Annotated in this window: 50 protein-coding genes and 2 riboswitches; of the genes, 22 read left to right on the plus strand and 28 right to left on the minus strand. The window is 71.6% G+C overall.

Features of this window, described 5'->3' with window-relative positions:
- The 5 genes from ACWEVS_RS41825 to ACWEVS_RS41845 all read left to right on the plus strand — a co-directional run.
- The coding region (locus ACWEVS_RS41825; protein WP_452556422.1) for a hydantoinase/oxoprolinase N-terminal domain-containing protein at window positions 1-1353 on the plus strand (1353 nt) is incomplete at its 5' end.
- 51 nt (window positions 1354-1404) lie between these two features.
- Window positions 1405-2715, plus strand: coding sequence for a purine-cytosine permease family protein (locus tag ACWEVS_RS41830; protein WP_452556424.1), 1311 nt, complete (start codon window positions 1405-1407; stop codon window positions 2713-2715).
- Window positions 2716-2729: 14 nt separating this feature from the next.
- A complete protein-coding gene (locus tag ACWEVS_RS41835) occupies window positions 2730-4247 on the plus strand; it encodes a hydantoinase/oxoprolinase N-terminal domain-containing protein (protein ID WP_452556426.1) in 1518 nt (505 codons plus the stop codon).
- Window positions 4240-5298, plus strand: coding sequence for a DUF917 domain-containing protein (locus tag ACWEVS_RS41840; protein ID WP_452556428.1), 1059 nt, complete (start codon window positions 4240-4242; stop codon window positions 5296-5298). Before ACWEVS_RS41835 ends, ACWEVS_RS41840 begins: the two co-directional genes overlap by 8 nt.
- A gap of 284 nt (window positions 5299-5582) precedes the next feature.
- Window positions 5583-6323 carry a GntR family transcriptional regulator gene (locus ACWEVS_RS41845; protein ID WP_452556430.1) on the plus strand — a complete coding sequence of 247 codons (741 nt, stop codon included), beginning with the start codon at window positions 5583-5585 and terminating at the stop codon, window positions 6321-6323.
- Here the strand turns inward: ACWEVS_RS41845 and ACWEVS_RS41850 are convergent.
- Window positions 6267-6920 carry a DedA family protein gene (locus ACWEVS_RS41850; protein WP_449925065.1) on the minus strand — a complete coding sequence of 218 codons (654 nt, stop codon included), beginning with the start codon at window positions 6918-6920 and terminating at the stop codon, window positions 6267-6269. The two genes, ACWEVS_RS41845 and ACWEVS_RS41850, sit on opposite strands and share 57 nt — an antisense overlap.
- A 135-nt stretch (window positions 6921-7055) precedes the next feature.
- Between ACWEVS_RS41850 and ACWEVS_RS41855 the strand changes: the two genes are divergently transcribed.
- Both ACWEVS_RS41855 and ACWEVS_RS41860 read left to right on the plus strand, forming a co-directional pair.
- Window positions 7056-7451, plus strand: a complete 396-nt coding sequence (locus ACWEVS_RS41855; protein WP_452556432.1) for an NUDIX hydrolase — start codon at window positions 7056-7058, stop codon at window positions 7449-7451.
- A gap of 114 nt (window positions 7452-7565) precedes the next feature.
- The gene (locus ACWEVS_RS41860; protein WP_452556434.1) at window positions 7566-7688 is read left to right on the plus strand and encodes a hypothetical protein; all 123 of its coding nucleotides are present in this window, start codon (window positions 7566-7568) and stop codon (window positions 7686-7688) included.
- Between the two features lie 49 nt (window positions 7689-7737).
- Here ACWEVS_RS41860 and ACWEVS_RS41865 read toward each other — a convergent pair whose 3' ends face one another.
- Window positions 7738-8346: an SMI1/KNR4 family protein gene (locus ACWEVS_RS41865; RefSeq protein ID WP_452556436.1), complete on the minus strand. Its 609-nt coding sequence runs from the start codon at window positions 8344-8346 to the stop codon at window positions 7738-7740.
- 162 nt (window positions 8347-8508) lie between these two features.
- Window positions 8509-9096 carry a TetR/AcrR family transcriptional regulator gene (locus ACWEVS_RS41870; RefSeq protein ID WP_452556438.1) on the minus strand — a complete coding sequence of 196 codons (588 nt, stop codon included), beginning with the start codon at window positions 9094-9096 and terminating at the stop codon, window positions 8509-8511.
- 178 nt (window positions 9097-9274) lie between these two features.
- Between ACWEVS_RS41870 and ACWEVS_RS41875 the strand changes: the two genes are divergently transcribed.
- Together ACWEVS_RS41875 and ACWEVS_RS41880 are read left to right on the plus strand one after the other, a co-directional pair.
- Window positions 9275-9925, plus strand: a complete 651-nt coding sequence (locus ACWEVS_RS41875) for a TetR/AcrR family transcriptional regulator (protein ID WP_452417464.1) — start codon at window positions 9275-9277, stop codon at window positions 9923-9925.
- Window positions 9925-10890 carry an MBL fold metallo-hydrolase gene (locus tag ACWEVS_RS41880; protein ID WP_452556440.1) on the plus strand — a complete coding sequence of 322 codons (966 nt, stop codon included), beginning with the start codon at window positions 9925-9927 and terminating at the stop codon, window positions 10888-10890. Before ACWEVS_RS41875 ends, ACWEVS_RS41880 begins: the two co-directional genes overlap by 1 nt.
- 99 nt (window positions 10891-10989) lie before the next feature.
- Here the strand turns inward: ACWEVS_RS41880 and ACWEVS_RS41885 are convergent, their stop codons facing one another.
- Complete coding sequence (locus tag ACWEVS_RS41885; protein WP_452556442.1) at window positions 10990-11535, minus strand: NUDIX domain-containing protein; 546 nt, start codon at window positions 11533-11535, stop codon at window positions 10990-10992.
- A gap of 119 nt (window positions 11536-11654) precedes the next feature.
- Between ACWEVS_RS41885 and ACWEVS_RS41890 the strand changes: the two genes are divergently transcribed.
- Window positions 11655-12515 (plus strand): hypothetical protein, encoded by an 861-nt coding sequence (locus ACWEVS_RS41890; RefSeq protein WP_452556444.1) that lies wholly within the window; start codon window positions 11655-11657, stop codon window positions 12513-12515.
- Between the two features lie 38 nt (window positions 12516-12553).
- Here the strand turns inward: ACWEVS_RS41890 and menD are convergent, their stop codons facing one another.
- Together menD and ACWEVS_RS41900 are read right to left on the minus strand one after the other, a co-directional pair.
- A complete protein-coding gene (gene menD, locus ACWEVS_RS41895) occupies window positions 12554-14212 on the minus strand; it encodes a 2-succinyl-5-enolpyruvyl-6-hydroxy-3-cyclohexene-1-carboxylic-acid synthase (protein WP_452556446.1) in 1659 nt (552 codons plus the stop codon).
- On the minus strand, window positions 14209-15135 hold the full coding sequence (locus ACWEVS_RS41900; protein WP_452556448.1) for an o-succinylbenzoate synthase: 927 nt from the start codon (window positions 15133-15135) through the stop codon (window positions 14209-14211). The genes menD and ACWEVS_RS41900 overlap by 4 nt, the downstream gene beginning before the upstream one ends.
- 51 nt (window positions 15136-15186) lie before the next feature.
- Here ACWEVS_RS41900 and ACWEVS_RS41905 point away from each other — a divergent pair, with 51 nt between their 5' ends.
- From ACWEVS_RS41905 to ACWEVS_RS41920, 4 genes are all read left to right on the plus strand, one after another.
- A complete protein-coding gene (locus ACWEVS_RS41905; RefSeq protein ID WP_452417456.1) occupies window positions 15187-16338 on the plus strand; it encodes an AMP-binding protein in 1152 nt (383 codons plus the stop codon).
- A gap of 51 nt (window positions 16339-16389) precedes the next feature.
- A complete protein-coding gene (locus tag ACWEVS_RS41910; RefSeq protein WP_452556450.1) occupies window positions 16390-16725 on the plus strand; it encodes a hypothetical protein in 336 nt (111 codons plus the stop codon).
- A gap of 171 nt (window positions 16726-16896) precedes the next feature.
- Window positions 16897-18285, plus strand: coding sequence for an RNA polymerase sigma factor (locus ACWEVS_RS41915; RefSeq protein WP_452556452.1), 1389 nt, complete (start codon window positions 16897-16899; stop codon window positions 18283-18285).
- Between the two features lie 312 nt (window positions 18286-18597).
- The gene (locus tag ACWEVS_RS41920) at window positions 18598-19284 is read left to right on the plus strand and encodes a TIGR00266 family protein (protein WP_449925101.1); all 687 of its coding nucleotides are present in this window, start codon (window positions 18598-18600) and stop codon (window positions 19282-19284) included.
- Between the two features lie 36 nt (window positions 19285-19320).
- On the opposite strand, the gene ACWEVS_RS41925 is transcribed toward ACWEVS_RS41920, so the two are convergent.
- From ACWEVS_RS41925 to ACWEVS_RS41935, 3 genes are all read right to left on the minus strand, one after another.
- The gene (locus ACWEVS_RS41925; protein ID WP_449925104.1) at window positions 19321-19599 is read right to left on the minus strand and encodes a hypothetical protein; all 279 of its coding nucleotides are present in this window, start codon (window positions 19597-19599) and stop codon (window positions 19321-19323) included.
- Between the two features lie 173 nt (window positions 19600-19772).
- Window positions 19773-20759 (minus strand): sigma-70 family RNA polymerase sigma factor, encoded by a 987-nt coding sequence (locus tag ACWEVS_RS41930; RefSeq protein WP_452556454.1) that lies wholly within the window; start codon window positions 20757-20759, stop codon window positions 19773-19775.
- A gap of 400 nt (window positions 20760-21159) precedes the next feature.
- Window positions 21160-21654 (minus strand): SgcJ/EcaC family oxidoreductase, encoded by a 495-nt coding sequence (locus ACWEVS_RS41935; protein WP_452556456.1) that lies wholly within the window; start codon window positions 21652-21654, stop codon window positions 21160-21162.
- Window positions 21655-21935: 281 nt separating this feature from the next.
- On the opposite strand from ACWEVS_RS41935, the gene ACWEVS_RS41940 reads away from it, so the two are divergent.
- Both ACWEVS_RS41940 and ACWEVS_RS41945 read left to right on the plus strand, forming a co-directional pair.
- Entirely contained in the window at window positions 21936-22241 is a 306-nt protein-coding gene (locus ACWEVS_RS41940; RefSeq protein WP_452556478.1) for a hypothetical protein, read from the plus strand.
- 60 nt (window positions 22242-22301) lie between these two features.
- On the plus strand, window positions 22302-22709 hold the full coding sequence (locus ACWEVS_RS41945) for a P1 family peptidase (RefSeq protein WP_452556458.1): 408 nt from the start codon (window positions 22302-22304) through the stop codon (window positions 22707-22709).
- A gap of 75 nt (window positions 22710-22784) precedes the next feature.
- Here the strand turns inward: ACWEVS_RS41945 and ACWEVS_RS41950 are convergent, their stop codons facing one another.
- Entirely contained in the window at window positions 22785-23162 is a 378-nt protein-coding gene (locus tag ACWEVS_RS41950; protein ID WP_354906853.1) for a hypothetical protein, read from the minus strand.
- A 184-nt stretch (window positions 23163-23346) separates the two neighbouring features.
- Between ACWEVS_RS41950 and ACWEVS_RS41955 the strand changes: the two genes are divergently transcribed.
- Together ACWEVS_RS41955 and ACWEVS_RS41960 are read left to right on the plus strand one after the other, a co-directional pair.
- Window positions 23347-23907, plus strand: a complete 561-nt coding sequence (locus tag ACWEVS_RS41955) for a TetR/AcrR family transcriptional regulator C-terminal domain-containing protein (protein WP_449925803.1) — start codon at window positions 23347-23349, stop codon at window positions 23905-23907.
- 238 nt (window positions 23908-24145) lie between these two features.
- Window positions 24146-24343 carry a DUF5999 family protein gene (locus ACWEVS_RS41960; RefSeq protein WP_354906855.1) on the plus strand — a complete coding sequence of 66 codons (198 nt, stop codon included), beginning with the start codon at window positions 24146-24148 and terminating at the stop codon, window positions 24341-24343.
- A gap of 3 nt (window positions 24344-24346) precedes the next feature.
- On the opposite strand, the gene ACWEVS_RS41965 is transcribed toward ACWEVS_RS41960, so the two are convergent.
- The 9 genes from ACWEVS_RS41965 to ACWEVS_RS42005 all read right to left on the minus strand — a co-directional run bounded on the left by ACWEVS_RS41965 (window position 24347) and on the right by ACWEVS_RS42005 (window position 35251).
- Complete coding sequence (locus ACWEVS_RS41965; RefSeq protein WP_452556460.1) at window positions 24347-24937, minus strand: alpha/beta hydrolase family protein; 591 nt, start codon at window positions 24935-24937, stop codon at window positions 24347-24349.
- A 212-nt stretch (window positions 24938-25149) separates the two neighbouring features.
- The gene (locus ACWEVS_RS41970; RefSeq protein ID WP_452556462.1) at window positions 25150-25989 is read right to left on the minus strand and encodes a hypothetical protein; all 840 of its coding nucleotides are present in this window, start codon (window positions 25987-25989) and stop codon (window positions 25150-25152) included.
- A 177-nt stretch (window positions 25990-26166) separates the two neighbouring features.
- Entirely contained in the window at window positions 26167-29007 is a 2841-nt protein-coding gene (gcvP, locus tag ACWEVS_RS41975; protein ID WP_452556464.1) for an aminomethyl-transferring glycine dehydrogenase, read from the minus strand.
- A 147-nt stretch (window positions 29008-29154) separates the two neighbouring features.
- A riboswitch (glycine riboswitch) is annotated at window positions 29155-29246 on the minus strand.
- A 34-nt stretch (window positions 29247-29280) separates the two neighbouring features.
- Window positions 29281-29901, minus strand: a complete 621-nt coding sequence (locus ACWEVS_RS41980; RefSeq protein WP_354906859.1) for a MerR family transcriptional regulator — start codon at window positions 29899-29901, stop codon at window positions 29281-29283.
- 193 nt (window positions 29902-30094) lie between these two features.
- Window positions 30095-30565, minus strand: coding sequence for a bifunctional nuclease family protein (locus tag ACWEVS_RS41985; RefSeq protein WP_183661379.1), 471 nt, complete (start codon window positions 30563-30565; stop codon window positions 30095-30097).
- Between the two features lie 196 nt (window positions 30566-30761).
- Entirely contained in the window at window positions 30762-31388 is a 627-nt protein-coding gene (gene ftsR / locus ACWEVS_RS41990) for a transcriptional regulator FtsR (RefSeq protein ID WP_354906860.1), read from the minus strand.
- A gap of 23 nt (window positions 31389-31411) precedes the next feature.
- Window positions 31412-31915, minus strand: coding sequence for an FHA domain-containing protein (locus tag ACWEVS_RS41995; RefSeq protein ID WP_354906861.1), 504 nt, complete (start codon window positions 31913-31915; stop codon window positions 31412-31414).
- A 206-nt stretch (window positions 31916-32121) separates the two neighbouring features.
- Complete coding sequence (locus ACWEVS_RS42000) at window positions 32122-34617, minus strand: sugar phosphate nucleotidyltransferase (RefSeq protein WP_452556466.1); 2496 nt, start codon at window positions 34615-34617, stop codon at window positions 32122-32124.
- Between the two features lie 4 nt (window positions 34618-34621).
- On the minus strand, window positions 34622-35251 hold the full coding sequence (locus ACWEVS_RS42005; protein WP_354906863.1) for a CDP-alcohol phosphatidyltransferase family protein: 630 nt from the start codon (window positions 35249-35251) through the stop codon (window positions 34622-34624).
- 152 nt (window positions 35252-35403) lie between these two features.
- A riboswitch (TPP riboswitch) is annotated at window positions 35404-35516 on the plus strand.
- On the opposite strand from ACWEVS_RS42005, the gene thiC reads away from it, so the two are divergent.
- Entirely contained in the window at window positions 35509-37191 is a 1683-nt protein-coding gene (gene thiC, locus ACWEVS_RS42010; protein ID WP_452556468.1) for a phosphomethylpyrimidine synthase ThiC, read from the plus strand. Its footprint overlaps the riboswitch before it by 8 nt.
- A gap of 215 nt (window positions 37192-37406) precedes the next feature.
- Here thiC and ACWEVS_RS42015 read toward each other — a convergent pair whose 3' ends face one another.
- From ACWEVS_RS42015 to ACWEVS_RS42035, 5 genes are all read right to left on the minus strand, one after another.
- Complete coding sequence (locus tag ACWEVS_RS42015; RefSeq protein ID WP_452556470.1) at window positions 37407-38606, minus strand: serine hydrolase domain-containing protein; 1200 nt, start codon at window positions 38604-38606, stop codon at window positions 37407-37409.
- Window positions 38607-38729: 123 nt separating this feature from the next.
- Entirely contained in the window at window positions 38730-39317 is a 588-nt protein-coding gene (locus ACWEVS_RS42020; protein WP_354906866.1) for a phosphoribosylanthranilate isomerase, read from the minus strand.
- Between the two features lie 9 nt (window positions 39318-39326).
- Entirely contained in the window at window positions 39327-39758 is a 432-nt protein-coding gene (locus ACWEVS_RS42025; protein ID WP_452556472.1) for a hypothetical protein, read from the minus strand.
- Between the two features lie 87 nt (window positions 39759-39845).
- On the minus strand, window positions 39846-40520 hold the full coding sequence (locus tag ACWEVS_RS42030; protein WP_354906868.1) for a response regulator transcription factor: 675 nt from the start codon (window positions 40518-40520) through the stop codon (window positions 39846-39848).
- Window positions 40517-42145: a sensor histidine kinase gene (locus ACWEVS_RS42035; RefSeq protein ID WP_452556474.1), complete on the minus strand. Its 1629-nt coding sequence runs from the start codon at window positions 42143-42145 to the stop codon at window positions 40517-40519. Before ACWEVS_RS42035 ends, ACWEVS_RS42030 begins: the two co-directional genes overlap by 4 nt.
- 129 nt (window positions 42146-42274) lie before the next feature.
- Between ACWEVS_RS42035 and ACWEVS_RS42040 the strand changes: the two genes are divergently transcribed.
- Entirely contained in the window at window positions 42275-42862 is a 588-nt protein-coding gene (locus tag ACWEVS_RS42040; protein ID WP_354906870.1) for a class I SAM-dependent methyltransferase, read from the plus strand.
- 114 nt (window positions 42863-42976) lie between these two features.
- Window positions 42977-44158 (plus strand): acyl-CoA dehydrogenase family protein, encoded by a 1182-nt coding sequence (locus tag ACWEVS_RS42045; RefSeq protein WP_452417433.1) that lies wholly within the window; start codon window positions 42977-42979, stop codon window positions 44156-44158.
- A gap of 34 nt (window positions 44159-44192) precedes the next feature.
- Here the strand turns inward: ACWEVS_RS42045 and ACWEVS_RS42050 are convergent, their stop codons facing one another.
- Genes ACWEVS_RS42050 through ACWEVS_RS42060 form a run of 3 tightly spaced genes read right to left on the minus strand, consistent with a single transcriptional unit; the run spans window position 44193 to window position 46626 of the window.
- On the minus strand, window positions 44193-44984 hold the full coding sequence (locus ACWEVS_RS42050) for an enoyl-CoA hydratase/isomerase family protein (protein WP_452556476.1): 792 nt from the start codon (window positions 44982-44984) through the stop codon (window positions 44193-44195).
- Window positions 44981-45901 (minus strand): alpha/beta hydrolase, encoded by a 921-nt coding sequence (locus ACWEVS_RS42055; protein WP_452417429.1) that lies wholly within the window; start codon window positions 45899-45901, stop codon window positions 44981-44983. The genes ACWEVS_RS42050 and ACWEVS_RS42055 overlap by 4 nt, the downstream gene beginning before the upstream one ends.
- 35 nt (window positions 45902-45936) lie before the next feature.
- Window positions 45937-46626 (minus strand): gamma-glutamyl-gamma-aminobutyrate hydrolase family protein, encoded by a 690-nt coding sequence (locus ACWEVS_RS42060; RefSeq protein WP_449925154.1) that lies wholly within the window; start codon window positions 46624-46626, stop codon window positions 45937-45939.
- 458 nt (window positions 46627-47084) lie between these two features.
- On the opposite strand from ACWEVS_RS42060, the gene ACWEVS_RS42065 reads away from it, so the two are divergent.
- Complete coding sequence (locus ACWEVS_RS42065; RefSeq protein WP_452417427.1) at window positions 47085-48203, plus strand: globin domain-containing protein; 1119 nt, start codon at window positions 47085-47087, stop codon at window positions 48201-48203.
- A 26-nt stretch (window positions 48204-48229) separates the two neighbouring features.
- Here ACWEVS_RS42065 and ACWEVS_RS42070 read toward each other — a convergent pair whose 3' ends face one another.
- Window positions 48230-49021 (minus strand): helix-turn-helix domain-containing protein, encoded by a 792-nt coding sequence (locus ACWEVS_RS42070; protein ID WP_354906876.1) that lies wholly within the window; start codon window positions 49019-49021, stop codon window positions 48230-48232.
- Window positions 49022-49326 lie beyond the last annotated feature (305 nt).

Genomic DNA, 49326 nt, shown 5'->3' on the forward strand with positions numbered 1-49326 from the left:
GCGGTCCGCCGGAGGCGGGCGGCGCCGGCCGGGGGCCGGGGAGGTGGCGCGGTGAAGGCGGGCGTCGACATCGGGCCGACCAACACCGACGCCGCCCTGCTCGACGACGCGGGCGCCGTCCTGGCCACCGTCAAGGTCGCTTCCGTGCCCGGCGACCCGGTGGCCAGCGTCACCGCCGCCCTCGGCCGGCTGGCCGCCCCGCCGCTCGCCCAGGTGGCCGTCGGCCTGCACGGCGCCGCCTCGGCCGTCGCCGGCAGGCGCGGCCTGTGCAGGGTGGCGGCGCTGCGGATCGGCGGCCAGGAGGCGCAGGCGATCAGGCCGCTGTTCGGCTGGCCTGACGACCTGCGCCGCGCCGTCGAGGCGGGCAGCGCGGTCGTCGACGGGGGCGGCGGGCTCGACCGCGCCGACTGGACCCCGCTCGACCGCGACGCCGTCGCCCGCTTCGCCGCCTCCGTCGCGGGCCGGGCGCAGGCGGTCGCCGTCACCGGCCTGTTCTCGCCGCTCGACGCCGAGCAGGAGCAGGAGGCGGCCGCGATCGTCGTCGCCGAGCTCGGCGACCTGCCGATCGCGCTGTCGGCCGACCTCGGCAGCCTCGGGCTGCTCGAACGCGAGAACGCCACCGTCCTCGACGCCGCCCTGTCCGGTTTCGCCGCGGACGTGGCCGCGCGCCTCGCCTCGGCGCTGGCCCCTGTCACCGCCGTCCACGTCACCCGCGGGGACGGCACGCTGATGAGCCTGGAACACCTGGCCCGGCATCCGGGGCTCAGCCTCGGCAGCGGACCGGCCAGCATGCTGCGCGGCGCGGGCGCGCTGACGGGGCTGGCCGACGCCGTCGTCGCGGACGTCGGCGCCCGCCGTGTCAGGGTGGGCGCGCTGGCCGGCGGCTTCCCCGAGGAGGCCGTCGCGGGCGCCCGCATCGGCGGCGTGCCCGTCGGGCTGCGCATCCCCGAGCTGGTCAGGGTGGCCAGGCCGGTCGAGCCCGCCGAACTGGCCGAGGCCGTCGACCGGATGCAGCCCGGGGCGGGACGGCTGCCGCTGGTCGTCGTGGGCGGCGGGGCGCATGCCGTACCGGACGGGCTGCATCCCGAGCACGCGACCGCGGCCGGCGCGATCGGCGCGGCCACCAGCCCCGTGGGTGGCCAGTACGAGCGCATCGTGCGCCTGGCCGGCCGCGCGGACCTGCCGGCGGCGATGGAGGCGGTGGTCGAGCAGGCCAGGGCCAGCGCCGTCCGTGCCGGGGCCGACCCCCTCCACGTGCGGATCGTCGAGGCCGCCGACACCCCGCTGGACTACCTGCCCGGCCCCTTCGTACGGCTGCGCGCCAGGGCCGCCGGCCCGCCCGCGCGGCTGTGATCCTGTGACCCCCTCTGCCCCTGTGACCCCCCTGTGAAAGGCGTCTCCCCCATGGCAACGACGACGGATGAGGACTACCCGCTGGAGCGGGTGCCACCGGGCGCCCGCTACCCCTGGTTCAACGTGGCGGTGCAGCGCTTCGGCCAGCTGTCGGACCTGACGCAGTTCCTGCTCGGCGCCACGCTGGGCGCGGGGCTGTCCTTCTGGGACGCCTTCTGGGCCTTCACGCTCGGCTCGGTGATCCTGGAGATCGTCTGCATCTTCGTCGGCATCGCCGGCATGCGCGAGGGCCTGTCGACCTCGATGCTGGCCAGGTGGACCGGCTTCGGCCGCTACGGCGCGACGCTGATCGGCGTGATCATCACCCTCAGCCTGTTCGGCTGGTTCGGCGTGCAGACCGCGGTGTTCGCCGCCGGGCTGCACTCGATCATGGGCTGGCTGCCGCTGTGGGCCTGGTCACTGATCGCGGGCCTGGGCGTGACCGCGCTGGTCGTCCGCGGTTTCAAGGCCATGGGGCTGACCGCGTTCATCACCGTGCCCGCCTTTCTCGGCCTGGCCGGATGGGCGATGTGGGTGGAGATCTCCCGCCATGACCTGGGCGCCCTCGTCGCGTCGCCGCCCTTCGGCGAACCGATCTCGATCGCCACCGGCGCCACGATCGTGGCCGGCTCCTACATCGTCGGCGCCGTCACCACGCCCGACATGACGCGCTTCAACCGCAATACTGGCGATGTGATCAAGCAGACGCTGGTGGGCATCTCGCTCGGCGAGTACGTGCTCGGCCTGGCCGGCGTGCTGCTGGCCTACGCGGTGAAGTCGTCCGACGTGATCGCCATCATCACCGCCTCCTCCGGCGTGATCGGCGTGATCGTGCTGATCTCCGCCACCGTGAAGATCAACAACTGGAACCTGTACTCCTCGGCGCTGGGCCTGCTCAGCGCCGTCGAGTCCACGGTCGGCGTCAGGCTCAACCGGGTCGCCGTGACCGTCGGCATCGGCGTGCTCGGCAGCGTCCTGGCCGCCGTGGGCATCCTGGAGCGCTTCACCGACTTCCTGCTCGTCCTCGGCGTCATCACCCCGCCGATCGCGGGGATCATGGTGGCCGAGTACTTCGTCGTCAAGCGCTGGCGGCCGGCGCTCGACGCCTCGCGGGACGAGGGCGCGCTGCCGGCGACCGAACCGACCTGGGTGCCGGCGACGCTGGTCATCTGGGCGGCGGCGGCGCTGGTCGGCTGGCTGAGCGAGCAGCACCAGTGGATCGGCATCCCCGCGCTCAACTCCCTCCTGCTGGCAGGTCTGGCCTACATCGTCGCGGGCAAGCTCGGCCTGGTCCGGGGCACCCGCGAACTCCTCACCGTCTGAAGGAATCCCACTCCATGCGCATCGGCATCGACGTCGGCGGCACCAACACCGACGCCGCCCTCATCGGAGACGGCGGCGACGTGCTGGCCACCGTCAAGTCCCCCACCACCGAGGACGTCACCGGCGGGGTCGCCGCGGCCCTCGCGGGCCTCGGCGCCACCCAGGTGTCCGCGGTCATGATCGGCACGACCCACTTCGTCAACGCGCTGGTCGAGGGCGCCCGCCTGGAACCGGTCGCCGCCGTACGGCTGGGCCTGCCCGCCACGGCCGCGCTGCCGCCGATGGTCGACTGGCCGTCGCGCCTGCGCAAGGTCGTCGAGGGCGCGGTCTACCTGTGCCACGGCGGCCACGAGTACGACGGCAGCCCGATCTCCGCCCTCGACCCGGCCGAGCTCAAGCGGGTCGCGGCCGACATCAGGCGCAGGGGCCTGCGCTCGGTGGCGATCTCCTCGGTCTTCTCCCCCGTCAGCGACTCCTCCGAGCGGGCCGCGGCCGACATCCTGGCCGCCGAGCTCGGCCCCGGCGTCCACCTCTCGCTGTCCAGCGAGATCGGCCGCGTGGGCATGCTGGCCAGGGAGAACGCCACCATCGTCAACGCCGCGCTGCGCCCGCTCGCCGAGCGGACGGTGGCCGCCTTCGGGCAGGCGCTGCGGGTGGCGGGCATCGAGGCGCCGCTGTTCCTGTCGCAGAACGACGGCACGCTCATGGACGTCTCCCGGGCGCTGCGCTACCCGGTGGCCACCTTCGCCTCCGGGCCGACCAACTCGATGCGGGGTGCCGCGTACCTGTCGGGGCTGAGCGACTGCGCGGTCGTCGACATCGGCGGCACCACCACCGACATCGGCATCCTGGTCGGCGGCTTCCCCCGCGAGGCCGCCGGAGAGGCCATGGTCGGCGAGGTCCGCACGAACTTCCGCATCCCCGACGTGCTGTCGATCGGCATCGGCGGCGGCTCCGTCGTCGCCGGGGACGGCTCCGTCGGCCCGCGCAGCGTCGGCTTCCGGCTGCCGGAGGAGGCGCTGGTGTTCGGCGGCGGCACGCTGACCGCCACCGACCTGGCGGTCGCCGCCGGGTACGCCGACATCGGCGACCACTCGCTGGTGGCCGGCGTCGATCCGGCCAGGTCGCTGAAGGTCATCGCGGAACGGGTGGCCGACGCCGTCGACCGGATGCGCACCTCCCCCGCGCCGCTGCCGGTCGTGCTGGTCGGCGGCGGCAGCGTCCTGATCTCCGACCTGCCGGGCTTCGACGACGTGCGCAGGCCCGACCACTTCGCCGTGGCCAACGCCGTCGGCGCCGCCATCGCCCAGGTCGGCGGCGAGGTGGACAAGGTCTACGCGGGCCCGCGCCAGGTCGTCCTCGAGGAGGCGAAGGCCGAGGCCGTCGCCCGCGCCGAACGGGCGGGCGCGCGGACCGGCAGCGTGCGCATCGCCGAGGTGGAGGAGGTCCCGCTGGCCTACCTGCCCGGCGACGCGACCCGCATCAGGGTGAAGGCCGTCGGCGACCTGGACTTGGAGAAGATCAATGCGTGAGATCGGCATCGAGCAGCTGGACGACATGGCCAGAGGCGCGGGCATCCTCGGCACCGGTGGCGGTGGCGACCCCTACGTCGGCAAGCTCCTGGCCAGGGAGGCGATCAGGCGCCACGGCCCGGTGACGCTCTACGACATCGACGAGGTCCCCGCCGACGCCACGGTCGTGCCCGTCTCCAGCATGGGCGCGCCCACCGTGCTGCTGGAGAAGCTGCCCGCGGGCACCGAGGAGCTGGCCGCGCTACGCGCCCTCGAGGCCGTCATCGGCCGGCCCGCCACCCACATCGTGCCCATCGAGATCGGCGGCGTGAACTCGATGATTCCCATCGCCGCGGCCGCCCAGGCCGGGCTGCCGCTGGTCGACGGCGACGCCATGGGCCGCGCCTTCCCCGAGGCGCAGATGGTGCTGCCCACCCTGATCGGCGTGTCCAACACGCCCATGGCCCTCGCCGACGACAAGGGCAACACGCTGGTGCTCGACGCCGTCTCCAACCACTGGGCCGAGCGCATCGCGCGCGCCGCCTGCGTCCAGATGGGCTGCCAGATCTCCTCCGCCGACACGGTGCTGCGCGGCGACCAGCTCGCCGACGGTCTGGTCCCCGCCACGCTGACGCTGGCGGAGGACCTCGGGCGGGCCGTACGGCAGGCGCGGGCCGCCCACGCCGACCCCGTCGCGGCGGCCACGTCCACGCTCGGCGGCGTCCGGCTGTTCACCGGCAAGGTCGTGGACGTCGAGCGGCGCACCACCGGCGGGTTCGCCCGCGGCAGGGCGCTGCTGTCGGGAGAGGGCGACTTCGAGCTCAGCTTCCAGAACGAGCACCTGCTCGCGCGCAGGGACGGCGAGATCGTCGCGACCACCCCCGACCTGATCTGCGTCCTCGACACCGACACCGGCGAGCCGGTGACCACCGAGTCGATGCGGTACGGCCTGCGGGTCACCGTGATCGGCGCCCCCTGCGACCCGCGGTGGACCACACCCGCGGGGCTCGAGCTGGCCGGGCCGCGCTACTTCGGCTACGACTGCGACCACCGGCCGCTGCCGGCCGCCTGACCCCCTTCACCGGACTACCGCTCGACGTCCTCCCCGCCCCGCCACCGTCCGAACCGGAACCATCCGGGCCGGACGGTGGCGGGCCGGTGCCGTCCGGGCCGAGGCTGTCCGGGTCCGGACCGTCCGGGCCGGGACCGCGTGCACGCTTCTTCTCCACGCGACCCCGGCCCCGCGCCGGACCACCAGGCGCGCCCCCGGTCGGGCGCGCACCCGCCGGGTGCCCGCGTTCCTGCGACATCGAGGAAAGATTTGTCAGGACATTCTGACCTCGCTAACCTGATCACATGACCGCGAACCTGGCGATCGATCTGGACCGCTCCAGCCCCGTCCCCCTGTACTTCCAGGTAGCCGAGCAGATCGCCGAGGCCATCCGGCGAGGCGACCTCGCCCCCGGCTCCCGGCTGGACAACGAGATCCTGCTCGCCGACCGGCTGGGCCTGTCCAGGCCGACGATCCGCCAGGCCATCCAGTACCTCGTCGACAAGGGCCTGCTGGTCCGCAAGCGCGGCGTCGGCACCCAGGTCGTCCATGGCCAGGTCAAGCGCTCGGTCGAGCTGACCAGCCTCTACGACGATCTGCGCCGCTCCGGCCAGGAGCCCGCCACAGAGGTCCTCGCCCTGGAGCCGCGACCGGTCGACGAGCAGGTCGCCCAGGTCCTCGGCCTGTCCCCCGGTGACGAGGCACTCTATCTCGAACGGCTCCGCTTCGCCGCGGGCGAGCCGCTGGCCCTGCTGCACAACTGGCTGCCGGTCGGCCTGGCCCCGCTCACTCCCGACGACCTGCGGGGTCGCGGGCTGTACGAGCTGCTGCGCGCCGCGGGGGTGCGCATGCGCGTCGCCAACCAGCGCATCGGCGCCCGCGCCGCCTCGACGACCGAGGCCAAGCTGCTCGACGAGCGCAGGGGCGCGCCGCTGCTGACCATGGTCCGCACCACCTACGACGACCAGGGCAAGGCCGTCGAGCACGGCTCACACGTCTACCGGGCCTCGCACTACTCCCTCGAGGTCACCCTCATCGAGCGCTGAGGCCCTGCTCGCCTTCCTCTTGACGTACCAGGTGGTGGCGATCCCGAACAGGACGGCCGCGCCGAGCCCCGCCCACGAGAACCCCTTCAGCCACTTCTCGGCCACGATCCCCAGGTAGTAGATCACCGCCGTGGTGCCGCCCGCCCAGACGACGCCGCCCAGCACGTTGGCGACCAGGAACTTCCAGTACGGCATGCGCAGCGCCCCCGCCAGCGGCCCGGCCAGGATGCGCAGGAGGGCGATGAAGCGCCCGAAGAACACCGTCCACATGCCGTACCGGTGGAAGTAGTGCTCGGCCTTGGCGATGTGATGCGGCCCGAAGTGCTTGGGGAAGCGCCTGCCGAGCCGGACGAAGAGCCGTTTGCCGCCCCTGCGGCCGACGGCGTACCCGATCGAGTCGCCGACGATCGCCCCCACGCTGGCGCACGCTCCCACCCAGACGGGGTCCACCACGCCCTTGGCCGACAGCAGGGCCGAGCTGACCAGGACGATCTCCCCGGGCAGCGGGATGCCCACGCTCTCCAGCCCGATCACCACGCCGACCAACGCACAGATCCACACCGGCGGGATCGCCTGCAGCCACTCGTCGATATGCATCCGGCCACCTTAACCAGTGGAGGGAACTTGTCGGCACAGGCCGGCGCACCGGGCAGGGACTACCCTGGTGACGAGCGGAACAGGTCGGCCAGCTGCGCAAACCCTCGCAGCACGACGATCACGGGGAGGGGACAGATGGTGATCGACAAGGTCGCGTGGGTCCTCCTGGAGGACGGCAGGCTGCTGGGCGCCCGTTCCCACGGGATGGACGCCTTCTACCTGCCCGGCGGAAAGCGCGAGCCCGGCGAGAGCGACGTCGACGCTCTCCTGAGGGAGATCGCCGAGGAGCTGACCGTCTCGCTGGTCCCCGAGACCTTTCACCACGTGGGCACCTACGAGGCGCCGGCGCACGGCAAGACGGATGTCACCGTACGGATGACCTGCTACACCGCCGACTACTCCGGCACCCTCACGCCGCAGGCAGAGATCGCGGAGATCGCCTGGCTCACCCACGCCGACCGCGACCGCGTCTCCGCCGCCAACCGGCTGGTCCTCGACACCCTCCACACGCAGGGCCTGCTGATCCCCTGACGGACCACCACGGCCCACCCACGTGCCCGAGCACGGCACGGAACGGGGCGGCGTGCGCGCCGACCGCCTGCGCCGGCCGCGCCGCGGCAGCGCGATCTCGACACCGCGCTGGCCGTGACCGACACCGGTGGGCCCGGCCGTTGCGTGGTCTACCTCAACGGCCGGTTCGCCACTCAGTCGTACCGGCGGCGCGTCATCGCCGAACTGGGCGGCGGCTACCGGCACATCTGTGATTGAACCCGGCGGCCGCATCCCCGGCTCGTCTTCCCGGCGTCGTCGAGTTGTCTCAATCGCCGGCCCAGGCCTGGCCGCGCCAGTCCGGAAGGCCGTTGTCAAGCCATGCCTCGACAGTGCGCCGCCAGGGGTCGGCTGGGTCCGCGTCAGCCACGTCACCCCAGGTCGATTCGGCCATGTCAGGGTCGATGCGCAGACTGTCGAGGTAGGCGTCGAAGTCGTCGGCGACCTTGGCGAACAGGCCCCGCTGACGACGTCCTGTCCAGCCGGGGAGTCCGTGGACGAACGCGTCGATCTGACCGTGGGTGGCTGGGTTCAGGTCGAGGAACAGGGTGTCGCTTCCGCCATTGCGGGCGATGGGCAACAGCCCATGGAGCGGGATCTCGGGGGCCGGCCACCAGTTGGAGGTGTTGCGGTATTCGCCCAGCAGCGTCCCATGGCCGTAGTCACCGTCCTCATCGCGGCCGAGCTGGTAGAGCTCGGCGAACCCCAAGACCTCGGAGTCCGGTTCATCGACCGGAAAGTCGAGGGCGTACTCGAGCTGGGAGCCGCCGGCGGCCTCGAGAAACCTGCGGTAGGCCTCTGGCAAGGACAGCCCGATCTCCTGCTCAAGGAGCTCGACTTCCGCCACTTCACACGGGCGGAACGGGCCGAACACCATGCGGCCGCGATACCAGCGTGAGTTCCTCAGACACACCGGAATCATTCCACTGGGCCCCGACGTGCTGACCGGGACACCTGATCACAGCCCCCGGGCGACGGTCGCCCAACGTGCCCGTCCAGCCGAGCGCGGCTTCGAGGGTGAACGATGCCGAGTGCCGGTTCAGGCGGAGGGCGCCGGCCGCATGCCGGTGACCAGCAGCCCGAGGCAGGCGACGGCCGCCTGCGGGTCGACGCGGTCGGGCGCGAGCAGCCACTGCTGGTGGATGCCGATCACGGCGCCCACCAGCGTGACGGCCAGCGTCTCGGCCGAGATGCCGGGCGGCAACGGCAACCGCTCCAGCCATCTCCTGCAATGGTCGCGCAACGTGTCGTGGATCTCGACGTAGCGGCCCTGGATCGGCGAGCCAGGCTCCAGCGCCTCCACCAGCAGCGTGACGAACAGCCTTGAGGTGGGCAGCCGTAGGAGCAGGTCGACGCCTTCGCCCAGGCGGTCGAAGCCCACCTCTCCCTTCTCCGGCTCCGCCGGGAACCCGCCGCGGACCAGGTCCACCGAGCGTTCGAGCACAGCCAGCAGCAGCCCCTCCTTGCTGCCGAAGTGCCACGGGATCGAGCCCCTGCTGATCCCCGACCGCTCCGCCACGTCGGCGAACGTGGTCTGCCGGTACCCCTTCTCGGCGAACAACTCCGCCGCGGCCGAGAGGATCAGCTCACGGCTCTCCTGGCTAGTCTGCTCTCGTCGCGTTGTCACGCCACCCTCCTATGCTATCGCTCATATCTTATGCTGACCGGCACAGGAGGGGTTGGGTACGGCGTCGCCTACCCCCCACCTATGGGAGATCCGGTCCGCTTCGGTCGAGCGACGGCTTCCGCCCGCCGTGATCGCGAGGCTCTTGACTAATTAAATGAGCGCTAATTAAGTTTATCGCATGGACACCGCACCGCGCAGGCCAGGGCGGCCACCCCGCAGTCAGGGGCCGGCCACACGTGACCGGCTGCTGGACGCCGCTTTGGAGCTGTTCGCCAGGCAAGGCTTCGCCGCCACCACCGTCCGGCAGATCGGTGGGGCCGTCGGCGTGCGTGACAGCGCCATTTACGCGCACTTCTCCAGCAAGCAGGCCATCTACGACGCCCTGCTGGCGGGGATGGGCCCGTTGTCGTTCTCCGTGCTGGGCGTGGAGTCCGCGGCGCTGGCGGAGATGGGGCCGAGCGCTGCCGTACACGTGCTGGCCGAACGCCTGGTCGAGGCATGGACGCAGCCGCGCGCCATGCTCTTCGCCGCCGTCATGGCGCGCGAGGGCGCCGGCGCCGGCGGCACCGGCGCCCTCGCCGCGGCGATCGACGAGGCCCGCGCCGGGCTGGAAGAGCCTTTCCGCCGCTGGCAGGAGGACGGCCTCATGCGGGCCGACGTGCCCGTCAGGCAACTGGTCTGGGAACTGTTCGCCCCGCTGCACGTGGTGCGGTTGCTCTATCTGCGCGGCCAGACACCGGACACCGACCCGGACACCGCCCGCGACATGATCGCCGACCATGTCGGCTTCTTTCTCACCTGCGTCACCACGCACGAAGGAGAGCGGTAATGCTCTGTGCCCCCGTGATCAGCCAGGAGATCACCGAACGTCCCCCCGGCTTCATCGCGCCCAACCTCAGCCCCGTCGGCCTGCGGCTGCACCCGGCCGAACTGGCCCGCGGCGTGTACGCGCTGATGGCCAACCAGCCGCCCAAGGACAACAACGGCCTCATCGTCGGCGAGAAGGCGGCGCTGGTCGTCGACGCGGGCGTCACGCCGGGCATCGGCCGGCACATCCAGGAGGTGGCGGCGGGCCTGACCGACGTGCCCATCGGATACCTGGTCAACACCACCTACCACGGCGATCACACCTTCGGCAACGCCGCCTTCGGCGACGAGGTGACGATCTACTCCTCGCGCGCCAACAAGGCCGCCATGACCGACCTGGCCGCCGCCAAGCGTGCCCGCGCCGAGAGCATGTACGGCGACGCCGCCGCGCTCGACGAGGTCATCACCTGGCGGCGGCCCGACGTGGTCGTCGACCGCTTCTGCGAGATCGATCTGGGCGGCCGGGTGGTCCACCTGTGGCACTTCGGACCGGGCAACGGCTCGGGCGACACCATCGTGCACGTCCCTGACGCCAAGATCGCCTGGACCGGCAACTTCGCCGGGCCCGCGGGCGGCATCGTGCCCATGTGCCTGGTCGGCGACCCGGCCGCCTACGTCACGTCGCTGCGCACCATGCGCGCCACCCTCGAAGTCGACACCCTGGTGCCTGGACACGGTTTCCTCGGTCCCGCCGAGCCCGGGATCAGCGTGCTCATCGGCTACCTGGAGCAGCTCGATGCCGCCGTCACCCGTCACCACCAGGCCGGGCGGCCCATCGAGACGCTTTACGACGCCCCGCTGTGGGGCATCGACTTCTCGCCCGGCCTGCCGGAGGCGTTCACCGCGCTGATGCGCTCCCTGCACCGGCTCAACATCCTGCTGACCTACCGCTGGCTCACCGGCGAGATCACCCGCGTCGCCGCCTGACCGGCCATCGCCGCCATGCCACGGCTGATCCACCGGCGCAAGCGCAGGCCATTCTCGGCGACCGTCGGGTGGTCGACGCCGATGGCCAGGTCACGGTGATCAGACCCACGTGTAGTTGGTGTCGTCGACGGCGGGCAGGGCAGCGTCCGGCACGGCGGCGCGCGGCGAGGGCAGCGCGGCCAGCGCCGGCCCGATCGGAGGGAAGATCGGCAGGTCGGCGGTCTCGCGGTAGTCGATCCATTCGATGACGCCGACCTCCCGCCCACCATCGGGCAGTTCGTCGTATTCCTCACCGGCCATCCGTGCGCGGACCACGGAAGTGACGTGCGTCCGGTAGATGAGGTGCAGTTTGCGGGGCGGCACTGTAGGACCAGGTCGGGTGACCATCTGGTCGATCACCCACAGAAGCTGCGGCGGCGTGGCGCTGCTGCGGATGTCGAGGCCGAGTTCCTCGATCAGCTCCCGTTCGAGGGCCGCCAGAAGGCCTTCTCCCGGTTCGACGTTGCCACCTGGCGGGGTGTAGTGGACGGAGTGTCCGCGGTCGCGGCGGATGAGGGCGACGTCGTCGTCGCAGAACACCAGCGCACCGGTCCGGATCTTGATGCGGCTGAACACTACGTCGTCGATGCCGGGTTGGGCGGTCATGACCGCCAGTATCCCGTTCAGCGATACGTCCGGTTCGCCGGCGCGCGACCGGCTAGCGTGGTCGCCGTCGAGCCGCGCGACGGAGGGCCCGCTGATCACGGCGGCGGAGGAGGGGTCTCGTGCGAAGGGCGATGGCGTACCTGTCCCTGGTGCTGCTCTTGTCCTCCTGCAGTTGGTCCCATCGCGTCTCGCCTCGCGGGTTCGAGGAACGCGCCCGAGAGGTGGCGGAGCGCTGGCAGGGATCGCCCGACGACCACGCGTGGCGCGACGGGTTCGTTCCGTTGGAAGTGATGAACCCGCGGGGATGGGCCCGCGTGCGCCGCGTTCCGGCCTGGGTGAACAGGAGCGCGCACAACGGCGTATGGAGGCTGGCCGCCCCGCTACCCGCGGGCTCCCCGGCCCACGCGGGCGTGCGATGGCCGGACGGCTCGCTCTCGCAGGTGCCACTCATCACGGCGGCGAGCGCGTACGCGAAGTTCAGCAGGCCGGCCGACCTCATCGAGGAGGAGTGCCCGGCCGACGGATGCCGCCCCCTCCTGGTGACCGGCGCAGAGCTGGGCGAGGTGCCGCTGAAGACCAGCCGCGGCACGATCCGGGTGCCGGCCTGGCTGTTCACCGTCAAGGGGGTCGAGCAGAAGTACGTGCACGTCGCGGTTGCCCCGTCGGCCGTCACCGCCCGCCCCGAACGCCTGCCGGGAGGGATCGAAGAGGTGACGGCGTTCGACCTCGTGCCCGACAGGCCGCACGAACTGCTGCTCCAGTACGGCTACGGCGCCTGCGACAGCATTCACGGGGCGCGCGCTTACGAGACCGACCACCTGGTGGTGGTTGACGTGGACGAGGAGGGCTCCGGCGGGGTCTGCCCCGCGATACTCAAGACGGCCACGATCACCGTCACACTCGCGCGACCGCTCGGCGACCGCCTCGTGCTCGATTCTGGTACGGGTGTGCCGGTGGTGCGGGGGCTGACGCGGCGGTGACGGCCTGGTGGCCTTGGACGGCGTCCCACGGCACCGGGTCAGCCGGCGGCGTCGCGGACGGCCGCCTGCGCGACCTCTCTCAGCTGCGCGTGCAGCACCGCGTTCGCCTCCCGGCGCGTGCGGACCTCCACCACGCGCAGCCCTTCCCCGCGGATCGCCTTGGGCAGGTCGGAGATGTCCTCGACCAGCTGGTACGGCGTCGCGGTGGCCGCGGCCACGTACTCCAGATCGACCCCGTGCGGCGTGCCGAACACCCGCTCGAACGGGTCGCGGATGCCCGCCTGGGGCAGCAGCGAGAAGATCCCGCCGCCGTCGTTGTTCACCACGACCAGGCACAGGTCGGGTCGCGGTTCCCGGGGCCCGAGGATCAGGCCGTTCTGATCGTGCAGGAACGTCAGATCGCCGAGCAGCGCGTAGGAGGGCCCGTTGTGCGCCAAGGCCGCCCCGATGGCGGTGGAGACCAGCCCGTCGATGCCCGACACGCCCCGGTTGGCCAGCAGCCGTAGCCCGCGCCGCGGCCGCATCGCCTGGTCGAGGTCCCTGATCGGCATGGAGGAGCCGCAGAACAGCAGCGCGCCGTTCGGCAGGGAGTCGGCCAGGTCTCTGGCGATGCGCGGCTCGGTCATGCCGCTGTCGTCGAGGAGGGCGTCGATGGCGGTCCTGGCCGCGGCGTCGGCGCGCCGCCAGGAGTGCAGCCAGGCGTCGTCGCCCGCGGCGACGGGGATCTCGACGGCCTGCGCCACCTGCGTGGCCGACCGGGTGGGGTCGGGCCAGCGCGCCAGGTCGGTGGCCACGACGATGTGCTCCTCGGCCCGCCGCAGCCACGACAGCAGCGGCCTGGACAGCCCCGGACGGCCGAGCGTCACCACCACGTCGGGCTGGTGGGCGTCGGCGAAGGACGGCGTGCCGAGCAGGAAGTGGTAGGTGGAGATGGCGTGGTCGCCGTAGCGGCCGCCGCCGTTGGGCTCCGACAGCACCGGCCAGCCCGCCATGCCGGCGGCGGCGACGTAGCGCCGCACGTTGGGCGCCCCGTCGCCGACGACGAGGACGCCGCGCCTGGTCGGCGGCAGGTGCAGGGCCACGGGCGGCGGTGCGACGCGGGCCCGCACCCACGAGCCGGCGGTGTCGCCGTCGAGCGACTCGACCCACGAGGTGTCGCCGTCGGGGATGAGCGGCTCGCGGAAGGCGAGGTTCAGGTGCACGGGGCCCGGGTCGGACGGCCCGAGCGCGCGCTGGTAGGCGCGGGCGGCCAGCGAGCGCCAGTAGGCCACCTGCCCGGGGCGTTCCTCGGGCGTTCCGACCTCGGCGAACCACCGGGCGGCGGCGCCGAAGACCTTCAGCTGGTCGATGGTCTGGTTGGCGCCGGTGCCGCGCAGCTCGGGCGGCCGGTCGGCGGTCAGGACCAGCAGCGGCACGCCGGACTCGCTCGCCTCGATGACGGCGGGGTGGAAGTTGGCCACCGCGGTGCCAGAGGAGCAGATGAGCGCCACCGGCCGCTCGGACCGGCGGGCCAGGCCCAGCGCCAGGTAGGACGCCGACCGCTCGTCGATGCGCACGTGCAGCCGCACCCGCGACTCGGCGTGGAGGGCCAGCGCGAGGGGAGCCGAACGGGACCCGGGTGCCATCACGACATCGGTCAGGCCGCACCGGACGAGCTCGTCCACCAGCACGGTGGCGAGCGCGGTAGCCGGGTTCACAGGTCCGCCTCCTGCATCCGCCGCAGCCACGACGGCGACTCGATCTCAAACTCCGACAAGAGCGAATGATCCACTGACGGGCGGGAGACCGGCAAGAACCCGTCGACGGGGGTCAGGGAGTCGTCCACCACGTCTCCCGACAGCAGCGACATGGTTCCCAGCCCGCACGCGTACGGCAGGCTGGGCAGCGCGGCGGCCAGGGCGACGCCCGCCGCCAGTCCGACCGAGGTCTCCACCGCGCTCGACACCACCGCCGGCAGGCCGCACGCCTCCACGACCCGCAGCGCGGCGCGCACGCCGCCCAGCGGCTGCACCTTCACCACCGCGATGTCGGCGGCCTCGGCGGCGCGCACCTTCAGCGGGTCGTCGGCGCGCCTGATCGACTCGTCGGCCGCGATCGGCACGTCGACGGCCCGCCGGACGGCGGCCAGCTCGTCGAGCGTGGCGCAGGGCTGTTCGGCGTATTCCAGGTCGTAGGCGTCGAGGGCGCGCAGGTGCCGTACCGCCGTCGGCACGTCCCAGGCGCCGTTGGCGTCGACGCGGATCCTGCCGGAGGGCCCGAGCGCGTCGCGGACCGCCTCGACGCGGGCGAGGTCGTCGGCGAAGCTCTGGCCCTGCTCGGCCACCTTGACCTTCGCGGTGCGGCATCCCGCCTGCCGTACCAGCTCGTGGGCGCGCTCGGCGGAGACGGCGGGGACGGTGGCGTTGACCGGGACGCGGGAGCGCACGGGCGCGGGCCAGCCGTCGAAGGCGGCCTCGCGGGCGCAGGCCAGCCAGCGGGCGCACTCACGCGGCCCGTACTCGGGGAAGGGGGAGAACTCGCCCCACCCGGCGGGGCCCTCGATCAGCACGCCTTCGCGTGCCGTCTGGCCGCGGAAGCGGGTGCGCATCGGGATCCGGAAGACCCTCGGCCCAGAACCCATCCACGCACCTTCCCCGCTGTCACCTCGTTCGTCGCCACTAACCTTACGAGCATGTGGAGGAACCCGTCGCATCCGGACCGCCCCCTGCGGGCGCTCGTGCTCCCGCCGGGGCGCAGGCTGTTCGAAGCGGTCGCCGCGGCGCTGTCGGGCGAGGGGCCCGCCGTGCTGCCCCTGTCCCCCGATCACGCGGGCGCGGCCCTGGCCGCCCTGCGGCCGAGCGAGATCGAGACCGTCGACGGGGTACGGCAGGCGGACGGCCCCGGCGTGCCCGCCGAGGTGGCCGTCGTCATCGCCACCTCGGGCAGCACCGGAACGCCGAAGGGCGTCATGCTGACCGCCGCCGCGCTCCAGGCCTCGGCCGCCGCGTCCCTGCGCAGGCTGGAGGCGGGGCCGGGCGGGCGCTGGCTGTGCTGCCTGCCGCCCTCCCATGTCTCCGGCCTGCAGGTGCTCGTCAGGTCGCTGCTCAACGGCACCGAGCCGATCATCCATGACCGTTTCGACGCCGGGGCGGTGGCCGGTTCGGGCGCCGCGCACGTCTCGCTGGTCCCCACCCAGCTCCACCGCCTGCTGGAGCTCGGCGCCGATCTGGGCGTCTTCGAGACCGTCCTGCTGGGCGGTGCCGCGCCGCGGCCGGGCCTGCTGGAGGCGGCGCGGGCGTCGGGCGCCAGGGTCGTCACGACGTACGGCAGCAGCGAGACCAGCGGCGGCTGCGTCTACGACGGCCGGCCGCTCGACGGGGTCGATCTGAAGATCCGGGAGGACGGCAGGATCCTCGTGGCGGGCCCCGTCCTGCTGGCCGGATACCGCTTCGGCGACAGCCCGCTCGACGGGCGCTGGTTCGTCACCTCCGATCTGGGCGCCATCGAGAACGGCGGGCTCCGCGTGCTCGGGCGGGCCGACGACGTGATCAACACCGGCGGCGAGAAGGTCGTGGCCGCCTCGGTCGCGGGTGTCCTGGCCCTGCATCCCGAGGTGGCCGACGTGGCCGTGGTGGGCCGCCCGCATCCGGAGTGGGGGCAGGCGGTCGTCGCCGTCGTCGTGCCCGCCGACCCTCGCCGGCCGCCGACGCTCACCGAGTTGCGCGCCTTCTCCCGCGACCGGCTCCCCGCCTACGCCGCGCCACGCGAGCTGCGGCTTGTGTCCGCACTTCCGCTGCTGCCGAATGGTAAAACCGATCTCGCGGCGCTTCGCACCGGAACCTGACGCCTGCCGGCTGCGTCTTATAGGAGCAGCTGGAAGAAGGAGGAGACCTTCATGAACCCATCCCGCAAGACGTGGGTGTCCGCGGTGACCGTCGGCGTGATCGTCGCCGGTGGCGTCTCCATCGCGGCGGCCGCCTCCGCGGGCAGGCTCGAGAAGGTGAGTCAGGAGACGACGGTCGTGGTGAACAACACACCGGCGCCCTCCGGCCGGCCCGCTGAGACGAACGACACCACCGACGAGACACCCGACGACGACACGGTGGTCTCCCACGAGGTCGAGCAGAGCCCGCAGGAGGCCGTCGACTACTGGACCGAAAGCCGCATGGAGGGCGCGGAGCCGATGCCCATGCCGGAGGCGACCGGCCAGCTCAACGACGTGGACAACTAGGCGATAGGTGTCCGACGGGCGGCCGCCGGCTCCGGCGGTCGTCCGTTTTTTCCTCCTTCGCGGGAACAAATGGCCGGGGATGACGTTATTGATACTGGTGCGCAGAGCGGCCAGAGCCGCCCCACCACAAACTTTGAACTGACTGCGACTCCGTATGGAGGAGGTGTCCTCATGCCCCGAACCGCCGTGGCGACCTCGCCCGCGACCCTCGACCAGCTCCTTGACCGAGGGCGAGCTCAGGGTCACCTTTCGCTGGCGGAGCTGCGGGAGGCTTTTGCCGTAGCGGGGATCAGCCCGAACGAGGGCCGTTCCATCCTGCGCGGGCTCACGGAGGCCGGGGTGAGCCTGGCCGCCGAGAACGAGCCGGCGCTCGGCACGACAGCCACCGCGAAGAAGGCGACCACCACGCGCAAGAAGAGCGCCACCGCGAAGAGCACCCCCACCAAGAGCGGCACCGCGAAGAGCGGCACCACCAGGACGGGCGCCAAGACCCGCGCGAAGGCCGCCACGTCGGACGAGCAGGCCGTCGCCGTGCCTGAGCAGGCCGACCTGCCCGCCGAGGAGCTCGACGCCCCGCAGGACCTCGAGCTGGCCGCCGAGGACGTGGAGCTCGAGGAGGAGGAGTCGCTCGACCTCGACGACAACCAGTCGGTGATGGGCGACTCGGTCCACACCTACCTCAAGTCGATCGGCCGCCGCACGCTGCTGACCGCCGCCGAGGAGGTCGATCTGGCCAGGCGCATCGAGGCAGGCCTGTACGCCGAGTACAAGCTCGACAGCGAGCCGGACCTGTCCCCCGCCTACCGCGCCGACCTGGAGATGGTCGTCGAGGACGGCAGGCGCGCCAAGGACCACATGCTGGAGGCCAACCTCCGCCTGGTCGTCTCGGTGGCCAAGAAGTACACCGACAGGGGCATGGCCCTGCTTGACGTGGTGCAGGAGGGCAACCTCGGCCTGATCCGCGCGGTGGAGAAGTTCGACTACACCAAGGGCTTCAAGTTCTCGACGTATGCGATGTGGTGGATCAGGCAGGCCATCCAGCGTGGCTTCGCCGACTCGGCGCGCACCATCAGGCTGCCGGTCCACGTGCTGGAGATGCTGTCGAAGCTGTCGCGTGTCGAGCGTGACATGCACCAGCGTCTCGGGCGCGAGCCCACGCCGGAGGAACTGGCCGTCGAGCTGGACAAGACGCCCGACCAGATCGAGGAGCTGCTGCGCACCAGCCGCCAGCCCATCTCGCTCAACGCCACGATCGGCGAGGACGGCGAGACGACGATCGGCGACCTGATCGAGGACGTCGACTCTCCCGAGGCGTCGGAGATCGTCGACCGCCAGCTCCTGGGCGACCAGCTGCGCGGCGTGCTGGACAACCTGTCGCCGCGCGAGGCGCGCATCATGGCGCTGCGCTTCGGCCTGGTGGACGGCAAGCCGCACACCCTGGACGAGATCGGCAAGCACCTGGGCCTCACCCGCGAGCGGATCCGCCAGCTGGAGAAGGAGTCCCTGTCCAAGCTGCGCCACCCGAGCAACACCCGGCCCCTGCTCGACTGGGCCAGCTGACCCCCACCACGAGCGAACGCCTGGCACTACCCGTGAGGTGCCGGGCGTTCCCTTTTTCCCGGACGCCCGTACCGCCCCCGCCGGTCTGGACCTGAGGCGAACCGGATGAGAGCCCGTGACCTGCCGATCGTCCTGGACGGTCGGCCCGGCCGCTGGAACGCGATCACCGACGTGCCGGGCGTCGAGGTGGGCTATGTCACGTGGTTTCGGTCTGGACGTTCGGGGATGAGTCCGGCGCTCGCCGGCGCGATGACGATGTCTTGTATATAGATCGTCAACGCGCTCATTAGGCGGCCACACCAGATTGACGGCATGCAGATCGATATCAGATTCCCTGGATCATTCGCCGTCGCCCGCTGCCATCTCGCCAGCGGCGAAACCATTCGTGTCGAGTCCGGCGCCATGCTCATGACGAGCAAGGGCGTCGAGCTCGAAGCCAAAGTCGAAGGCGGCCTCCTGCGCGGCCTGGCGCGCTCCGCCTTCGGCGGCGAGTCGCTGTTCGTCACCCGCTACATCGCGCCGCCCGGCGGCGGCTGGGTCGATGTGGCCCACCACCTACCCGGCGACACCATGGCCGTCCCCGTCCGGCCCGACGTCGCCCTCATGCTGACCCGAGGGTCCTGGCTCGCCTCGACAGACCAGGTCGAGATCAAGACCAAGTGGGGTGGCATGTCCAACCTGATCGGCGGCGAGGGCGGCTTCCTCATCCGCGCCGAGGGCTCGGGGCAGGTGATCCTCGGCTGCTACGGAGCGCTTCAGGCCGTCGAACTGGCCACTGGAGAGTCGGTGATCGTCGACTCCGGGCACGTCGTGGCCTATGAGGAGACGGTGCGGAGCGATCTGCGCCGTGCCGTCGAGGGCAAGACGATCCAGTCGCTCAAGTCGGGCGAGGGGCTGGTCTTCGAGTTCACCGGGCCCGGACGCGTCTACACCCAGACCAGGAATCCCACCGAGCTGACCAACTGGCTGACGGCCGTGCTGCCGTTCAGCCGCGACTGAGCAGGCCGGCGGTGCCACACCGGGAAGCCCTGGTGCTCACCGGCGGAAACCGGCCACAGCGTCGGCAGCGGCCTCCACACGCCATACGGCGGGCGTCACCTGCGCCCGTACGTCCGCCAGGCACTGCAGCAGCTCGGCGTCGCGGCCGGACTCGAGCGCCCGCCCGATCCGGTTGAGCTCGACGCGGGCTCGCATCTGCCCGCGGGCGACGGGAACGGGCACCAGACGCTCCTCAGCAACCGCCACCGCCGTCTCGGCGACGTAGGCGATGACGCTCAGACCGGAGCGGTTGGCGGCGATCCTGATCGCCGCCAACTCGAAGTCATCGAAGCGCAGCGGGCCGACGCGATGCGGCGCGGCTGCGTTTGGCGGGTCCGTCGTCGTGCCATCGCCGGTCTTCCCCTCGGGCCCTCGTCAGCGCTTGATCGTCAAGCCGGTCAAGCGCGCCGAGCGGCCGCGCCGGATAAGACAGACTTATGGCTGTAGTACTAGGCCTCGGCGATGGGCAGTCCCTGATCGTCGAGCTCGGCCGGGAGGCCGAACGTCGCGTAGACGTTGGGGTCCTGGAAGACCGAGTTCCGGGTGATGCCCTCGTCGGTGACGGTGAAGATCTGGAGCGTGTGCAGGTTGTACCCGTCGCCGACGCGCTGATAGGCGGCGAATCCGGGCTGGCCGCCGTTGGCGGCGACCTCCTTGAGGAGCCAGTCCTTCCCGGCCGCCCCGAAGACCCATTCCATGAACAGGCCGTAGTTGCTGCGGCCGGAGAACCAGTTGAGCATCGGCGGCATCTCCATGATCACGTCCTCGGTGAGCAGCCGCTTGAGGCCCTCGACGTCGGCCAGCTCGAATGCCTTCATGTAGCGTTCGACCCAGGCGCGCTGCTCGGCCGCGGACGGCTCGCTAACCCGTTCCTGCCGGACCCCGATCTCCTTGACGCGGGTACGCGCCCGCTGCAGGGAACTGTTCACCGACACGACGGTGGTGCCGAGGATTTCCGCCGTTTCGGCCGCGGAGAAGCTGAGCACGTCACGCAGGATCAGCGAACCGCGCTGACGCGCCGACAGGTGCTGGAGGGCGGCGGCGAACGCCAAGCGCAGGCTGCTGCGGTCGATCACGGCCCCAGCCGGGTCGCCAGCGTCCAGCAGCGAGTCCGGCAAGGGCTGGAGCCAGGCGGCGTGCTCTCCCTGGACGAACGGCCCGAGCGGATCCGACGCGGCCACCAGCCCCGACGGCAGCGGTCGGCGGCCGTGGACCTCCAGGGCGGTCAGGCAGGCGTTGGTTGCGATCCGGTAGAGCCAGGTGCGCAGTGAGCTGCGGGTATCGTCGTACTGCTCCCGCGCCCGCCACGCCCTCAGGTACGTGTCCTGGACCAAGTCCTCCGCGTCGTGAGCCGAGCCGAGCATCCGGTAGCAGTACGCCAGCAGCTCCCTCCGGAACGGTTCGATCCGACGATCGAAGCCTTCCTTCCCCGTCATCACGCCACGCTCCATTCCCACTGCCGCCACAGCCACCGTACCTGGCGGCTGCGGTGACAATCCGCGATGGGCGGATAGGTCACCCCGCGCGGTCATCAACGACCTGGCCATGGCGTACATCCCAAATTTCGGATAATTAGTGCTGTTCCTGAACGTCGCTCGTAGATACGGGCGTCGGTACGAAAGTCACGCCAAGGGGCCTGGGAACAGGTCCTTGGCGTGACTTTTCGTTCGGATGCGTCTCGCGCCGGGTTGCATGTGGTGCAAGGTCCGAGGCGCCCATGCGAGGGCATCTGGCCCTCGGGGAGTGAAGTTCCTACAGATCAGAGCGATGCAGGGCTTTTCGGTCCGATATTCGTCATGGCCCTGCACACGGTCACCGCTGGTTACAGGGAAGGGTTCACTGCGCAGGCGCCAGCACCGGGCTGTTGTGATAGGCGGCGATCAGCCACTGGCCGTCCCGCTTCTCGAAGACCCAGGTGCAGTTCACCTTACGCACGTCGTCTGGGACCTCGGTCTCGCCGGGGAACAGGATGGCGGATTCGCTGATGACGATCGCGCCGTCCCTACCGACGAACCGGATGCTGAGCTGCTTGTTGTAGGTCGAGCTGCCCTTGAGCGGCCCATCGAAGGCCAGGGCCATGCTCTGACGGATCACGTCACGGCTGTCTCGGAGCGAGCCGGTCATGATGGCGGTCGCGTCCGCGGTGTAGTTGGCGACCATGCCGTCGGCGTCGCCGGCCTCCCACGCCTTGTAGGAGTCAACCAGTACGGCCTGGATGGCGGCCTCGTCTGCCGCACGACTGTTCGACATCGGATTCTCCCTTGTGATCGATTCGCCCGAGGTGGTCCGGCGAGCTCGTGAGTACATACCGGCGGCGGGGTCGGAACTCATCGCGGCGGATGAAAATCCGTCTCTACGTCTTCGAGTGCGGCCTGGCGGCCGCCGTTCCGCCGGGCGTGCGGCCTCTTCGAGCCGGCCCCGGCGAGGCGTGGTCGAGGGCAGCATCCCCGCTGATCAGGGGGATGTTCCGGCGCGGCACGCGGTACCCGAGTGGGCGGTGACGGCCCGACCCCGCCGAGGGCTGCGCCTTCTCCGCCGCCCCCACCGAGATCCGCATCGGCTACGCCCGCGTCTCGACCAAAGGCCAGAAGCTGGAACGGCAAATCGACGCGCTGGCCGGCTATGGCTGCCGCCGCTTCTTCACCGACACCAAATCTGGCAAGAACGCCCAGCGGCCCGAACTGCCGGCCGTGGCCGCGCGTCCGCAGGCGGGGCAGACGCCGCGGTCCTGCATCGGGTTGGGGCGGATGCTCTCCTGGTGGGGTCGGGCGGCCGGCATCTGCACCAGCCAGGCGCGTTCGCGCTCGGCGTCCGGGTCGGCGCCGGCGTCGCTGGGGCGTTCGACGGCTGGGCGGGGGGCCGGCAGCTCGGCGGCGATGGCGCGGGCGCTGCGGGCGCGGGCCGGCCAGCGGCGCTGAGAAGCGATCTCCCCGCTCGCTGAGCGCCCCGTCGACCACCTGGCGGGCGTCGACGACCCGATGGGCACGACCGACTGGTTCGCGCCTCCGGGCGCCGGGTCGATGATCGCGGTCGTGGCGACCGACGCGCCGCTGCTGCCGGGCCAGTGCAAGGCGCCGGCCCGCAGGGTGCCGATGGGCCTGGCCAGGACGGGCACGACGGGCAGCCACGTCTCCGGCGACATCTTGCTGGCCTTCTCCACGGCCAACGCGGGCGCGCTGACGAGCGGCTTCGTCACCGAGGAGGACTACCAGAACCTGCGGTTCGTGCCGTGGGGGCGGATGGACCCGTTCTGCGCAGCGGTCATGGAGGCGGTGGAGGAGGCCGTGCTGAACGCCCTGACGGCGGCACGGGAGATGACCGGCAGGAACGGGCACCGCTCCCCCGCGCTGCCCGTCGACCGGGTCGTCGGGCCGGTCACGGCCTGAGCCGTCCGGGGCACCGGCGGCTCAGGCGGGCAGCGGGAAGCGGGAAGCGGGAGCAGCGGGCCGGAATCGGCGGGCTCAGCGCGCGGCGGGGACCGGGCGGGGCAGGCGCGGGATGCCGGTCAGCCTGTTCTCCTCGCGCAGCGTGCGCAGCTGCTCGACCTCGAAGGTCCAGCGCGCGCCGTCGGGGGTCGCCTTGGCCTTGCGCCGGGCGATGCGGTCGTCGTAGGCCTTCACGCCGAACATGGCGCGCTGACCGGCCTCGGCGGCGCGCAGGGCGTCGGTGAGCGCCTTGTCGAGCAGCAGCCCCGCCGCGTGCAGCTCGACCTCGGGCGCCGCGGCCGTGCGCAGCTCGTGGACGACGGCCTCGGCCTGCCTGGCCTTCTCGATCAGGGCGGGGAAGCTCTTGGAGATCTCCTGGTCGGCGTGGAAGCGCACCTCGGCCTCACGGCTCACACGCGGACGGAAAAACGCCATCGGACAGCTCCCTTTCAGTCGTTACGAGCGGTAGCGTACGCGGTTCCGGCCCCGAACAGCCACTCGGGTGGGCCGTCGCCGTCCCTCTGGCCACAGGCCGGGCGGCACGCCGGGGTGCGGCGGACGCGTGACCGCCTTTACAAAGTATGGCAAGATGATCTCCATGCCGGCCAAGCGACCACCCGTGCCCCTGTCCCGCGAGCGCATCATCGACGCGGCCCTGCACATCGCCGACGGCCAGGGCCTGCGCAGGCTGACCATGCGCAGGCTCGGCGACGCCCTCCAGGTGGAGGCCATGGCCATCTACCATCACCTGCCGCGGGGCAAGGAGGCGCTGATGGACGCGCTGGCCGAGCACGTGACCGCCATCCAGGTCGATCCGGCCCCCAGCTGGCAGGAGACGGCCAGGCAGTGGTGCAGGGCGCAGCGGGCGGCGCTCAGGGAGCACCCGGGCGTGCTCGCGCTGGCCCTGACCAAACCCCCCAAAGGGGCTACGGCGATCGCCATCGTGGAGCAGGTCGAGCAGCTGACGGAGGCGGGGCTGACCGACGCCGCCGAGGCCGTCCGCACGATGCGCGCCTTCGTGTTCGGCAGCGTCGCGGTGGAGGTGCAGCAGTCGGGATGGGCCGACCCGGAACGCGACACCTGGGTGCGCCACGACGAGCGCGCCGACGCCGACTTCGAGCGCGGCCTGGAGGCCATGCTGCGCGGTCTGGCCGCGTAACAGAGGGTTTACCGGCCCGTCAGCGTGTCGAAGCCGGCCCGTTATCGTAGGTGAGGCACGCTGTGTCGTAGGTCACATGGTCTGAACCACCCGGGGATCCTCCTTGAATCGTCCTAACGGGCTATGTCGGAAAGTGTGACGCACGCCGCACACTTGGCGCAGAATACGAAACAGCCCGAGCCGCTCCCCCGCCGCTTCCAGCGAGGGAGCCCAGTCAAGAGATATCGGAGGCACGCCGATGTGCCCGCACGACCCGGCCTGTCCGTCTGCTGAGGCGCCCGACCGCGAGGCCGCACGCACCCTCGCGTCGCATCCCGAGCAGGGATGGAGCCTTCTGTGCAACGGTGTGGTCCTCTTCGAGGACACCGGGGAGCTCCTGCCCAGCGGCGACGTCATCGCCCCGCACCGGCCGCTGCCGCTGGTCGGCGCCGCCTGACGGTCAGTACCGCGCCGCGAGCCAGTCGGCGACCACCTCGCCGACCTTCGCGGGATCCTTCTTGAGGTCGTGCCCTTCGCCCGGCAGCACAACCAGACGTGCGGCGTCGGCGGCGTCGGGCACCCCGAAGGGGTCCCTGTCCCCGTTCACCACCAGCACGTCGACCCCCGCACCGCGCAGCTCGTCGGCGCGGGAGCGTTCCGGCTTCCCCGGCGGATGCAGGGGGAAGGCCAGCGCCACCACGGCGTCCGCGCCCGCCGCCTTCGCCGTACGGCACGCGACCCTGGCACCGTTGCTCCTGCCGCCCTGCACGAGCGGAAGCCCCGGATAGCGCCCGGCCAGCTCCGTGATGACGGCCAGCCACGCCTCGTCCTGCCGCGCGGGCGAGCCCGGCGCCCTGGCACCGGCCCGCCTGAAGGGCTGGGTCACCCTGGCCACCGTGGCCCCCCTGTCCATGGCGGCGTCCCGTACGGCCAGCAGGTCCGGCGCGTCCACGCCGCCGGCCGAGCCATGAGTGAGCACCAGCAGGAACCTGGGCCGTTCCGCCTCGTCGACGTCGACCAGTGCCGCCCCCCGCGGCGTCGTGATCTCCACCCTCCAACGGTAGCCGCAGGGGTGCCCCCCGCCTCGCACCGGCCCACGCCCGGCGCCCGCGCCCGCAACCACACGAGGTGCCCGGCGCCCGCGCCCCGCCATGCCTCGCCGCCCGGTGCCCGGTGCCCCGCGCCCACGCCGCCACCCACGCCCCGTGCCCGGTGAACCCGGCGCCCCCGTGCGCGCCCACGCCCGGCGCTTGGGGGCCGTGCTCACGCGCCGGGGCTGAGCGCGTCCCTGTCGAAGCGGAGCCTCACCTGCGCGGCCAGTTCCTCGTCGGCGTGCGACAGGCCGTACTGCCAGACCTCGTCGGCGGCCTCGCCCCTCCCGCGCAGGGGCAGGGTGCGGGCGAGCAGCTCGATCGCCAGCGCGCTCGTCTCCGCCTCGTGCCCCACCTCCTGCCCGGCTTCCTGCCCCGCCTCGACGGCGCCGGCGAACTCCGCGCACGCCAGCTCGAGATGGGCGATGCCGAGCAACACCCGCAGCCGCGCCTCGTGGGCGCCTTCGGCCAGCGGCAGGGCCTCGACCAGCACCGTGGCGGCCTCGCCCGGTTCTCCGGTGTCCAGCAGCAGTTCGGCGAGCTCCTGGGCGGCGCGGGGGCTCAGCTCGGGGTCGCCGACGGCGATGGCCGCCCGCAGCTCGCGTTCGGCCTCCTCCTCGCCGACGGCCAGGTGGGCCAGCGCCAGGTGCGCCAGCGGCAGGTAGGCGGCCGCCCCCATGCCGATCACGGCCTGCCATGCTCCTCTGGCCTGCTCGGCGTTCCCCTCGCGTTCGAAGCCGCGCGCGAGGTGGCAGGCGGCCTGGGCCGCGTACTCGGGGTGGCCGGTGGCCAGCGCGGCCCGCGCCGCCGCCCTGGCACCCGCGACGTCGCCCCGCTCCTCCAGCACCACGGCCAGACCCACGGCCGCCTGGGCCCGGTCGCGTCCATCGGGGTCGGCGGCCAGCTCGGCGAAGATCGCCGCCGCGCCCTCGAGGTCGCCGCTCTCGGCGAGGCGGCGGGCCCGGTCGAGCGGGCCGGTGGTCAGCGGGGTGTCGAGCTCGGGGGACGTCAACAAGGCTCCTTGGAGACCGGTGGGGATCAACCGATGACGATCAACGTCGAGCCTAACGATTTCCGGCCGCCGCGTCGCCCGACATGACCATCCTGTGCACGGGTGTTGGCTACGTCCCCACCTGAGAAGCCGAACGGGCGGCCCCCCTCGCAGGGGAGGCCGCCCGTTCGGGTCCGCTCAGTCCTCGTACGCCGACAGGGGCGGGCAGGCGCAGACCAGGTTGCGGTCGCCGTAGGCCTGGTCGATCCTGCGGACGGGCGAGAAGTACTTCCCGTCGCGCAGCCCCTGGACGGGGTAGGCGGCCTCGGTCCTGGTGTACGGGTGTGGCCACTCGTCGGCCACCAGCGACTCGGCGGTGTGCGGGGCGTTGCGCAGCGGGTTGTCGGTCTTGTCGTAGGTGCCGTCGGCCACCTTGGCGATCTCGCCGCGGATGGCGGCCATCGCCTCGACGAACCTGTCGAGCTCGGCCAGGTCCTCGCTCTCGGTCGGCTCGATCATCAGCGTGCCGGCGACGGGGAAGGACATCGTCGGGGCGTGGAAGCCGTAGTCGATGAGGCGCTTGGCCACGTCGTCGACCGTGACGCCGGTCTCCTTGGTGATCTGGCGCAGGTCGATGATGCACTCGTGGGCGACCAGGCCGCCGCGTCCGGTGTAGAGGACGGGGTAGTGCGGGGCCAGGCGGCGGGCGAGGTAGTTGGCCGACAGGATGGCCTGCTCGGTCGCGGCCTTGAGGCCCTCGCCGCCCATCAGCCTGACGTAGGCCCACGAGATCGGCAGGATGCCGGCCGAGCCGTACGGCGCGGCCGAGACCGGGCCGACCGGCGAGCCGTCGCGCAGCGGGTGGCCCGGCAGGTAGGCAGCCAGGTGACCGCGCACGGCCACCGGACCGACGCCGGGGCCGCCGCCGCCGTGCGGGATGCAGAAGGTCTTGTGCAGGTTGAGGTGGGAGACGTCGGCGCCGAACTCGCCCGGCTTGGCCAGGCCGACGAGGGCGTTGAGGTTGGCCCCGTCGACGTAGACCTGGCCGCCGGCGGCGTGGACCTTGGCGCAGACCTCGGTGATCGTCTCCTCGTAGACGCCGTGCGTGGACGGGTAGGTCACCATGATCGCGGCCAGCGACTCGGCGTGCTTGTCGATCTTGGCCTCGAGGTCGGCCAGGTCGACGTTGCCGTTGTCGTCGCAGGCCACGACCACCACGCGCATGCCCGCCATGACCGCGCTGGCGGCGTTGGTGCCGTGCGCGGAGGAGGGGATGAGGCAGACGTCGCGGTGAGCGTCGCCGTTGGCGCGGTGGTAGGCGCGGATGGCCAGCAGCCCGGCGAACTCGCCCTGCGAGCCGGCGTTCGGCTGGATGGAGACGGCGTCGTAGCCGGTCACCTCGGCCAGCCAGGCCTCCAGCGTCTCGACCAGCTCGACGTAGCCGCCGGCCTGGGAGAGCGGCGCGTAGGGGTGGATGCCCGCGAACTCGGGCCAGGTGATCGGCTCCATCTCGGTGGTGGCGTTGAGCTTCATCGTGCAGGAGCCGAGCGGGATCATCGACCGGTCGAGGGCGATGTCCTTGTCCTGGAGCCGGCGCAGGTAGCGCAGCATCGAGGTCTCGGAGTGGTGGCTGTGGAAGACCGGGTGGGTGAGGTAGTCGCTCTCCCTGGACAGGCCCTCGGGCAGGGCGTCCTCGGCGGCCAGGTCGGTCAGCGAGACGCTCACGCCGAAGGCGGCGGCGACCTGCTCCAGGTGGGCCAGGGTGGTCTTCTCGTCGCAGGCGACCGAGACGTGGTCGGCGTCGGCCTGCCAGAGGTTGACGCCGCGCTCGGCGGCCGCGGCGACCACCTGGGCCGCCTTGCCGGGCACGCGGGCCAGCACGGTGTCGAAGAAACCGTCGTGGACGATCTCGACACGGCCGGCGCGCAGGGCCGCGGCGAGCGTGACGGCCATGCGGTGGGTGCGCTGGGCGATGCGGCGCAGCCCCTCGGGGCCGTGGTAGACGGCGTACATACCGGCGATGACGGCCAGCAGCACCTGGGCGGTGCAGATGTTGCTGGTGGCCTTCTCGCGGCGGATGTGCTGCTCGCGGGTCTGCAGGGCCAGGCGGTAGGCGGGGTCGCCGTCGGCGTCCACCGACACGCCGACGAGCCGGCCCGGCATCTGGCGCTGCAGGCCCTCGCGGACCGACATGTAGGCGGCGTGCGGGCCGCCGAAGCCGAACGGCACGCCGAAGCGCTGCGAGGAGCCGATGGCGATGTCGGCGCCGAGCTCGCCGGGGGCCGCGACCAGCGTCAGCGACAGCAGGTCGGCCGCGGCCACGACCAGCGCGCCGCCCGCGTGGGCGGCCTCGGCCAGGGCGCGGAAGTCGCGCAGGCGGCCGGAGGCGCCCGGGTACTGCACGAGCACGCCGAAGCACTCGGGCAGCTCACCGTCGAGGGAGTCGACGACCAGCTCGATGCCCAGCGGCTCGGCCCGGGTGGCCAGCACGGCCTTGGTCTGGGGCAGCGCGTCGGCGTCGACGACGAAGACGTTGCTCTTGGACCTGCCCGCGCGGCGCGCCAGCGTCATCGCCTCGGCGGCGGCGGTGGCCTCGTCCAGCAGGGAGGCACCGGCCACGTCGAGACCGGTCAGGTCGGAGACGACGGTCTGGAAGTTGAGCAGCGCCTCCAGGCGGCCCTGGGAGATCTCCGGCTGGTAGGGCGTGTAGGCGGTGTACCAGCCCGGGTTCTCCAGCAGGTTGCGCCTGATCACCGCGGGGGTGACGGTGTCGTAGTAGCCCAGGCCGATCATGGAGGTGAGCACCTGGTTGCGGCCGGCCAGCGCCCGCAGTTCGGCGATCACTTCGCTCTCGCCCGCCGCGACGGGCAGCTTCAGCTGGTCCTTGGCCCTGATGGCCTCGGGTACGGCCACCGCTACCAGGTCGGCGACCGACTCGAAGCCGACCGCCTCCAGCATCTTGGCCTGCTCGCCGTCCGAGGGACCGATGTGGCGGGTCGCGAACGGCGGCGCAGCGAGGTCGCTGAGGGGCTCGGTCATGGAAACTGCCTCCCAAGGCTGGTGGAGAGCACGGGCGTCTGCCGGGTCTCCCCCTCTGTCATCAACCTGAGAGGTTCGCCCGCGGGGTCGCGGGCTTGCACCGTCGGTGAGACGCGCCTGGCGGGCGTGCCTGCTTTCCAGAGTGGCCTCGTCCGAGCGGTACTGGGTGCCTGAGAGATTCCGGGGAGGGTTGCTCCTTCGGCGCCCCGGTGGCCCGGGGACTCTCCCGCTCGGGGTCGTCGGCTCCAGCCCTAGGCTACCAGTGTCCGGGAATCAGCCCATTCGCCGGGCTCTGCGGCGCTGGGCGAGTTCGTCAGTGGGATGGTCGGCCGGGACGGTGTCCTCGACCGCCGCTCGTTCCCCCGGCAGCTCCGCGAGCGATCCCTCGACTTCGCGCCAGACCCTGCCGAGCGCGATACCGAACACTCCCTGACCGCCTTGCAGCAGGTCGATGACCTCGTCGGCCGAGGTGCACTCGTAGACGCTGACGCCGTCGCTCATGAGCGTGATCCTGCTCAGGTCGCCGACGCCCCGATCTCTCAGGTGCTGTACGGCGGTGCGGATCTGCTGGAGCGACACGCCGGTGTCGAGCAGCCGCTTGACGACCTTGAGCACCAGGATGTCGCGGAAGCTGTAGAGCCGCTGCGAGCCGGATCCGTGCGCGGCTCTTATCGTCGGCTCGACCAGGCCCGTGCGCGCCCAGTAGTCCAGTTGCCTGTAGGTGATGCCGGCCGCCGCGCAGGCCGTGGGGCCGCGATAGCCGATGTCGGCAGGCAGCGTCGTGGGCTGCTCGTCGAAGAGCAGGCCCTGCTCACCGGCACGCTGGCGCGCGGTTTCGCGCCGCACCGGATCTTCCTGGCCGGCCGTCTTTCCCTCGCCGCTGCTGACCGCCACGCGGACCTCCGGCTTTCTCTCATCCCGTGGTCTGATCTGGGGGTTCGTAAATGACAACCACAGGTTTCACTTGCACCGTAGGACCGTGACCATCCGCAGTCAACGATCCGGCTCGGCGCGTCGCGAAGCGTAAATGCAGTGAAATGCGTACCCCAGGTGGCGACCAAGGGCACGAGCCTTCACGAAGGGAGTCCTACCCCGCGCGTCCGAAGTCCTCGGGCGTGATGGTGTCAAGGAACTCCCTGAACTTCTCCACCTCATCCTCCTGGTCATCGGGGATGATCACTCCGGCCTCCTGCACGACCTCCTCGCTGGCGAAGATCCGCGCACCGGTGCGCAGCGCGAGGGCGATGGAGTCGGAGGGGCGCGCGCTGACCTCCACGCCGTTGGAGAAGACCAGATCGGCGAAGAAGATCCCGTCACGCAGAGCGACGATGTTGACCGCACGCAGGCCGACGCCCAACGCGCTCAGCACGTCCCTGAACAGGTCGTGGGTCAAGGGCCTGGGCGGCGGTTCCTCCGCCTGGGCGAGCGCGATGGCCGTGGCTTCGGTCATTCCTATCCAGATCGGGAGAAACCTCTCACCCTGCGCCTCCTTGAGCAGAACGATCGGCTGATTTGTGGGCATTTCAACGCGAACGCCCACTACCTCCATCTGCAACACGGGCTGCTCCGAATTCACGATCCATGGGCCGCATCTACCGCACTTCAACGTAACACCCACTGGGTAGGTAATATCCCCTGCCCCCGAGGCTTCCCGCCAACCTACCGGGCTCCCGGGCCGCCTCGGCGGGCGCCCGCATCCCCGACGGCAGCGGGCGAGCGGAATTTCCGGTTTTTTCGGGATGCCGCCCTGCGGGTCAGCCGCCCAGGGCCGAGCGGACGGCGGTGCGCAACAGAGCGGCGTGCAGCTCGAGCAACTGGCCGGACAGCTGCCTGGCCGTCTCGTCGGCCTCGCCGATGGCGCCCGGAGCGCGCCGCTTGAGGATGGGGGCGACGGCCTGCTCCACCAGACCGGCCTCGCGCTCGGCGGCGGCCCTGACCGCGCGCAGGTGCCGGGCGTGCAGGCCGTACCGGGCCAGGGCGCCGACGCTGCGCGCCACCTTGACCGCGTCCTCGTCGTAGCGCCGGGCGACCGGCGCGAGCAGGCCGTAGTCCTCCAGCTCGGTGAGGGTCTCGTCGTCGAGCCCGCTGGCCTCCAGCAGCTCGGCGCGGCTGAACCGGACCTCCTTGGTCTCGGGCAGCGCCCTGGGACGGCCGAGCTCGTCGGCCATCCGGTCCTTGATGACCCGCAGCGGCAGGTAGTGGTCGCGCTGCTCGGTGAGGATGAAGCGCAGCTGCTCCACGTGCATGTAGGTGAACTTGCGATAGCCCGAGGGGCTGCGCTCGGGCTCGATCAGCCCCTCGCTCTCCAGGAAACGGATCTTGGAGACGGTGACGTCGGGGAACTCGCCCTGCAGCAGGGCGAGCACCTCCCCGATGCTCATGTGCGAACGCGCCGCCTGGGAGCTCATGCGCCCCGCGTGAGGAAGACGAGGCGGAACTTGCCGATCTGCACCTCGTCGCCGCTGTGGAGGGGCACCTCCTCGATGCGCTCCCTGTTGACGTAGGTGCCGTTGAGGCTGCCGACGTCGCGGACGGTGAAGGCGCCGCCGGGATGGCGGTAGAACTCCACGTGACGCCGCGAGACCGTGATGTCGTCGAGGAAGATGTCGCTCTCGGGATGCCGGCCCGTCGTGGTCAGGTCGCGGTCGAGCCGGAAGCGGCTGCCGGCGTTGGGACCACGGGTGACCACCAGCAGCGCCGCGCCGGGCGGCAGCTGCTCGACGGCGGCCCGCTCGGCCAGCAGGGCGTCGGCCGTCTCCGCCTCATACGCCTCGATTCCCGCGACGGAGATCGTCGAGGTGGTGTCCCCTGAGACCTCGTGTCTGGTCAGCGGCGACCCACACCGGGAGCAGAAGCGGGCATCCTCGGGGTTGGCATGACCGCACTGCGTACAGTAGACGTACGGCATCGATCGGCTCGGCCTCCTACCGCGAGAACGCGGCGACGGTTGATCAGGGCGCCCCACGCCTCTCGCTTAGTTCACGTTTGCGAATGCCGCAACTTACGCTGATCACGAGCAAAGGTCAAGGCGAGACGCCGCACGACGGGTTCGGACGGTGACAAAGTTACCGCCGAGCCGCCCTCAAGGTCCATGCCGCCGCGCCAGTTGTGTTGTCACGTTCCCGCCGCCTGCTCGACGACGCGCGCCCATCTGTCGAGAAATGCCTCCGCTGTGTCGAAATCATGCGCCTCGGCCCACAGGTCGGTGGCGGGTTCGCTGGCGGCGGGCAGGATCAGCGCCCAGCGCCCGTCGTCGCCGACCACCCGCACGCCGTCGGTGGTGTCGATGTCGAAACCCTCGGCGGCCTCGATGACCGAGCGCATCACCGCCCCCTTGGTGGCCCACGGCGTCGGGACGGTCCGCTTGAGCAGCTTGGCCTCGGGGATGCGCGCGTCGATCTGGCTGAGCGTCAGGCGGGTGCGGGCCACCAGGCCGAGCAGGCGCAGGAAGGCCGCCAGGCCGTCCACCGTGGCCCCGAACTCCGGCACGATGAAACCGCCCCTGCCGTCCCCCGCGAAGATCATGTACGGCTTGGCGGCGGCGGAGGTGAGCGCGTCGAGCGAGGTCGAGGTCCACTCGACCTGGACGCCGTGGAAGCGGCACACCTGCTCGGCCACCCTGGTCGTGGTGACGGGCAGCGCCACCCTGCCGCGGCGGCGCTCGGCGGCGACCAGGTCGAGCACCACCAGCAGCGCGCGCTCCTCGCTGATGAGCTGGCCCATCTCGTCGACCAGGGCGATGCGCTCGCCGACCGGGTCGAAGCGGACGCCGAAGGCGGCCCGGGAGGAGCCGACGAGCTCCGACAGGCGCTGCAGGTCGCGGCGGCGCTCGGCGAGCGTCTCGGTGGGCGAGGCGGAGTCGAGCCTGGCGTTGACGGTCAGCACCTCCACGCCGAGGCGGCCGAGCAGGGTGGGCAGGACCACCGAGGAGGTGCCGCCCGCGCAGTCGACGACCACCTTCATGCCGTCCACGCCGGTCATGTCGACGCAGCGCAGCAGCTCCTGCGCGTAGTCCTCCACCGCCCTGGCGGGGAAGCTCAGCTCGGCGATCTCGCCGGGGAAGGCCCGGCGGAACTCCTGGCGCGAGAAGACGCGCTCCAGCTTGCGCTGGGCGGCGGGGGTGAGGTCGGCGCCGTGGGAGTCCATGAAGACGATGTCGACGCTCTGCGGGTCGCCCGAGGTGGTGCGCAGCGCGATCCCGCCGCCGGCGGGCCTGCGGGAGGTGTGGAAGCGGGCCACGGGCAGCGGCATGGCCTCCAGGTCGAGCACGTCGATGGCGCTCGCGGTCAGCGCGCTGATCACCGCGCGCTTGAGCGCCCTGGCCGCGCGGGAGGAGTCGCGCGAGGTGATGACCTGGTCGCCCTTCTTCAGGGTGGTGGCGTAGGCGCTGGCCAGCCGTACGCAGAGCTCGGGGGTGATCTCGACGTTGACCAGGCCGCTGACGCCGCGCGGGCCGAACAGGCTGCGCTGGCCGCGCGACTCCCAGATGACGCTGGTGTTGACGACCGCGCCGGCCTCGACGGTCTTGAAGGGGTAGACCTTGACGCCGCTGGAGACGTAGGCCTCGGCCTCGATGACGCACTCGTCGCCGACGACGGCGTTCTCGGCGATGCGGGCGCCGGTCATCAGGTCGGTGTTCTTGCCGATGACGCAGCCGCGCAGGTGCGCGCCGGGGCCGATGTAGACGTTGTCGTGGACGACCGCGCGGTGCAGGAAGGCCCCTTCGCGCACGACGGCGTTGCTGCCGAGCACGGTGTACTCGCGCAGCTCGGCCCCGGCCTCGATCTTGACGTAGTCGCCGATGAGCAGCGGGCCCTTCAGCACGGCCTCGGGGTCCACCTCGGCGCCCTCGCCCACCCAGACGCCCGGCGACATCTCGAAGCCGCCGATGTCGAGCTTGACCCGTCCGGACAGCGCGTCGGCCTGGGCCTTGAGGTAGCTGTCGTTGGTGCCGACGTCCTCCCAGTAGCAGTCGGAGACGTAGCCGTAGATCGGGGCGCCGCGTTCGAGCAGGCGCGGGAAGACGTCGGAGGACCAGTCGACGGCCTCCCCCGCGGGGACCTCGTCGAGGATTTCTGGCTCCATGACGTAGATGCCGGTGTTGACCGTGTCGGAGAAAACCTGGCCCCAGGTGGGCTTCTCGAGAAAGCGCTGCACCCTGCCCTGGTCGTCGACGATGATGATCCCGAACTCGAGCGGGTTGGGAACGCGCGTCAGACCGATGGTGACAAGAGCCGAATTCTCCCGGTGAAACCGGATCATGTCCGATAAATCGATATCGGTCAGGGCATCGCCGGAAATGACCATGAAACGATCGTCGCGGAGTTTGTCGGCGGCGTTCTTGACGCTGCCGGCCGTACCGAGTGGCAGGTCTTCGGTGGCGTAGTGCAGGCGCATGCCCAGTTCGTCGCCGTCGCCGAAGTAGCTGCGCACGAGCGCCGCCAGGAACTGAACCGTGACGACGGTCTCGGTCAGTCCGTGTTTGCGGAGCAGCCGGAGGACGTGTTCCATGATCGGGCGGTTGACCACAGGAAGCAGGGGTTTGGGCTGGTTCGCGGTCAGCGGTCGCAACCGCGTGCCCTCCCCACCTGCCATGACGACCGCCTTCACCCGATCACTCCTTCTTCGCAGTTTGCCGGGGATCGCGCAGCTCATCCCTGGCAGCGGTGATGAGCCGGCGCACCTGTACCACATACAACACGCCCGCCCACCAGTACAGACCCGTTCCCCAGATGGCGAACGCCCATCCGATGATCCTCGCAGTATCGGCATACCAGGAGCCGGTATGAGAGGCCAGGAAGAGCAGCGGGAAGGCGTACATGAGGTTGGCCATGGCTGCTTTGCCAAGGAAATGCACGGGCAGTGCCTTGTAGCCGTATTTGCGGAGCACGGGAAAGAAACATCCGACGAAGATTTCCCGGGCGAGAATGATCGCCACGAGCCACCAGGGGATCACGTCCCTGAGGACCAGGCCGAGGATCGTGGCGAAGACGTAGAGCTTGTCGGCCGCGGGGTCGATGATGCGGCCCAGCCTGCTGGTCTGGTTCCACGCGCGGGCGATCTTGCCGTCCAGCCAGTCGGTGAATCCCGCGACCATGAGCAGCCCGATCGCCCAGCCGTCGGCCTGGGGCCCGAGAACCAGCCACAGGAACACGGGCACACCCAACAGGCGCAGGAAGCTCAGCAGGTTAGGAACCGTCCAGATCCGGTCCTCCGCTGACGAAGGGGCGGAAGTTTCGCTCACGCTTGCGACCCTACTGCGTCGCCGACCTGCGTACGCTGCGCCGTCCGTCTCGTCCGGTTCCGGCCGCAGGGCGGGCCCTTCGCCCCCGGGGTTTTCGGACACCTGGACGGATCGGGGGTTGCGCGCGCCCCCGGTGATCGGGTTACGGTGGCGCCGACCAACGCGGGAGCCCGGTGTGACCGGGCTGAGAGGACGGCTGACCAGCCGCCGACCGCCAGAACCTGCTCCGGGTAATGCCGGCGAAGGGAGTTTGCGCGATGAGTGGCGCGCGTTTTTCCAAGATCTACCAAGGCGATCTCCGGGTCCCGATGCGCCGGATCAGCCTGTCCGACGGCACGAGCTTCACCGTCTACGACACCTCCGGCCCCTACACCGACCCGGAGGTCGAGACCGACGTCACCCGCGGCCTGGCCCCGCTGCGCGAGCGGTGGGTCCTCGACCGGGGCGACGTGGCCCGGTACGGCGGCCGCCAGGTCCAGCCCCTCGACGACGGCTACCGCGACCAGAACGCGTGGAAGCGCGCAGGGACCAGCGCGTTCGCCGGGCGGCGCCGCGACCCCCTCAGGGCGGCGGGCGCGCCCGTCACCCAGCTCGCCTACGCCCGCCGCGGCGTGGTGACCAAGGAGATGGAGTTCGTCGCGGCCAGGGAGGGCGTCGACCCGGAGTTCGTCCGCGCGGAGGTGGCGGCGGGCAGGGCCGTCATCCCGGCCAACGTCAACCACCCCGAGAGCGAGCCGATGATCATCGGACGCAACTTCCTGGTCAAGATCAACGCCAACATCGGCAACTCCGCCGTCACCTCCTCCGTCGAGGAGGAGGTGGAGAAGATGACCTGGGCCATCCGCTGGGGCGCCGACACCGTCATGGACCTGTCGACCGGCCGCGACATCCACACCACCCGCGAGTGGATCATCCGCAACTCCCCCGTGCCCATCGGCACCGTCCCCCTCTACCAAGCGCTGGAGAAGGTCGACGGGGTCGCCGCCCGCCTGTCGTGGGAGATCTACCGCGACACCCTCGTCGAGCAGTGCGAGCAGGGCGTCGACTACGTCACCGTGCACGCCGGCGTGCGGCTGGCGTACGTGCCGCTCACCGTCAGGCGCACGACCGGCATCGTCTCGCGCGGCGGCTCGATCATGGCGGCCTGGTGCCTGGCGCACCACCGCGAGAACTTCCTGTACGAGAACTTCGCGGAGATGTGCGAGATCCTCGCCTCCTACGACGTCGCCTTCTCCCTCGGCGACGGGCTGCGTCCCGGCTCGATCGCCGACGCCAACGACGAGGCGCAGTTCGCCGAGCTGCGCACGCTGGGCGAGCTCACCCGGATCGCCCACGCCCACGACGTCCAGGTGATGGTCGAGGGGCCCGGCCACGTGCCCATGCACAAGGTCAAGGAGAACGTGGACCTGCAGCGCGAGCTGTGCGAGGACGCCCCGTTCTACACCCTCGGCCCGCTGGTCACCGACATCGCGCCCGGCTACGACCACATCACCTCGGGCATCGGCGCGGCCATGATCGGCTGGTACGGCACCGCGATGCTGTGCTACGTCACGCCGAAGGAGCACCTCGGCCTGCCGGACAAGGACGACGTCAAGACCGGCGTGATCACCTACAAGATCGCCGCACACGCCGCCGACCTGGCCAAGGGCCATCCGGCGGCGCAGGCGTGGGACGACGCGCTGTCGCGGGCGCGGTTCGAGTTCCGCTGGGAGGACCAGTTCGACCTGTCCCTCGACCCGGACACGGCCCGCTCCTTCCACGACGAGACACTGCCCGCGGCCCCGGCCAAGACCGCCCACTTCTGCTCGATGTGCGGGCCGAAGTTCTGCTCGATGCGGATCTCCCACGATCTGCGGGCGCAGGAGGGGATGCGGGAGAAGGCGGAGGAGTTCGTGCGCGGCGGCGGCGAGGTGTACCTGCCCCTGCCCGAGCGCCGCTGAGACCGGACGGGACCCGCCCACGCCGCCTCGGGGCCGGGGGCAGGACCCGCCCGCGCCACGCACCAGGCCCGGGGCGGGTCCCGCCCGCCCACGGGGCCGAGAGCGGGACGCCGCCCGCGCCACCCGCCACGGGGGACGGGCGGCGCGGGCGGTGTCCCCGGCCTCTCCCGGGCAACCCCTCCGGGGAGGGCTCCCCCGGGCGGGCGCCCGGGTCGTCAGCGCTTCACGGGCGCGTTCGCCTCCAGCAGCAACCTGGTGGTGTCAGCCGCCTTCGCCTGGGGGGTCGTGCCGCAGATCGCGCCGACGGTGTGCACGACCCAGGCCTGCTGACCCGCCTCGATCCCCGGGTGCCAGGTCGTGTTGATGCCGGAGGAGGCCTGCCTGCCGCCGTCCGCGGTGCTGAAGGACAGGGTGGCCATGCCGATGACACCGCCGTCGTGCCCCCACACCTTCCCGCACGGGGTGTCGTAGGCGATCAGGCCCAGGCCGTAGTCGAAGGTGTCGGGGACGCCGGGCCCCGGCGTGATCGGAACGGTCGTGCGCATCTCGGCCAGCTGGGCCTGGCCGATCAGCCGGCCGGTCAGCAGCGCGCGGAAGAACCGGTTGAGGTCCTCCGTCGTCGAGACCAGCGCGCCGGCGGTGCCGCCCCACGACATGTTGAAGGAGCTGAAGTCCCGCAGCGGGAAGGAGCCGAAGAAGGAGGTGTAGGCCTTCGAGTGCGGGCGCGGCAGGTTCGGGGTGCGCGGGAAGAAGGTGTCGGACAGGCCGGCGCGCTGGATGACGTGGCGGGTGATGTAGCGCTCGGCGGGCATTGCCGTGACCTTGTCGAGCAGCATGCCGAGCACGATGTAGTTGGTGTTGGAGTAGCTGCCGGGCGTCTGGCCGGGCTCGCCCGAGGGGCCGGTGCCGAGGCCGAGCCGTACCAGTTCCTCGTCGGTGTACTGGCGCACGCGCATCTCCTCCAGGCTGTCAGGCCCGGTGATGAGCGCCGTGTCGTAGTCGCCGACGTGGCTGGTGTGGTTGAGCAGCATCCTGACCGTGATGCGCCGGTCGGGCAGCAGCCCCGGCAGGTACTGCTCGACGGGGGCGTCCAGCTCGACCTTGCCCCGCTCGGCCTGCTGCAGGACGGCGGTGGCGACGAAGGTCTTGGTGATGCTGCCGATCCGGTGGTACATGGCCGGCCGCGTGGGGCGTCCGGCCTCCAGGTCGGCCAGGCCCGCCGCGCCGCGCCAGCGCTGCCATCCGTCCTGGACGGCGGAGTAGGCGCCCGCCACGCCGCCCTTGGGCACCTCGTCGAGCGTGCGCTGCAGCTCGCGCCGGTCGAGATCCGGCCCGGCGGCGTGCGCGGCGGGGGCCAGACCCGCCACGACGAGGAGCGCACCGAGACCCAGTGCGGCGATCTTCTTTGATGCCATGCTGTCGCCCTTCTCGCGAAGATTCCGGACGACGCCACTATGGCACGGCGATGATCATGAAGGCGTCGGCGGAAAGGACGACTTGCGGCCTCATCCCGCAAGAGGACCGGAGCGGACCGAAGTCTAGGAACGCGCCGCCTGGAGGAAGGCGCGGATCAGGGCGGAGTCCTTCACGCCCCTGGAGACCTCGACACCGCTGGAGACGTCGACGCCCCACGGCCCCGCCTCGGCGATCGCCTGCCGTACGTTGCCGGGGTCGAGGCCGCCGGCCAGCAGCCAGCGGCCGGAGGGCCGGCCGCGGACGGCCGCCCAGTCCCACGGCTCGCCCGCGCCCGCCCTGGGCGCGTCGACGATCAGCAGGTCCTCGTCGAAGGCCCCGGTGCGCAGGTCGGCGTCGGCCGCGACGGCGCGCACCAGCGTCAGGCCGAGATCCTTCAGCGCGGTGAAGTCGGCGTGCGGGTGCCGGCCGTGCAGCTGGACGGCTCGCACCCCGGCGGCCGTGGCGGCCTGCCGTACCTCGTCGGCGGGCTCTCCCATGAAGACGCCGACGGTCAGCACGTGCCCGGGCACCAGCGCGGCCAGCTCCGCCGCCCGTGCGGGGCTCACCCTGCGCGGGCTGGCGGTCAGCACGAACCCGATCGCGTCGGCGCCCGCCTCGACGGCGGCCTCGACGTGCTCGGGCTCGCTCAGGCCGCAGATCTTCACGAACATGGCAGCAGCCTATCGGCGGCGTGCGGCCCCGGGCGACCACGCCCACACCGTGGTGAGGGCCAGCAGCCCGAACATGAGCACGCCGTTGGGCACGTGCGCGCCGAGGCCGACGAAGATCAGCAGGAAGTGCTGGGCGATGCCGAGCAGGAAGAGGGCGAGGCTGGCCAGGGCGGGCCAGCCGGCGCCCCGGCCCGGACGCCAGTAGAGGAGGGCGGCGATGACCTGGAGCAGGCCGACCAGGTGGGCGACCATGCCGATCATGACGTGGGTCTCGGCGGTCGCGGGCTCGGACACGATGGAGGCCTCGCCGTAGACCAGCGCCTGCCCCGCGAACGAGGCCGCCACCAGCAGGGAGACCGCGTGCGCGAGCACCAGCACGCGCAGCGTGTAGAGCAGGCCCGCCGAGACGGGGGCGGACGTGGCGGTCGTCACGTCATGCATGAGGATGGGTCCTTCCTTCTGAGGTGAGGACCACATCGTGGCCGGGCGCGGCGGGCGGGGTCGTCAGCCTGCCGGGTGACCCGCCGGTCACCCCCTGGGCGGATGGCGCACCGGGCGGAAGGCGGCGTCGACCAGGCCGATGCGGTGGGCGACGACCGCGGCCTGGATGCGGTTGCGCAGGCCGAGCTTCTCCATCGCCGAGCCGACGTGGGTCTTGACCGTGGTGACGCCGACGTGGAGCCGGTCGGCGATCTCGGCGTTCGACAGGCCGGTGCCGACCAGGGCGAGGACCTCGAGTTCGCGTTCGGTCAGCCCGGCGGGGGTGGGCGTGGCCTGCTGCTCGGCGGCCAGCGCCCGCTGGACCACCCGGCGCAGCACGGAGGGGGCGAGCAACTGCTCGCCCGCGGCGGCCCTGCGGACGGCGTCGACCATGCGTTCGGGCTCGTCGTCCTTGACCAGGAAGCCGAGCGCGCCGACGCGCAGCGCGGCGTAGACGTTGGCGTCGTCGGCGAAGGTGGTGAGCACGACGATCTTCGCGCCGGGCTGGGCGGCCAGGATCCGCTTGATCGCCTCGAGCCCGTCGACCCGTGGCATGCGCAGGTCCATGAGGACCACGTCGGGGCGGTGGTGCTCGGCCAGCCGTACGGCCTCGGCCCCGTCGTCGGCCTCGCCGACGACCTCCATGTCGCCGGCCGCCTGCAGCAGCATGCGCACGCCTGCCCTGACCAGGGCCTGGTCGTCGGCCACCACCACTCGGATCATGTCGTCACCTTGGTCTGGGGGTGGGGTTGGGGGTGGGGTTGGGGGTGGGGATGCGGGTAGGGAAGGGTCACGGCCAGGCGCCAGCCGCCGCCGTCGGGGCCCGCGGTCAGCGTGCCGCCCAGCGCCTTGGCCCGCTCCCGCATCCCGGCCAGGCCCTGCCCGGAGGACGGCAGCGGCTCGCGGATCGTGGGCGGGCGGCCGTTGGCCACCTCGACGACCAGCTCGTCCTCGCCCGCGACCACGCCCACCCGGACGACGGTACCGGGGCCCGCGTGCTTGAGCACGTTCGTCAGGCCCTCCTGGACGATGCGCGCCGCCGAGGCCCTGGCCACCAGCGGCGCCTCGCTGAGCGCGGGGTCGAGGTGGAGGTCGACGACCAGCCCTGCGGCGCTCATCCGCTCGGCGGACTCGGTGACCACGTCGGCCGGGTCGGCCAGCAGCACGCCGTCGCTGCCGGGGTCGCGCAGCAGGTCGAGCAGGCCGCGCAGGTCCTCCAGCACCTGGTGGCCGGTCTCCTTGATGTCGGCGAGCGCGTCGGCGACAGGACCGTCGGGGGCGGCGTAGCGGGCGGCGGCGGCGCGCAGCACCATGGCCCCGACGTGGTGGGCGACGATGTCGTGCACCTCGCGGGCGATGCGCTCGCGCTCGGCGAGCTGGCCGGCGTGCAGCTGGGCGATCGCCAGCCGTTCGGACTCGCGCACCCGCAGCCGCTCGGCCTCGGCGGCCGACTGCCTGGCACCGGCGTACCTGCCGATGGCGATCGGCGTGGCGACCACCACGAGCAGCAGGACGACCCTGAGCGCGGTGACGTTCTCGTGCCCGTTGATCACGACCATCGCGGCGAGCGAGCTGGCCGTGACGTAGGCGACCAGGTTCCAGAACCAGGAGGCGACGCGCATCGCGAACACCCCGACCGCCATGAGCAGCGTGACCTGGATGGTGGCGGTGGCCTCGGGGATGAACTGGTGCGCGCTCAGCAGGAGCGTGCCCTCCACCGCGAACACGACGGCGGGCAGCCGCCTGGCCACGCCCAGCGCGAGGCCCGCCCCGACGAAGAAGGAACCGATCACCCAGGCGGGCTGGCTGCCGGTGTGCCAGTACGGCCAGGTGCCCAGGACGGCGACGGCCACGCCGGCGCCGGCCAGCAGCACGTCGGGGGTGATCTCGGGCGCTTCGAGGCGTCCGGCGGGGCCGCGCAGGTAGCGGCCGACGAGCGCGGGCAGGAGGGCGATGCCGACGGAGTAGAACCAGGCGTTGCGGGTGAAGGCGATGCCGGGGTCGGCGATGTTGAGGCCGGTGGCCAGCGCCCCCACCGCCACGACGGCCAGCGTGACCGGCCAGCCGCGCCGGTAGCCGGTGGCGCCGAGCGCGACGCACAGCAGAATCTGCGCGGTGTTGGAGGTGAAGCTGCCGATCTGGTCGGTGAAGACCAGGACGCCGACCAGGAACAGGCTGACGGAGACGGGCCGGTGGCGCACCAGTCCCATCGGCGCGCCGACCAGCGTCGCGAACAGGGGGACCCGCCATTCGGCGGACGGTCCGCCGGCCTTGCCGGACATCAGCAGGTCGAGGGCGATCCCGGAGACGGCGAGCAGCACGTCCGGTGCCAGACCACGCCATCGCATGGCACAACCGTATCGACGGGCGCGACCTGGTCGATCCTTCCGGCGGAGGACTTCGCATCCTCCAAGTGGCCGGACATCTGCCCGTAAGATGGAGAGAGTCCCTTGACCGACACCCTTACCGTTGTTCTCATGCCCAACGACACCACGTTGTTCCTCGGCCAGTTCATGCGCTCGCCTGGCACGATCGGCGCCCTGGCGCCCAGCTCGCGCCGGTTGGCAGAGGTCGTCTGCACGCCTGTCCCCGAGCGGGGCGAGCCGACCGTGGTCGAGCTGGGCCCGGGCACAGGTCCGTTCACGGCGGAGATCCAGCGCCGGCTGAACGGGCGTGGCCACCATCTGGCGATCGAGCTGAACCCGAGGCTCGCCGCCCTGCTCATCGACCGCTTCCCGCGGGTCGACGTGGCGCAGGACGACGCGGCCCGCCTGCCAGACCTGCTCCGCGAGCGGAACCTGACCAGGGCGGACGTCGTGGTCAGCGGGCTGCCGTGGGCGGCCTTCCCCGAGGAGCTGCAGCGGCGGCTGCTCGGGGCGGTGACCTCCACGCTGTGCCCGTCCGGGGCTTTCACGACGTTCTCCTACGTCCACGCGATGCCGCTGGGGTCGGCGCGGCGCTTCCGCGGGCTGCTGAGCGAGCGCTTCGAGGAGGTCGTGCTGGGGCGCACGGTGTGGCGCAACACGCCGCCCGCCTACGTGCTGCACGCCCGCCGGCCGCGCTGACCCGCCCCGCCGGGGCGGCGGTCCGCTGGACGACCTGCCGAGGACAGAAGAGATCTGTCGAAGGTACAGAACTTCGTTCTACGATTGCGCACGCAACGAGAATGGAGTGATCCCGTGGACTTCACGCTTCCCGAGAGCGCGCTTGCCGTCCAGAAGGGCGTCGGAGACATCTGCGCGCGCTACGACATGGACTACTGGCAGCGGTGCGAGGCCGACAAGCGCTGGCCCGAGGAGGTGTGGGCGGAACTGGCCAAGGGCGGGTGGCTCGGGCTGGCCGTACCCGAGGAGTTCGGGGGCGGCGGGCAGGGGCTGCTGGAGCTGACGGTCGCGACCGAGACGCTGGCCGCCTCCGGCGCGGCGGGCGGGTCGGCCTTCACCTACGTGCTCACCCCCGGCTTCGGCGCGCTCACCCTGGGCAGGCATGGCAGCCCCCGGCAACGCGCCGAACTGCTGCCCAAGCTGGCCACCGGCGAGATCGAGACGTGTTTCGCGCTGACCGAGCCTGACGCGGGCTCCAACTCGCTGGCGATCACCACCTCGGCCCGGCGCGACGGCGACGAGTACGTGATCAACGGGCAGAAGATCTGGATCACCGGGGTGCAGCGGGCCACCTGGATGATGCTGGTCACCAGGACGATCCCGGCCGCCGAGGCCAGGCCGCGCACCAACGGGCTGACGGTTTTCCTGGTGAACGTGCCCGAGGCGGTGGCCGCGGGGCAGCTGTCGTTCCGGCCGATCCCCAAGATGGGCGCCAACACCACCCCGTCCAACATGGTGTTCGTCGACGACCTGCGGGTGCCCGCCGCCAACGCGGTCGGGCAGATCGACCAGGGCGCCGTCGTGCTGTGGGACATCCTCAACCCGGAGCGGATCCTGCTGGCCGCCTCCGCGCTGGGCGGCGCCGAGGTGGCGCTGCGGGTGGCGGTGGACTACGCCAAGGAGCGGGAGGTCTTCGGCAGGGCGATCGGCGCCAACCAGGCGATCGCCTTCCCGCTGGCGCAGGTGAAGGCGAAGATCGAGCTGGCCAGGCTCATGCTGTACAAGGCCGCCTGGGCCTTCGACCGGCAGCTGCCTTGCGGCACCGAGGCCAACATCGCCAAGCTGACCGCCTCGCAGGCGGCGTGGGAGGCGGCCGACGCGGCCTTCCAGACCCACGGCGGGATGGCCTACTCGCTGGAGTACCCGGTGGCGCGGCTGCTGACCGACGCGCGGATCGGGAAGGTCGCGCCGGTGACCGAGGAACTGCTGCTGAACTACCTGGCCACGCAGGTGCTGGGCCTGCCCAGGAGCTTCTAGCACCCGGTCATGAGCTTGAGCTTTCAGGGCCGGCTCAGGAGAAGGACGGCGGGCGCTTCTCGCGGAGCGCCCTGACCCCCTCCACGACGTCGGGCCCCGAGAAGCCGAGGAACTCCATGGCGAGGGAGGCGTCGAACGTCGGCCCCGCCATCCGCAGCCAGTTGTTGAGCGAGTACTTGGTCAGCCTGATGGCCTCCTGGGCGCCCTCGGCCAGCCGTACCGCGATCTCCATGGCCCTGTCGTGGACCTCGGCGTCGTCGACGCAGACGCTCACCAGGCCCATCCGCTCGGCCTGCTCGCCGGTGACCGGCTCGCACAGCAGCAGGTGGTACTTCGCCTTGGCCATGCCGCACAGCAGCGGCCAGATGATGGCCGCGTGGTCGCCGGCCGCCACGCCGAGCCTGGTGTGCCCGTCGATGATGCGTGCCGTACGGCCGGCCACGGAGATGTCGGCCAGCAGCGCGACGGCCAGGCCGGCGCCCACCGCCGGCCCCCGGATGGCGCTGACGACCGGCTTGGCGCAGTTGAGCACGTTGTAGACGATGTCGCGGGCCTCGGCGAACACGCGCATCCTGGTGGCGTGGTCGCGGGTCATCTCCTCGATCATCGACAGGTCGCCGCCCGCGGAGAAGGCCGCGCCCTCGCCGGTGACCAGGATCGCGCGCACCGACTCGTCGCGGTCGAGGTCGCGCCAGATCTCGGCCAGCTCGCGGTGGCCGGTCATGTCGACCGCGTTCAGCCTGCCCGGCTCGCTGATCGTGACGCGCGCGACGCCGCCGGCCGGCCGGTCGACCCTGAGCTTGGTGTAGCGGTCGAAGGCGCTCACGGCTCCAGCGCCGCCCTCAGCCTGGCCGCGACGTAGGCGCGGGCCTCCTCCGCCTGGTCGAACCAGCCGGGCAGGCCGAAGAAACCGTGCACCGTGCCCGGGTAGCGGCGCACCTCGACGGCCACGCCCTCGGCCGCCAGCCGCGCGCCGTAGGCCTCGCCCTCGTCGCGCAGCACGTCGTGGTCGGCGCTCACCACGGTCGCGGGCGCGAGGCCCGCGCACGAGCCGAGGCGCAGCGGCGACAGGCGCGGATCGAGGGGGTCGGCCTCGGCCGCGTAGCGATCGGCGAACCAGGCCATCTCCTCGGCGTCGAGCCCGTAGCCCTTGGCGAACTCGCGGTAGCTGGCGGTGTCCATGGCCACGTCGGTGATCGGGTAGACGAGCACCTGGTGGGCCAGGGTGAGCCCGGCGTCGCGGGCCTGCCAGGCGGCGACCGCGGCCAGGTTGCCGCCCGCGCTGTCGCCGATCACCGCGACGTCGCCGTTGCTCTGGTAGAAGGCGGGACGGGCGAAGATGTCGCGCACCACGGTCCAGGCGTCGTCGGCCGCGGCGGGGAAGGGATGCTCGGGCGCGAGCCGGTAGTCGACCGACACCACGACGGCGCCGGTCCTGACCGCCAGGTCCCTGCCCAGGGCGTCGTTGCGCCTGACGCTGCCGAACACCCAGCCGCCGCCGTGGAAGTAGACGATGACGGGCAGCGTGTGGTCGCCCGGATCGGCCCGGTAGACCCGGATCGGCACCTCGCCGGCCAGCGCGTCACGGACGAACGGCAGGCGCGTCAGCGGTCCGCGCCTGTCGGCCAGGCCGTCGACGGCACGCATCTGCTCGATCTCCGCCTGGCCCAGGCCGCCGAGATCGACGCCGAGGTCGGAAGGATAGAGCTCCAGATAGGCCCTGGCCTGGGGATGCAAGCTCATGATCCGAGCTTACTCATGAGGCACCCCATTTCTCATCAGTATCGGGCGGCCTCCACGAGTGCCTCGAACAGCCGCATATCATCACCGCGCTCGGGGTGCCACTGGACGCCGACGCCGAACCGGTGACCCTGCAGTTCGACGCCCTCCACGATCTGGTCGTCGGCCCAGGCCACCGCCAGCAGGCCGGTGCCGAGCCGCTTGACCGACTGGTGGTGCGGCGCGGTCACCTCGATCCGGTCGCCGAGCGCCTTGCCGAGCTTGCTGGAGACGCTGACCTGGATGACGTGCGGCTGTCCGGGGGCGGCGTGCCGTTCGTGGTCGAGCACGTCGGGCAGCCACGGGATCAGCGTGCCGCCCTGGGCGACGTTCAGCACGTGCATGCCGCGCGCCACGGCCAGGATCGGCACGTCCGCCTGGACGGCGGCGCGGGCCAGCGCCAGCTCGAAGCGGTCGCGTTGCGGCTGCGGCGGGGCCACCCTGTCGTCCTGGTCGGCCCCGTAGACGGAGCCGGCGACCTCGGCGCCGCCGGCCAGCACGATGCCACTGAGCCCCCTGACGTAGTCGTCGACGGCGTGCAGGTTGAGCGGGGGCAGCAGGACCGGCGCCCCGCCCGCCCGTTCGACCGCCCTGGCGTAGGACGGGGGGCCGAGAACCGCCTCTCTGACCCAGTCGCCCCAGCGGGCGGCCTCGAAGTAGGCGGTGATGCCGATCAGCGGTCGGGACATGCGCGCTCCAGATTGCATGCAGGAGGACGGGCGACCAGGTACCTGGTGGTCCATCATGGCGCACACGATTTCGGTTATGTCACCTATCCCGGGTATCAGTGCTGTCACTTCCGGCGCACCGATCACCGGGGCCGGGGGCGACCGCCCGCTCCTCGCCGGGGGCCCGCGGCTCCCGCGCGACCCCATCCGGCCCATTTCTTGGTGAATGCGATATTGATTCACCTTCAGCGCGGGAAATGTTCTGGATTTTGATTGCGGAAAATAACGGTACAGTTACGGATAGTTTGGATTCACACCGTATTGAGGTGAAACGGTGGTGACCCCAGGGAAGTGGTGTAAGACTCCGGGACGAGCGTACGGATACGCCGGGGCTCGCCGCACGCTCGCAACCCGGAACCGTCAGGGAGGTGGAACGACAGACCGGAATCGCATTCTGGTCAAAGGTGGGGTCACAAGGCATGTCGTTGAATCCGCGCCTCGTCAAGGAGAGTTTCTCCGTCATCGAACCCGTCGCCGACCGGGCGGCGGCCTACTTCTACGGGCGGCTGTTCGCGGAGAACCCGCACCTGCGCGGGATGTTCCCGCCCGCCATGGACGTCCAGCGCGACCGGCTGTTCAGCGCGCTGACCAGGATCGTGTGGTCACTGGACAGTCCGGACAGCCTCGCCTCCTATCTCGGCCAGCTCGGCCGCGACCACCGCAAGTACGGCGTGATCGCCGAGCACTACACCGCGGTGGGCAACGCCCTGCTGGCCACCGTCAGGCGCTTCGCCGCGGCCATCTGGACCAGCGAGATCGAGGCCGCGTGGGTGGCCGCCTACACCGCCGCCGCCAACCTCATGATCGACGCGGCCGACATCGCCTCGGGTGTCTCGCCGGCGTGGTGGCTGGCCGAGGTCATCGACCACGAGCGGCGCACCGAGGACATCGCGGTCGTCACGCTCAGGCCGACGCAGCGCCTGCCGTACGTCGCGGGGCAGTACGTCAGCGTGCAGACCGCGCGCTGGCCGCGGGTGTGGCGGACGTTCTCCATCGCCAACGCGCCGCGCGAGGACAACACGATCAGGCTGCACGTGCGCGGGGTGGCCGGCGGCTGGGTGTCGACCACGCTGGTCCGGCACACCCGCGTCGGCGACACCATCATGCTCGGGCCGCCGATCGGCACGATGATCCCGCACGAGTCCGGCGCCAGGGACGTCCTGTGCGTCGCGGGCGGCACCGGCCTGGCCCCGATCAAGGCCATCATCGACCACATCATCACCTCGGGCAGGCGGCCCAACATCCACCTGCTGTACGGCGCGCGCACCGCGGCCGAGCTCTACGACCTGCCCGACCTGGTCAGGATGGAGTCGGCCTTCCCCTGGCTGCGGGTGCTGCCGGTGGTGTCGGGCCAGTCGTCCTACGACGGCATGCGCGGACGGCTGCCCGAGGTGATGCAACGCTTCCACTCGTGGGCCGAGCACGAGGTCTACGTGTGCGGTCCCCCGGCGATGGTGCACGAGACTGTGCGCCGGCTGCAGACGGACGGTGTCCCGCCGGCCCGCATCCACCGGGACATCGCCCAGGGCGAGCACTGACCGGCGGCCCCCGCCCGTGGCGGTCGTCAGCGGAAGGCGGCCGCCGTCTCCTCGTCGTTGGGCCAGAAGGTCTCGATGGCCAGCTCCGACACCGTCACGTCCACCGGCGTGCCGAACGTCGCGATCGTCGTGAACATCGACAGCACCCGGTCGCCGTGCCTGATCCGCAACGGCATCAGGATGTCGGCGATGCCGGGCGCGTGCGCCACGTTCAGGTCGACGCCCGGGTAGGTGTAGGCGGCCAGTTCGTCGTGCAACTCGGCCAGCCGCCCGTCGCCCGAGGCCTCCGCCTGCCGCCGCAGCCGGTGCAGCAGGTGCGCCCGCACCTCCGCCAGGTTGATCAGCCGGCCGCCCATCGCGTCGGGGTGCAGCGACAGCCGCATCACGTTGACGGGCTCCTTCAGCAACTCGGCCGGCACGCCGTCCATGAACATCGCCGCGGCCGCGTTGCCCGCCACCAGGTTCCACGCGGCGTCCACGACCAGCGCGGGGTACGGCTCGTGCCCGGCCAGGATCTTGTCCAGGGCCTGCCGTACCACCTCCATCTCGGGCGCCCGCACCTCCCGCTCGGGGAAGACGGGCGCGTACCCGGCCGCCACCAGCAGCCTGTTGCGGTGGCGCAGCGGCACGTCGAGTTCCTCCGCCAATCTCATCACCATGTCCCTGCTGGGCTTGGCCCTGCCGGTCTCGAGGAAGCTGATGTGCCGGGCCGAGACCTCCGCCTCGATGCCCAGGTCGAGCTGGCTGACCCTGCGCCGCTGGCGCCAGGATCGCAGCAGATCACCAAATGACTCGTGGTTGACGGCAAGTGCTCCCATGCGGGGAACGGTAGCGGTAAAGGGGGAATCGCCACGATTACCCCGGACGTAAAGCGGGACCGCACCACACCGGACCGCCAGGCGACGCGGCACGCCGGAGCGGCCCGCCGGGGTGACCCGCCGGGGTGACCCGCCGGGAGCGACGATCCCGGCGACGCGGCACGTCAGGGCGGCACGTCAGGGCGGGGCCGCCGGGGCGGCACGTCAGGGCGGCACGTCGGAGCGGGGCCGCCGGGGCGGCACGTCAGGGCGGGGCCGCACTGAAGAGAACACGTGTGAACTCGATTCACCTCCGGAATATGGGC

This window comes from Nonomuraea sp. NPDC003754, assembly GCF_053605785.1.

Coding starts and splice junctions, on each gene's coding strand:
- ACWEVS_RS41905 (WP_452417456.1), top strand. CDS start 15,187: ATGTGGAGGAACCCGTCGCATCCGGACCGCCCCCTGCGGGCGCTCGTG.
- ACWEVS_RS42070 (WP_354906876.1), bottom strand. CDS start 49,021: ATGGGAGCACTTGCCGTCAACCACGAGTCATTTGGTGATCTGCTGCGA.
- ACWEVS_RS42020 (WP_354906866.1), bottom strand. CDS start 39,317: ATGTTCGTGAAGATCTGCGGCCTGAGCGAGCCCGAGCACGTCGAGGCC.
- ACWEVS_RS42025 (WP_452556472.1), bottom strand. CDS start 39,758: ATGCATGACGTGACGACCGCCACGTCCGCCCCCGTCTCGGCGGGCCTG.
- ACWEVS_RS41840 (WP_452556428.1), top strand. CDS start 4,240: ATGCGTGAGATCGGCATCGAGCAGCTGGACGACATGGCCAGAGGCGCG.
- ACWEVS_RS42015 (WP_452556470.1), bottom strand. CDS start 38,606: ATGGCATCAAAGAAGATCGCCGCACTGGGTCTCGGTGCGCTCCTCGTC.
- ACWEVS_RS41995 (WP_354906861.1), bottom strand. CDS start 31,915: ATGCCGTACGTCTACTGTACGCAGTGCGGTCATGCCAACCCCGAGGAT.
- ftsR (WP_354906860.1), bottom strand. CDS start 31,388: ATGAGCATCGGGGAGGTGCTCGCCCTGCTGCAGGGCGAGTTCCCCGAC.
- ACWEVS_RS41875 (WP_452417464.1), top strand. CDS start 9,275: ATGGACACCGCACCGCGCAGGCCAGGGCGGCCACCCCGCAGTCAGGGG.
- ACWEVS_RS41835 (WP_452556426.1), top strand. CDS start 2,730: ATGCGCATCGGCATCGACGTCGGCGGCACCAACACCGACGCCGCCCTC.
- ACWEVS_RS41885 (WP_452556442.1), bottom strand. CDS start 11,535: ATGACCGCCCAACCCGGCATCGACGACGTAGTGTTCAGCCGCATCAAG.
- ACWEVS_RS42055 (WP_452417429.1), bottom strand. CDS start 45,901: ATGAGCTTGCATCCCCAGGCCAGGGCCTATCTGGAGCTCTATCCTTCC.
- ACWEVS_RS41935 (WP_452556456.1), bottom strand. CDS start 21,654: ATGAGTTCCGACCCCGCCGCCGGTATGTACTCACGAGCTCGCCGGACC.
- ACWEVS_RS41960 (WP_354906855.1), top strand. CDS start 24,146: ATGTGCCCGCACGACCCGGCCTGTCCGTCTGCTGAGGCGCCCGACCGC.
- ACWEVS_RS42030 (WP_354906868.1), bottom strand. CDS start 40,520: ATGATCCGAGTGGTGGTGGCCGACGACCAGGCCCTGGTCAGGGCAGGC.
- ACWEVS_RS41850 (WP_449925065.1), bottom strand. CDS start 6,920: ATGCATATCGACGAGTGGCTGCAGGCGATCCCGCCGGTGTGGATCTGT.
- ACWEVS_RS41830 (WP_452556424.1), top strand. CDS start 1,405: ATGGCAACGACGACGGATGAGGACTACCCGCTGGAGCGGGTGCCACCG.
- ACWEVS_RS42065 (WP_452417427.1), top strand. CDS start 47,085: ATGTCGTTGAATCCGCGCCTCGTCAAGGAGAGTTTCTCCGTCATCGAA.
- ACWEVS_RS42035 (WP_452556474.1), bottom strand. CDS start 42,145: ATGCGATGGCGTGGTCTGGCACCGGACGTGCTGCTCGCCGTCTCCGGG.
- ACWEVS_RS41910 (WP_452556450.1), top strand. CDS start 16,390: ATGAACCCATCCCGCAAGACGTGGGTGTCCGCGGTGACCGTCGGCGTG.
- ACWEVS_RS41920 (WP_449925101.1), top strand. CDS start 18,598: ATGCAGATCGATATCAGATTCCCTGGATCATTCGCCGTCGCCCGCTGC.
- ACWEVS_RS41900 (WP_452556448.1), bottom strand. CDS start 15,135: ATGGGTTCTGGGCCGAGGGTCTTCCGGATCCCGATGCGCACCCGCTTC.
- ACWEVS_RS41845 (WP_452556430.1), top strand. CDS start 5,583: ATGACCGCGAACCTGGCGATCGATCTGGACCGCTCCAGCCCCGTCCCC.
- ACWEVS_RS41865 (WP_452556436.1), bottom strand. CDS start 8,346: ATGGTGTTCGGCCCGTTCCGCCCGTGTGAAGTGGCGGAAGTCGAGCTC.
- ACWEVS_RS41880 (WP_452556440.1), top strand. CDS start 9,925: ATGCTCTGTGCCCCCGTGATCAGCCAGGAGATCACCGAACGTCCCCCC.
- thiC (WP_452556468.1), top strand. CDS start 35,509: ATGAGTGGCGCGCGTTTTTCCAAGATCTACCAAGGCGATCTCCGGGTC.
- ACWEVS_RS41945 (WP_452556458.1), top strand. CDS start 22,302: ATGGGCACGACCGACTGGTTCGCGCCTCCGGGCGCCGGGTCGATGATC.
- gcvP (WP_452556464.1), bottom strand. CDS start 29,007: ATGACCGAGCCCCTCAGCGACCTCGCTGCGCCGCCGTTCGCGACCCGC.
- ACWEVS_RS42060 (WP_449925154.1), bottom strand. CDS start 46,626: ATGTCCCGACCGCTGATCGGCATCACCGCCTACTTCGAGGCCGCCCGC.
- ACWEVS_RS42040 (WP_354906870.1), top strand. CDS start 42,275: ATGCCCAACGACACCACGTTGTTCCTCGGCCAGTTCATGCGCTCGCCT.
- ACWEVS_RS41930 (WP_452556454.1), bottom strand. CDS start 20,759: ATGACGGGGAAGGAAGGCTTCGATCGTCGGATCGAACCGTTCCGGAGG.
- ACWEVS_RS41955 (WP_449925803.1), top strand. CDS start 23,347: ATGCCGGCCAAGCGACCACCCGTGCCCCTGTCCCGCGAGCGCATCATC.
- ACWEVS_RS41855 (WP_452556432.1), top strand. CDS start 7,056: ATGGTGATCGACAAGGTCGCGTGGGTCCTCCTGGAGGACGGCAGGCTG.
- ACWEVS_RS41915 (WP_452556452.1), top strand. CDS start 16,897: ATGCCCCGAACCGCCGTGGCGACCTCGCCCGCGACCCTCGACCAGCTC.